General features: G+C 69.5%; 51 protein-coding genes, 4 pseudogenes and 1 CRISPR repeat array (2 of these 56 running past the window's edge). Of the genes and pseudogenes, 10 read left to right on the plus strand and 45 right to left on the minus strand.

Annotation, left to right across the window (positions count from 1 at the left end):
* The 10 genes and pseudogenes from SLAV_RS42970 to SLAV_RS39115 form a co-directional block, all read right to left on the minus strand.
* A protein-coding gene (locus tag SLAV_RS42970) for a hypothetical protein (RefSeq protein ID WP_234333907.1) crosses the window boundary here: on the minus strand, positions 1–134 show its 5' portion. It extends 10 nt beyond the left edge of the window; the window shows 134 of its 144 coding nt (coding positions 1–134); it begins with the start codon at positions 132–134; its stop codon lies off the left edge, out of view.
* Between the two features lie 344 nt (positions 135–478).
* Positions 479–541: pseudogene (locus SLAV_RS43475) on the minus strand (hypothetical protein); the annotation flags it as partial.
* 100 nt (positions 542–641) lie between these two features.
* Positions 642–1,601: a hydroxymethylbilane synthase gene (hemC, locus tag SLAV_RS39085; RefSeq protein WP_030239897.1), complete on the minus strand. Its 960-nt coding sequence runs from the start codon at positions 1,599–1,601 to the stop codon at positions 642–644.
* A 20-nt stretch (positions 1,602–1,621) separates the two neighbouring features.
* Positions 1,622–2,170 carry an AAA family ATPase gene (locus SLAV_RS39090; RefSeq protein ID WP_030239895.1) on the minus strand — a complete coding sequence of 183 codons (549 nt, stop codon included), beginning with the start codon at positions 2,168–2,170 and terminating at the stop codon, positions 1,622–1,624.
* 192 nt (positions 2,171–2,362) lie between these two features.
* On the minus strand, positions 2,363–2,488 hold the full coding sequence (locus tag SLAV_RS43305; protein WP_267884276.1) for a hypothetical protein: 126 nt from the start codon (positions 2,486–2,488) through the stop codon (positions 2,363–2,365).
* Positions 2,485–2,901 (minus strand): hypothetical protein, encoded by a 417-nt coding sequence (locus tag SLAV_RS39095; protein WP_030239892.1) that lies wholly within the window; start codon positions 2,899–2,901, stop codon positions 2,485–2,487. Before SLAV_RS39095 ends, SLAV_RS43305 begins: the two co-directional genes overlap by 4 nt.
* Before the next feature lie 97 nt (positions 2,902–2,998).
* Entirely contained in the window at positions 2,999–3,895 is an 897-nt protein-coding gene (gene cas7c / locus SLAV_RS39100; protein WP_030239890.1) for a type I-C CRISPR-associated protein Cas7/Csd2, read from the minus strand.
* Between the two features lie 65 nt (positions 3,896–3,960).
* Positions 3,961–5,730, minus strand: coding sequence for a type I-C CRISPR-associated protein Cas8c/Csd1 (cas8c, locus tag SLAV_RS39105; protein WP_078950659.1), 1,770 nt, complete (start codon positions 5,728–5,730; stop codon positions 3,961–3,963).
* Between the two features lie 4 nt (positions 5,731–5,734).
* Complete coding sequence (gene cas5c / locus SLAV_RS39110; RefSeq protein ID WP_037688829.1) at positions 5,735–6,427, minus strand: type I-C CRISPR-associated protein Cas5c; 693 nt, start codon at positions 6,425–6,427, stop codon at positions 5,735–5,737.
* A gap of 440 nt (positions 6,428–6,867) precedes the next feature.
* Complete coding sequence (locus SLAV_RS39115; RefSeq protein ID WP_341869037.1) at positions 6,868–9,267, minus strand: CRISPR-associated endonuclease Cas3''; 2,400 nt, start codon at positions 9,265–9,267, stop codon at positions 6,868–6,870.
* 75 nt (positions 9,268–9,342) lie between these two features.
* Positions 9,343–10,243: a CRISPR direct-repeat array (repeat unit 24 nt; unit sequence TTCGGGACGACCGAGGATCGCAAC).
* Between the two features lie 767 nt (positions 10,244–11,010).
* On the opposite strand from SLAV_RS39115, the gene SLAV_RS41400 reads away from it, so the two are divergent.
* Both SLAV_RS41400 and SLAV_RS39120 read left to right on the plus strand, forming a co-directional pair.
* Positions 11,011–11,325, plus strand: coding sequence for a hypothetical protein (locus tag SLAV_RS41400; RefSeq protein ID WP_158740930.1), 315 nt, complete (start codon positions 11,011–11,013; stop codon positions 11,323–11,325).
* Positions 11,326–12,709: 1,384 nt separating this feature from the next.
* Positions 12,710–13,966 carry an IS110 family RNA-guided transposase gene (locus SLAV_RS39120; protein ID WP_100660728.1) on the plus strand — a complete coding sequence of 419 codons (1,257 nt, stop codon included), beginning with the start codon at positions 12,710–12,712 and terminating at the stop codon, positions 13,964–13,966.
* Here the strand turns inward: SLAV_RS39120 and SLAV_RS39125 are convergent.
* Positions 13,916–14,314 carry an Imm32 family immunity protein gene (locus SLAV_RS39125; protein ID WP_030239879.1) on the minus strand — a complete coding sequence of 133 codons (399 nt, stop codon included), beginning with the start codon at positions 14,312–14,314 and terminating at the stop codon, positions 13,916–13,918. The genes SLAV_RS39120 and SLAV_RS39125 overlap by 51 nt on opposite strands.
* 1,180 nt (positions 14,315–15,494) lie before the next feature.
* Between SLAV_RS39125 and SLAV_RS39130 the strand changes: the two genes are divergently transcribed.
* From SLAV_RS39130 to SLAV_RS39140, 4 genes and pseudogenes are all read left to right on the plus strand, one after another.
* Positions 15,495–15,647: a hypothetical protein gene (locus SLAV_RS39130; RefSeq protein WP_159038045.1), complete on the plus strand. Its 153-nt coding sequence runs from the start codon at positions 15,495–15,497 to the stop codon at positions 15,645–15,647.
* A 555-nt stretch (positions 15,648–16,202) separates the two neighbouring features.
* Positions 16,203–16,313, plus strand: a pseudogene (locus tag SLAV_RS43310) (IS110 family transposase); the annotation flags it as partial.
* A gap of 40 nt (positions 16,314–16,353) precedes the next feature.
* Positions 16,354–17,565 (plus strand): IS110 family transposase, encoded by a 1,212-nt coding sequence (locus tag SLAV_RS43815; protein WP_425276230.1) that lies wholly within the window; start codon positions 16,354–16,356, stop codon positions 17,563–17,565.
* 1,385 nt (positions 17,566–18,950) lie between these two features.
* Positions 18,951–19,664 (plus strand): hypothetical protein, encoded by a 714-nt coding sequence (locus SLAV_RS39140; RefSeq protein ID WP_030239877.1) that lies wholly within the window; start codon positions 18,951–18,953, stop codon positions 19,662–19,664.
* A 9-nt stretch (positions 19,665–19,673) separates the two neighbouring features.
* Here SLAV_RS39140 and SLAV_RS39145 read toward each other — a convergent pair whose 3' ends face one another.
* The 5 genes from SLAV_RS39145 to SLAV_RS39160 all read right to left on the minus strand — a co-directional run bounded on the left by SLAV_RS39145 (position 19,674) and on the right by SLAV_RS39160 (position 22,736).
* Entirely contained in the window at positions 19,674–20,027 is a 354-nt protein-coding gene (locus SLAV_RS39145) for a VOC family protein (protein WP_244225225.1), read from the minus strand.
* Between the two features lie 324 nt (positions 20,028–20,351).
* On the minus strand, positions 20,352–20,699 hold the full coding sequence (locus SLAV_RS42975; RefSeq protein ID WP_425276242.1) for a glutamate ligase domain-containing protein: 348 nt from the start codon (positions 20,697–20,699) through the stop codon (positions 20,352–20,354).
* A gap of 29 nt (positions 20,700–20,728) precedes the next feature.
* Positions 20,729–21,733, minus strand: a complete 1,005-nt coding sequence (locus tag SLAV_RS39150; protein WP_051841430.1) for a UDP-N-acetylmuramoyl-tripeptide--D-alanyl-D-alanine ligase — start codon at positions 21,731–21,733, stop codon at positions 20,729–20,731.
* A 7-nt stretch (positions 21,734–21,740) separates the two neighbouring features.
* Positions 21,741–22,364 carry a cysteine peptidase family C39 domain-containing protein gene (locus SLAV_RS39155; RefSeq protein ID WP_030239872.1) on the minus strand — a complete coding sequence of 208 codons (624 nt, stop codon included), beginning with the start codon at positions 22,362–22,364 and terminating at the stop codon, positions 21,741–21,743.
* An 18-nt stretch (positions 22,365–22,382) separates the two neighbouring features.
* Positions 22,383–22,736 (minus strand): D-alanine--D-alanine ligase family protein, encoded by a 354-nt coding sequence (locus SLAV_RS39160; protein WP_158740928.1) that lies wholly within the window; start codon positions 22,734–22,736, stop codon positions 22,383–22,385.
* A gap of 135 nt (positions 22,737–22,871) precedes the next feature.
* Between SLAV_RS39160 and SLAV_RS39165 the strand changes: the two are divergent.
* A pseudogene (locus SLAV_RS39165) lies at positions 22,872–23,111 on the plus strand (transposase family protein); the annotation flags it as partial.
* A 168-nt stretch (positions 23,112–23,279) separates the two neighbouring features.
* On the opposite strand, the gene SLAV_RS39170 reads toward SLAV_RS39165, so the two are convergent.
* The 5 genes and pseudogenes from SLAV_RS39170 to SLAV_RS39180 all read right to left on the minus strand — a co-directional run bounded on the left by SLAV_RS39170 (position 23,280) and on the right by SLAV_RS39180 (position 27,267).
* Positions 23,280–23,999, minus strand: a complete 720-nt coding sequence (locus tag SLAV_RS39170; protein ID WP_030239871.1) for an HNH endonuclease family protein — start codon at positions 23,997–23,999, stop codon at positions 23,280–23,282.
* Positions 24,000–24,075: 76 nt separating this feature from the next.
* Complete coding sequence (locus tag SLAV_RS39175; protein ID WP_030239868.1) at positions 24,076–24,294, minus strand: hypothetical protein; 219 nt, start codon at positions 24,292–24,294, stop codon at positions 24,076–24,078.
* A gap of 411 nt (positions 24,295–24,705) precedes the next feature.
* Positions 24,706–25,221, minus strand: a complete 516-nt coding sequence (locus SLAV_RS41405; protein ID WP_158740926.1) for a hypothetical protein — start codon at positions 25,219–25,221, stop codon at positions 24,706–24,708.
* Positions 25,222–25,995: 774 nt separating this feature from the next.
* Positions 25,996–26,184: pseudogene (locus SLAV_RS43820) on the minus strand (helix-turn-helix domain-containing protein); the annotation flags it as partial.
* A gap of 321 nt (positions 26,185–26,505) precedes the next feature.
* The gene (locus tag SLAV_RS39180; protein ID WP_158740924.1) at positions 26,506–27,267 is read right to left on the minus strand and encodes a GntR family transcriptional regulator; all 762 of its coding nucleotides are present in this window, start codon (positions 27,265–27,267) and stop codon (positions 26,506–26,508) included.
* Positions 27,268–27,626: 359 nt separating this feature from the next.
* Here SLAV_RS39180 and SLAV_RS39185 point away from each other — a divergent pair, with 359 nt between their 5' ends.
* Positions 27,627–28,061 carry a hypothetical protein gene (locus tag SLAV_RS39185; protein ID WP_030239864.1) on the plus strand — a complete coding sequence of 145 codons (435 nt, stop codon included), beginning with the start codon at positions 27,627–27,629 and terminating at the stop codon, positions 28,059–28,061.
* A gap of 118 nt (positions 28,062–28,179) precedes the next feature.
* Here the strand turns inward: SLAV_RS39185 and SLAV_RS39190 are convergent, their stop codons facing one another.
* The 23 genes from SLAV_RS39190 to SLAV_RS39300 all read right to left on the minus strand — a co-directional run bounded on the left by SLAV_RS39190 (position 28,180) and on the right by SLAV_RS39300 (position 53,661).
* Positions 28,180–28,596, minus strand: coding sequence for a hypothetical protein (locus tag SLAV_RS39190; protein WP_158740922.1), 417 nt, complete (start codon positions 28,594–28,596; stop codon positions 28,180–28,182).
* 349 nt (positions 28,597–28,945) lie between these two features.
* Positions 28,946–32,347 (minus strand): LysM peptidoglycan-binding domain-containing protein, encoded by a 3,402-nt coding sequence (locus SLAV_RS43320; RefSeq protein WP_100660726.1) that lies wholly within the window; start codon positions 32,345–32,347, stop codon positions 28,946–28,948.
* 32 nt (positions 32,348–32,379) lie between these two features.
* Entirely contained in the window at positions 32,380–32,877 is a 498-nt protein-coding gene (locus tag SLAV_RS39200; protein ID WP_234333891.1) for a pilus assembly protein TadG-related protein, read from the minus strand.
* Between the two features lie 4 nt (positions 32,878–32,881).
* Positions 32,882–33,346, minus strand: a complete 465-nt coding sequence (locus SLAV_RS39205; protein ID WP_030239853.1) for a TadE/TadG family type IV pilus assembly protein — start codon at positions 33,344–33,346, stop codon at positions 32,882–32,884.
* Positions 33,343–33,693: a TadE family protein gene (locus tag SLAV_RS39210; protein WP_267884277.1), complete on the minus strand. Its 351-nt coding sequence runs from the start codon at positions 33,691–33,693 to the stop codon at positions 33,343–33,345. The genes SLAV_RS39205 and SLAV_RS39210 overlap by 4 nt, the downstream gene beginning before the upstream one ends.
* A gap of 146 nt (positions 33,694–33,839) precedes the next feature.
* Complete coding sequence (locus SLAV_RS39215; protein ID WP_030239849.1) at positions 33,840–34,046, minus strand: hypothetical protein; 207 nt, start codon at positions 34,044–34,046, stop codon at positions 33,840–33,842.
* A gap of 22 nt (positions 34,047–34,068) precedes the next feature.
* Positions 34,069–34,950: a type II secretion system F family protein gene (locus SLAV_RS39220; protein WP_030239847.1), complete on the minus strand. Its 882-nt coding sequence runs from the start codon at positions 34,948–34,950 to the stop codon at positions 34,069–34,071.
* Positions 34,950–35,900, minus strand: a complete 951-nt coding sequence (locus SLAV_RS39225) for a type II secretion system F family protein (RefSeq protein WP_030239844.1) — start codon at positions 35,898–35,900, stop codon at positions 34,950–34,952. The genes SLAV_RS39220 and SLAV_RS39225 overlap by 1 nt, the downstream gene beginning before the upstream one ends.
* Positions 35,900–37,459, minus strand: a complete 1,560-nt coding sequence (locus SLAV_RS39230; RefSeq protein WP_030239842.1) for a TadA family conjugal transfer-associated ATPase — start codon at positions 37,457–37,459, stop codon at positions 35,900–35,902. Before SLAV_RS39230 ends, SLAV_RS39225 begins: the two co-directional genes overlap by 1 nt.
* The gene (locus SLAV_RS39235) at positions 37,449–38,264 is read right to left on the minus strand and encodes a CpaE/TadZ family protein (RefSeq protein WP_030239839.1); all 816 of its coding nucleotides are present in this window, start codon (positions 38,262–38,264) and stop codon (positions 37,449–37,451) included. Before SLAV_RS39235 ends, SLAV_RS39230 begins: the two co-directional genes overlap by 11 nt.
* Positions 38,264–38,992, minus strand: a complete 729-nt coding sequence (locus SLAV_RS39240) for an SAF domain-containing protein (protein WP_234333889.1) — start codon at positions 38,990–38,992, stop codon at positions 38,264–38,266. Before SLAV_RS39240 ends, SLAV_RS39235 begins: the two co-directional genes overlap by 1 nt.
* 50 nt (positions 38,993–39,042) lie before the next feature.
* Complete coding sequence (locus SLAV_RS42990; protein WP_234333888.1) at positions 39,043–39,243, minus strand: hypothetical protein; 201 nt, start codon at positions 39,241–39,243, stop codon at positions 39,043–39,045.
* Positions 39,244–39,938: 695 nt separating this feature from the next.
* Complete coding sequence (locus SLAV_RS39250; protein ID WP_158740920.1) at positions 39,939–40,544, minus strand: hypothetical protein; 606 nt, start codon at positions 40,542–40,544, stop codon at positions 39,939–39,941.
* Between the two features lie 472 nt (positions 40,545–41,016).
* On the minus strand, positions 41,017–41,925 hold the full coding sequence (locus tag SLAV_RS39255) for a replication-relaxation family protein (protein ID WP_030239829.1): 909 nt from the start codon (positions 41,923–41,925) through the stop codon (positions 41,017–41,019).
* Positions 41,922–44,507 (minus strand): type IV secretory system conjugative DNA transfer family protein, encoded by a 2,586-nt coding sequence (locus SLAV_RS39260; protein WP_063760375.1) that lies wholly within the window; start codon positions 44,505–44,507, stop codon positions 41,922–41,924. Before SLAV_RS39260 ends, SLAV_RS39255 begins: the two co-directional genes overlap by 4 nt.
* Positions 44,489–44,854 carry a hypothetical protein gene (locus SLAV_RS39265; protein WP_051841428.1) on the minus strand — a complete coding sequence of 122 codons (366 nt, stop codon included), beginning with the start codon at positions 44,852–44,854 and terminating at the stop codon, positions 44,489–44,491. The genes SLAV_RS39260 and SLAV_RS39265 overlap by 19 nt, the downstream gene beginning before the upstream one ends.
* A gap of 260 nt (positions 44,855–45,114) precedes the next feature.
* On the minus strand, positions 45,115–46,233 hold the full coding sequence (locus tag SLAV_RS39270) for a C40 family peptidase (protein WP_030239821.1): 1,119 nt from the start codon (positions 46,231–46,233) through the stop codon (positions 45,115–45,117).
* The gene (locus SLAV_RS39275; RefSeq protein WP_051841427.1) at positions 46,230–48,932 is read right to left on the minus strand and encodes a hypothetical protein; all 2,703 of its coding nucleotides are present in this window, start codon (positions 48,930–48,932) and stop codon (positions 46,230–46,232) included. The genes SLAV_RS39270 and SLAV_RS39275 overlap by 4 nt, the downstream gene beginning before the upstream one ends.
* Entirely contained in the window at positions 48,929–49,162 is a 234-nt protein-coding gene (locus SLAV_RS39280) for a hypothetical protein (RefSeq protein ID WP_030239817.1), read from the minus strand. The genes SLAV_RS39275 and SLAV_RS39280 overlap by 4 nt, the downstream gene beginning before the upstream one ends.
* On the minus strand, positions 49,159–51,735 hold the full coding sequence (locus tag SLAV_RS39285) for an ATP-binding protein (RefSeq protein ID WP_030239814.1): 2,577 nt from the start codon (positions 51,733–51,735) through the stop codon (positions 49,159–49,161). The genes SLAV_RS39280 and SLAV_RS39285 overlap by 4 nt, the downstream gene beginning before the upstream one ends.
* On the minus strand, positions 51,735–52,280 hold the full coding sequence (locus SLAV_RS39290) for a hypothetical protein (RefSeq protein WP_051841426.1): 546 nt from the start codon (positions 52,278–52,280) through the stop codon (positions 51,735–51,737). The genes SLAV_RS39285 and SLAV_RS39290 overlap by 1 nt, the downstream gene beginning before the upstream one ends.
* Positions 52,277–52,585, minus strand: coding sequence for a hypothetical protein (locus SLAV_RS39295; RefSeq protein ID WP_051841425.1), 309 nt, complete (start codon positions 52,583–52,585; stop codon positions 52,277–52,279). The genes SLAV_RS39290 and SLAV_RS39295 overlap by 4 nt, the downstream gene beginning before the upstream one ends.
* Positions 52,582–53,661 carry a conjugal transfer protein gene (locus SLAV_RS39300; protein ID WP_100660723.1) on the minus strand — a complete coding sequence of 360 codons (1,080 nt, stop codon included), beginning with the start codon at positions 53,659–53,661 and terminating at the stop codon, positions 52,582–52,584. Before SLAV_RS39300 ends, SLAV_RS39295 begins: the two co-directional genes overlap by 4 nt.
* A 502-nt stretch (positions 53,662–54,163) precedes the next feature.
* Between SLAV_RS39300 and SLAV_RS39305 the strand changes: the two genes are divergently transcribed.
* On the plus strand, positions 54,164–54,709 hold the full coding sequence (locus SLAV_RS39305) for a hypothetical protein (protein ID WP_030239806.1): 546 nt from the start codon (positions 54,164–54,166) through the stop codon (positions 54,707–54,709).
* A gap of 669 nt (positions 54,710–55,378) precedes the next feature.
* On the plus strand, positions 55,379–55,705 hold the full coding sequence (gene cutA / locus SLAV_RS39310) for a divalent-cation tolerance protein CutA (protein WP_030239803.1): 327 nt from the start codon (positions 55,379–55,381) through the stop codon (positions 55,703–55,705).
* Between the two features lie 32 nt (positions 55,706–55,737).
* Here cutA and SLAV_RS39315 read toward each other — a convergent pair whose 3' ends face one another.
* Positions 55,738–56,710: the 3' portion of a helix-turn-helix domain-containing protein gene (locus tag SLAV_RS39315; protein ID WP_030239801.1), read on the minus strand. The gene runs 269 nt beyond the window's last position; 973 of the gene's 1,242 nt are visible here — the last part of the coding sequence; the start codon falls outside the window, past its right edge; it ends in the stop codon at positions 55,738–55,740.

The following is a 56,710-nucleotide window of genomic DNA, read 5'->3' on the forward strand; positions in this document are numbered from 1 at the left end:
TGGACGCGTGCGGTGATCTCGGCCAGGGTAGGCCGGTATCCGTCGGACGTGTCCACACGCAGGACACGTGCGCCAAGAGAGATCTCGGCGAAGGCCTCCGGGTCGTAGGCGCCGGCGGCGATGTCGCTGAGCAACTGCTCGTCGGCGTGCGCCGCACGGTGCGGATCCAGGGCGGCCCGTTCCCTGATCCGGTCCGTGAGGGTAGGGGCGGGGGCGTGGCAGCGGATGACCCACAGGTCGGCGATGTCCGCCAGGGGTTGCAGGCCGGGCCGCCAGAGCCGGTCCTGGTAGGCGGCCTTGGCGACGACGGTGACCTGGGCGCGGAGCAGGACGTCGAGGGTGGCGAAGAACGTGTCCGTGACGGGGACGTTGAGGTCTTCGATGTCCTTCGGAACAGGCCGGAGGCTGTGTCCGCCATGCCCTGCTTGATTTCGTCCCGGAGGATGGAGGGACAGCCCAGTTCGGCCGCAAGGGCCCGGGCTAGGGTGGACTTCCCGGACCCGGGAGGGCCGCTGATGGCGATGAGGCGGGGTTTTCGCATGGGGTGAGCTCCGCGGTCGGGGACTTTCCCGGCAGGATGCCGAGGAGGCGCCTGGCTGAAGGCAGGAGGCGGGCGACGGGGCCCGAGGGATGTGGTCCGCCTACTCGTGTGTGACGGCGAGGAGCCGGAGCGCACCGGCGTTCAGGAGAGCTCGGGCCGTCCTCCTGCCGATCTCGGCGGCGTGTTCAGTGGAGCCGGAGGCTTCGGCGCGCACGCTCGGGCCGCCGGCCGGGTCAAGGACGGCTGCTCGGACGATGACGCGGCCGGTGTCGTCGAGGGTGGCGTGTGCGGAAGCCGCGGTGAGGCAGCCCCCTGCCAGTTCGGCGAGGACGGCCCGCTCCGCGTCGAGGAGGATCCGGGTGGCGGGGTGCGTGAGCGGCGCGAGCAGTCCGCCGGTGACGGTGTCGTCGGCGCGGTGCTCGACGACGATGATCCCGGCGCCGGTGGCGGGCAGCCACAGGGTGGGGTCGAGAACTTCCCCGGCCCGGTCCGCGAAGCCAAGGCGCCGCAGGCCTGCGAGCGCCGCGATCATCACGTCGGCGCCGAGCCGGCCGTGATCGAGGCGGTCCAGGCGGCTGTCGGCGTTTCCGCGGATCGGAACGGGGACGAGCTGGGGGAAGAGAGAGGCCAGGAGAGCTGCCCTGCGGGGAGCGCTGGTGCCGACCCGTGTGCCGGGGGGCAGCTCGGCGAGGGTGACGGGCTGGTGGCCGACGGGCAGGACGAGGACGTCACGGACGTCCTCGCGGGGCAGGACCGCGGCGACGGCCGTCCCGGGGGCCCGGTCGTGGGAGCCGGGAAGGTCCTTGGCACAGGCGATGGTGGCGTCGACGCGGCCGTCGAGGAGATGGGTGTCCGCGCGGCGGGTGAATGCGCCCTTGCCACCGATCTGGGACAAGGGACCGCGGTGCGCATCGCCCTCCGAGGTGATCTTGCGGATGTCGAGTGTGAGCTGCGGGTGGCAGGCGTGGAACGCCTGGGCGAAGCGTCCGGTCTGCTCCATGGCCATGGGGCTGGGCCGGGTCCCGAGCCGGACGACGGCCTGGGGAGCGAGAGTGGTCACGGGATGGATCCTCCGGGTTCTCAGGTGCGGGCGAGCTGGGCGAGCGCGGCTTCGAGGACCTGGCCGGGGGTGAGGCTGCCGGTGTCGATCACCCGCGCGGTGTTCAGCCACGCCTTGAACGCCTGCTCGTAGTCGTTGATGCCGCGCCGCCGGTGCGCCCGAACGGCCTCGCTGCGCGCCTCGTCGTGCGGGTACTCAAGGGAGGCGTCGATGCGGGCCCGCAGAGGTGAGGGATCCGTATGGAGCCCCAGGTGGTGGACGGGAACACCGAGAGCGGCGAGGGGCTCCAGCATGTCCCGTGCGTAAGGCTGGTGCAGGACGGTCATGGGCACGATGACGGTGCCACCGGCCAGGTGGTGGAGCTCGGTGACAAGCCGGACGGTCAGACGGCGCCAGGCCGGATACTCCTGGTAGTTCCGCACCGCATGGGGGTGGCCGCGCATGCTGCTGCGCAGGAGGCTGCCGACGTCCTCCGGGTCCGCGACCACCGAGCCGGGCAGCGCTTCGCGGAGCCCGGCGTCCAGGGTCGATTTACCGGCCCCGAACGCCCCGTTGATCCAGATGATCACCGCTCTGTCCCTCCGTCCCCTCCCGCGTTCCGTTCAACGCGCGGGCCGACGTGCCGGTCACGTCCCGTCCAGGTGACCGCGATGCGCCCCAGCGGCTTGTCGACGACGTCCCCCGACGGGCACAACGGGGCCTGATGTGTCCGCGGGCAGGAACGTCAGCACGGGGCTGGCGCGGTCGCTCAGTTCCGGGTCCTAGGTACGGACGGCGTCGGCCAGGGTGTCGGCGGCGGACTTGCCGTCGGGCCCGAATCCCTGGACGCGGAACTCCCACGTGGGCGCCCCACCCGGCCCGTCCTGTTCGAGGCGTTCGGTGATCATGCATGCGGGGGAGTTCCCGGCCACTGGAAGGCCTGGCAGCAGGCCCAGGCGTTGCTGGAACGCGACGGGCATGCCAGCCGTGCTGGATATGGCAGGCATCGACCCGCCCGATCGCGGCCTCGGTGGACGGCCGGGACCAGCTCGCCGCGGTGCTGGACCGGCACGCTCCCCTCCCTGCTGTACAGCAGCCCGAGCAACTTCTCCTGGTGCGCGGGCGCGGACCAGCCGAGCAGGTCCCAGCGCGGCGGGGTCTCCTCCGGCCCGCTGCGCCGCACGTACGCCTGCGGCATCAGTTCCTCCCGCCGCACCGCGAGGAACGCGTCCCAGACCGGGCCCGCCTGGAGATGGCTGGCTACCTCCAGCCCGGCGACAACCTCCGCCTGCGCGACCGCCGCCCGCAGAGCCCGGGGCACGGTCGGGCGGGGGTTGCGATTCGCCGGGTATCCGGTAGGGGAGCGGCCCACGACCGCCGACGTGGCGTGTCGGGTGGCGAGTCGTAGCTCTGGTTGTTCACCCGATGACTCGGGTCAATGTGATGCCGGCGGGCAGGTCGGTGTCCCGGATCTCGACGGTTCCGTAGTCGGTGAAGCTGCGGGCGCTTACGTCGCCGAGGGGCTTGATGTGGATTCGGTCGAGGAGGGTGTGGGCGGGGGCCCGACCGAAGGCATCGTCGTGTGTGAAGACGTACAGGCCGCGCAGGGCGAGGGCGCCTCGGGCTGCTGCCCGGTCGTGGTCGAGCATGAGGGTGAAGGCTCGCCAGAAGGCTGCGAGGTCGTCGCTGGTGACGCCGGTCTTGGCGGCGAGTGGGGCGCTGAAGTGTCCGGCGCCGCGGTAGAGGCCGTAGGGGACGATGTGCTTGGAGCCCATCTCGGTCTCCTTGCCCTTCTTGCCCTCCTCAGGGTTGTGCCAGGCGTCGATGTCTTCCTGCTTGGTCGGAGTGACCCGGGTGACGCCGATGTCGAAGGGGGTGATGGGGTCGATGGAGCGGGAGAAGGAGATTTGCATGGGTCCCTGGACGCGGCCGGCCTGCTTGTCCTTTTTGCCGGTGGACATGACGGCGCCGAACATGCGGACGTCGAAGAAGTTGCGGCACATCCAGGCTCGGGCTTCGCTCTGGTTGGTCGCCCCGCTCTCGGGGGTGTATGCCCGCTCGTGCTGGGCGTTGAGGGCGACGCCGGCTTCGACGTAGATCTCGTAGCCGGGCTTGTTCTCCGTTCGGTTGATCAGTGCGATGGTGTTGCGGATCTTGCGCTTGATGGCGACGTCGGTGATCAGGCCTTGGCCCGTGACCGGGTCGGTGCGGGGGATGCCGCCGTTGTCCGGGTCCCCGTTGGGGTTGCTGTCGGTGGCGTCGATGAGGAAGACGAAGTCGTGCTTGCGGGTCGGGTCGAGGTGTGCCTGCGTCATGATGGTCCGTTCTTGAGAGGCCGTCAGCCGGTGTGGGCTGCGGATGCAGCAGCTGGGGGGAAGAGTTACGGCTCGGGGTCGGGGTCGGTGCTCTTCCCGGGGGTGCTGTGGGATTTGGCGGCGGCCCGGTCCGCGGCGCGCTGCTGTTCGTAGCCGATGACGAACCGGCCCTGCTCGCGGGGCGTCAGGTGCAGGGGGATGTCGTCGCGGAAGGCGCTGAAGACCTCGCTGAGCCGGCTCTCCAGTGCTGATCCTGCGGCTGGGCGGTCCCTGCGCAGGCGTTTGAGGTGGGCGTTTGCTCCGATGCGCAGTTGGGTCAGGACGACTCCGGGGGCGGTGACCGCGGCGCTGAAGTGCTTGTCCCTGATGGTGGTGTTCACATCGCGCATTGCGGTGCGCTGGACGGCTTCGAGGACGGCGAAGGCGCGCCCGCACAGGTAGGCGGGGTCACCGCTGGAGAGGTCCAAGGTGGGCATCAGGTGGTCCTTGGGGTCGGCGGATCGATTGAGGATGAGCCGGAGCAGAGCGACGCGGGGCGCGTCGATGTGATGGTCGGCTCGGATGCGCTGCAGGAGCGAGGGCAACAGCCTGGCCGGTGGTGGTGTGCGGCGCAGCGCGCAGCGAGCGAGGTCAGCTTCGAGGCCGTGAGGCGCACTGTCCTTGACGTAGCGGTCCCCGTCGTGACGGCCGGCCGACAGGGCGAGGAGCCACAGCGGCACGTACCGGGACTGGCCGGTCCATCCGTCATGGACGCCGTGGTCCAGGTACCACGCGCCCACGTTCACCTTCAGATCCTCAAGGGGGACCTCAAGCCACTCGCGGACGACGATGCGGGCGTTGTTCAGGCCCAGGGTCAGGGCGTAGAAGTCGTTGGGGTCCACACGGTCGGCTGCCGCGGAGCTGGGGCGCTGGCGAAATGCTTCGATGAGGTGGCTGACCGCTGCGGGGTCGGGCTGGTCCTGGTACAGCAGTGCCATCGGCGAGTCGTCGGCTGAGGTGCGGGTCCACCAGACCATCACGCTGTCCGGGAAGCGCCGGCGGTTGGTGTCGCTGGCCAGGAGGTGGTTGAGGGTGGACATCGCCTGCTGGCCGCATCGGTCGCAGACGGGGGTGTTGGCCAACTGTGTGGCGCCGTCGCGGCCCTGGGCGGAGGTGTTGATGCTGATGAGCTGGCCTTCGTTGCTCCCGCCAGTGGTGGGGATCGCGCCCTTCTTCACGGGTTCGGGGATGGTGGCCAGCAGGTCACCCAGGGTGCCGCAGATCAAGCACAGTCCCCGCTGGCCCGCTCCTCCCTTGCGTTCGCGCGCCACCTGGGACCACACCCGTTGGACTGAGGGGTCTTCGTGGAGCCAGTGTGTCCCGACCATGATGGCCACGGTGTCCTTGGCGTCAAGATCTTCGGGGTGCTGCTGCTTCGGGAGGCCGCCGGCGGCGAGGAAGGCGCGCAGGGCGATGGCGGAGGGATTGTCCGGCTCGCCCTGTGCCCAGCGCAGGGCGAGGTCCCGGTAGGCGGCATGCCGGCGCTGGGCCTCTTCCTCGTCCTTCGGTGAGGGGCCGTCGGGGTGAGTAGCGTTCTTGGCCCGACCGAGCACGAACTCGGCGGTATCCACCAGCAGGTAGGGAGGCACCTTGGTCCCGGAACGCTGCACGTACGGGACGGGCGTGATCAGTGCCTGGTCCCGAGCCTTGGGCGGCGGCCGCCGGGATACTAGGCCCGCTCCACTCCCGTCCTCTTTGACGTGCAGAATCCAGTGGATCTGCTTAGGCCGGTAAAACTCAGGCGGCAGCGAACCGCCCAGCTGCTCGGAGTATTCGGTCAGACGTGCCAGCAGCATGCGCTCATGCCCCCGCTCCGGTCGCACGCCACGGAGCCTGCGGCATCGCGACCGCGTCGTCGGGCAGCGGCTGCAGGGGGACGTTCAGCACTCCGTCGACGAGGCTGGCCCTGAACCAGCGATACCGCTCGCCCTGCGGCGTGTACGCGATGGAGTGCAGCATCACGCCCAGCTCCTCGGTACGAGCGATGGGGCCGACCGCCTTCGAGGAGTCCGCGGGACCGAAGAACGCGGTGAACTCCCGGCAACCGAAAAACGGCTGAGAGAAGCTAGCCCCGCGCTCCACCCGGCGCCGCAACTGCTCACGGAACTTCTCCTGCGGAGCACCCGCGTGCGCAGCGGTGACCACCTGGGCCCCGATGCGATACCGGACGTCCTGCAATGCCATCGTGCTGCGCTGGTCCCGGTCTGCCTCAACGTCGTAGCGCCGGCTGGAGTCCGCACGCAGATCCCGCACCGTGGCCGCATTGATCGTGGACTTGACCTCGTTGCGTCGCACCTGCACCCACTGAATAGGCGACAGCACCTCGATCTTGGTGATCACATAGCTGAACTCCGGTTTCCAGAAGATCGCCTCCAGGAGGCCCCGGGCCGCCGAGGGGGTCATCACCGGGTAGCTCACCCGCTCGGCCTTCAGTTCCGGCCGCGTGAAGCAGGCCAGCTCCCCCCAGGTCTCGACCACCAGATCGGGGAACACCCAGCCCCCGTTACCACGCCCCGCGGCCCTGCGCTCCTCCGAAGCCAACGTACGCAACTGTGTTACCTCACCTTCATGCCAGGCATGCGGACCGAACCCGCCCCGCGGCGTTCCCACCGCGTCGGTTTCCCGCACCCTACGAGCCCCCACTGACAACGCGCGCTGAAGCCAACTGCCTTGAAATGAAGGCTTGTTCAGTGATATCGAAGCGTCTCGTTAGGTGCGGATCCACTATGGCAGCGCCAGCCCGTGGCCGTGCCGTCATGACTGAAAATGCTTCAGGCGTGACCACATGCCGCTCGTCTGTGGCCACGCCCGATTGGTGAATGGACCGAGCGAACTCGCCTCGATCACACTGTTTCTACCCTCAGCCCGCCCAGGCGAACTGCCGCTCGGTACCTGCAGGGCACCTCGCGACAGGGTAGCCACCCGCTCGCGCCTCAGAAGAGATATCCCGCACGATCCTCCGGCTCGAAGGGGTCCAGGCCCCTCTCCTCGTCGTAGCTGCCACACCACAGGACGAGATCACCGACTACCGGTTCCGCCAGCCCGCACGACAGAGCCGCGTGGACCTCATGACGAGGCAGAGCGGCCATGTGCGGCTGCAGCCGACGAAGAACCTCCGGACCGCACGGATACGGGCGGCGCAGGGCCGCGACATCCGCCTCCATCGCTGCCCTGTCCTCCTCACACCGGACCACCACCACGGGCTGCGAGTACTGGTCGGCAATCATCTGGAAGTCCTTGGCGACCTGCGGGAAATCCAGTGCCTGCCGAGACGCCTCGATGTGACTGCCCATGCCCTCCCCTCCCACCACCTGGTAGGCGTACCGCTGCCTGTAGTAGGAGGCCAGAGCATCAAGATCGTCGGGAAAGGCCAGTCCAGGGCCGAAAAACTCGGATGTCGCCTCCAGCGCGGCGGTGTAGGAGGGATCCTTGGGCTGGCCCCCGTCCTGGGCCCGGAAAACCACCGTGACGCCTTCCGGGAGACGCCCGTCACGGTTGCAGCGGCCGGCTGCCTGCTGCAAGGACTCGGCCGGCGCCCATGCCCGGTAGACCCAGGGGAAGTCCACATCCACACCAGCTTCGATCAAGGAAGTCGACACCACACGAACCGGCAGCCCCTCCTTCAAATCCTTCCGAATCGATGTGATGCCCTCCTGCCGGTGTCCGGCCGTCATACGCGTCGACAAGTGCCGGACACGCCCCTCGCACCTCTCCGTGAGCATGCGATGCAAGAGAGCCGCATCCCGCGTGGTGTTCACGATGGCCAACACCTGCTCACCCGCATCCGCGATCTCCTCCGCGATGCTTTCCCACGTAACGCCCACATCCATCCGCCACTCGTAGCGCACCCTGTGCAGCTCCCGGAACAGCCGGGCGACATCGCTCACCACCCCGCGGCGCTCAAGCCCCTCAAGCCGAGGCATAGACCAGAACTCGGGCTGAGTCGCCGAAACCAGTACGACCGACACCCCGAAATGCTCCACCAGCCCCCGCAGAACGCTCAGGATCGGGAGCAGAAGCCTGTCAGGCAGCGCCTGGACCTCATCCAGGACGATCACACTCCCAGCCAGCCGGTGCAGCTTGCGCATCGCCGACGGCTTGCGGTCGAACAGCGACTGGAACAACTGCACGGTCGTCGTCACGACGAAGGGGGCATCCCAGTTCTCCGCTGCCAGGCGTGACCAGACGCCGTTCCCCTCATCATCCAGCTCCACGGAACTGTGGTGCTCCAGCACCACAGGCTCGCCTTCCGCCTCCGACCGCGGATCCAGCATGTCCCGGTAGACCTGGGCATTCTGCTGCGTGATGCTGATGAAAGGCACCACCACCACAACCCGACGCATGCCATAAGCGGCAGCATGATGCAGAGCGAACCCACCAGCCGACAGAGTCTTCCCTCCACCCGTCGGCACATGCAGCACATACATCCCAGGCGGCCCAGCAGCAGCAGCCAATGCCTGCTCATACACGGCGCCCCGCACCTCATCCACAGGTGACTTCTCACGCCTGGCAAGCATCTCGTGCCGGCGCGCCTCAAACCGCGCTGCCAACACAGCCAGATCAGCCAGCCGACTCAGCCGCACAGGCCTCCCGGCGAAGTGCGCCTCTGTATCAAGGAAGTCAGCATCAACCAGGCAACTGAACAGCATCCGCACCAGCAGATCCATCCGCAGCCGTAGTTCACGCGCCGGGATCTGCAAGTCGGTCAGCCAGGGCGGCGGCGGAATCCGTCCACTCCGCAGAATCTCGGGAACGACCCCAGCGACCCTCACGGTCGCCTCCCTGGCCGCCTGCCCCTCCACGCCCGTGCCCGCAAGCTCAGCCAGCACAGCCCCCAACTCCTGCAAGGAAGGCATACCACCATGATGACCAAGCACCGGCGCAGCAAAGGGCCGACCCAACACCTCCGCCGCCAGAAGCGCACCCGCACCCTTGTGCGGAACCCCTACCCTGCCCCCAAGACGCTCAGCCCGCTCCAGAGCAACCTGCCACGCACAACTCCCCTTCCCCACGTCATGCACGAGGGCGAGGTACTCCGCGGAAGGCCCCATCCCGAAGGCACCTCCGAAGACACACGCCAGCGAAGCAGATCCCCGTAAGTGATCCTGCACCGTGTGCCGTAAGCCGCTGACGTCGCTACGACTGTGGGCCCACAGCGGCTCGCCAGGGTCTTCGCTGTCTCCGGGTTCCACCGATAGGCTCGACATGGTCAGGCAGCCTATGAGGCAGCACTGACAATCCGGTTCACGTGCATGAGAAGGGTGCTTCGGAACCCCAAGTGCACACGAGACACGCGACTTGCTCCGAGGTAAGACCAACCGGTTCGGCCCCATTTGGTCCTCGGCGTCGGACCTTTGATCGACCTAGGTACTCTGAATCATGCAGTTCAGCCGCCGTGGCGGTCGTCCTTCGGGACGACCGAGGATCGCAACCTGACGTTCTGGGCAGCGAAGGAGTCGGCGGAGGCGGGTGGCGGTCGTCCTTCGGGACGGCCGAGGATCGCAACGCCATCGGCGCCGTGGCCTGGTGCGTGCCGTACGTGGTGGCGGTCGTCCTTCGGGACGACCGAGGATCGCAACAGCGCACCCGCATCGAGCAGCTGTCCTGGGTGCTGGTGTGGCGGTCGTCCTTCGGGACGACCGAGGATCGCAACCCCAAGCCCGCCCGGGGCCAGAACGGGAAGGGTGGCGGTGGCGGTCGTCCTTCGGGACGACCGAGGATCGCAACCACAGGCCGAAGTGGGCGAGGACACCGGTCGCGAAGTGGCGGTCGTCCTTCGGGACGACCGAGGATCGCAACCTGACTGCGAGACGTCCGCCGGAGCATCCGCCACGGTGGCGGTCGTCTTTCGGGACGACCGAGGATCGCAACAACCCAGCAGGTCACGGCCGCCATCAGGGACGGGAGTGGCGGTCGTCCTTCGGGACGACCGAGGATCGCAACGCCGCGGCCCTGGCCCGGATCACCGACGAAGTGCTGTGGCGGTCGTCCTTCGGGGCGACCGAGGATCGCAACACCTTCCGCGTGGGCAGGGGCGGGCAGCGCCGGGCGGGTGGCGGTCGCGCTTCGGGACGACCGAGGATCGCAACCAGCGCGGCATCAGCCTCGCGACGCCTGGCCTGGAGGTGGCGGTCGCCCTTCGAGCTGACCGAGGATCGCAACCTGCACCACCGGCTGGTCGGGGAGCTCTACGGCATCGGTGTGGCGGTCGTCCTTTGGGACGACCGAGGATCGCAACCCCGAACCGGGGACCCCCCGTGATGATCAGATTCGGAGTGGCGGTCCCTCGCTACGACCGAGGATCGCAACGGCGCGCTCGTGAAGGAGATGAAGAAGCGCGGGCTGGTGGCGGTTGTCCTTCGGGACGACCGAGGATCGTACGTCGGAATCGCCTCGCTCCTCGGTCTCGACTGGTCCGGTGGCGGTCGTCCTTCGGGACGATCGAGGATCGCAACCCGCTTCCTGCTCGTCGTACAGCTCGGCGGCGCGGGCTTGGCGGTTGCCCTTCAGGACGACCGAGGATCGCAACACCAGCGGCACGACAGGCACGTCGGCCGGCACGCCGGGGTGGCGGTCTCCCTTCGGGGCGACCGAGAATCGCAACACGCTCCTCCGTCTGGCGGAAGTGGGCGGAGTCGGGGTGGCGGTCGTCCTTCGGGACGACCGAGGATCGCAACGCCGGAACGCTCGACAGCCGAGTGCGCCGAGCCCTCGTGGCGGTCGTCCTTCGGGGCGACCGAGGATCGCAACGCGTACTCCGCGATCCGGAAGGCGAGTTCGCCGACGGTGGCGGTCGTCCTCCCACGCGACTGAGGGAACGAAATGTCGAGCGCGCGTGGTGGACCTGTACGACGATGGTGGCGGTCGTCTGCTTCGGGACGACCGAGGATCGCAACCGGAGTTACAGATTCGGAGGTGACGCCATGGCTGTGGTGGCGGTCGTCCTTCGGGACGATCGAGGATCGCAACGACTGGCCGAACGTACAGCGGGCGACCCGGTGCGGGTGGCGGTTGCCCCTCGGGGTGACCGAGGTTCGCAACCTCGGGGTGGGCGGAGATCGCTCTGCGGAGCCGGCATGGCGGTTGCCATTCGGGTGACCGAGGATCGCAACATCGACGCGTCCAAGCTGGGCGCAGACACGGCCGTAGGGGCGGTCGCCTTTCGGGACGACCGAGGATCGCAACTGCACGGCGGTGCTGATTCCGGCGCCCATGCCGTTGAGTGGCGGTCGCCCTTCGGGACGACCAAGGATCGCAACCAGACCAGACCGGTGGAGCCCCGGCCGTCCGCCGCGCGGCGGTCGCCCTTCGGGGCGACCGAGGATCGCAACGACCACGACCAGGCCGCAGAGCAACAGCGCGCGGCGGGTGGAAGTTGTCCTTCGGGGTGACTGAGGATCGCAACCACCAGCACACGGACAACCCGATCGATACGGACTACTGTGGCGGTTGCCCTCAGGGGTGACTGAGGATCGCAACAGGGTGTCGGCGGGGCCTGTCGTGTGGGGGAGTGCGGGTGGCGGTCGCCGTTCGGGACGACCGAGGATCGCAACAACCAGATTGCCGATGCTCTCGGCCTGGACGAGCAGGTGGTGGTAGCCCTTCGGGGCGACGGTGGATCGCAGCCAGGCTGGCCCGGTACGCGAGCCGCGTCGGCTGCTGGGGTCGTAGTCGTCCTCCCGCACGACTGAGGAACGAAACGTCGAGCGCGCGCGGTGGACCTGTACGACGATGGTGGCGGTCGCCCTTCGGAACGGCCGAGGATCGCAACCTCTTCCACGTCGCACTCAGCCGGATGCGGGCCGGCGTGGCGGTCGCCCTCGGGACGACCGGGGATCGCAACTTCGGGAACCAAGGTGATCCGCCCTGGCAGGGGCGGTGGTGGCGGTCGTCCTTTGGGATGACCGAGGATCGCAACTTCGCGTTCGAGGCCATCTGCTCGTTGAGGCGGTACGTGACGGTCGCCCTTCGGGACGACCGAGGATTGCAATGCTTCCGGCACGGTGGGGGCGACGGCCAGCTGCCGGGGCGGTTGCCTTTCGGGGCGACTGGGGATCGCAACACCGAGTACTTCACGAACACCGGCAGCGGGTCCGATGTGGCGGTCGCCCTTCCGGGCGACAGAGGATCGGAACGTAAGGTTGTGTGTGGTCCTGGCACCGGCTGCAGGTGTCGGTCGCCCTTCGGGACGACCGCGGATGGCAACTTCGCCTGCGCCGGGACGGCGGCCGCAGGCCGGGCCGTGGCGGTCGCCTTTTTGGGGCGACCGAGAATCGCAACGCCGGGGTCGGCGGGTCCAGCAAGGGCGCCACCGCAGGTGGCGGTCGTCCTGCGGGGCGACCGAGGATCGCAACATCGACTGCATCGAGGACAAGACGGCGCTGTCCGCCTGGTGGCGGTCGTCCTGCGGAGGGACCGAGGATCGCAACACCTGGACGAAGTTTCCGTCAGCAAGTCCGTCCTGAGTGGCGGTCGCGCTTCGGGCGACCGAGGATCGCAACTGACCGAGAGGGGGCCAGATGCCTCAGCCCCCCCGTTACCTTCTTCCTGGCTCCGCAATGGGGCTACCGGCCTTCGGGTCCGGCATGACTTCCCCCCCCTTGTTGCGGTTGATGATCCGGGGGGTGGTGTCACCGGGCCCGGAGGCATCGACGGACCGCTGATGAGGGGCTTGAGCACCGGCTTACCCGAGCCGGAGGAACTCTCCGTAACGTGGGTGTGGCAGCTCGGTGCCGAGGCAAGGCCGGACGAAAGCGTGAGCGGAGGGGCTCGCACGTGATCGACACCAGCGACATCGACGTCTTCCTCGGCCTGGATGTCGGCAAGGGCGAACACCACGCCACCGCCGTCACCCCGGCAGGCAAGAAGGCCTTCGACAAGCGCCTGCCCAACACCGAACCCAAGCTCCGCGAGCTCTTCGCCAAGCTGCAGGCCAAGCACGGGACGGTGCTGGTCGTGGTCGATCAGCCCGCCTCGATCGGTGCTCTGCCGCTGGCGGTCGCCCGCAACATGGGCTGCCCGATCGCCTACCTGCCGGGGCTGACGATGCGGCGGATCGCCGACCTCTACCCGGGCGAGGCGAAGACCGACGCGAAGGACGCGTTCATCATCGCGGACGCCGCTCGCGCGATGCCTCACACGCTGCGGGCGGTCGACGGCGAGGACGAGACGATCGCCGAGCTGGAGATGATCGTCGGCTCCGATGACGACCTGGCCGGCGAGGCAACCCGGGTCGCCAACCGGCTTCACGGCCTGCTGACCCAGATCCATCCGTCGCTGGAGCGAGTACTGGGGCCCCGGTTGCAGCATCCGGCCGTCCTGATGCTGCTGGAACGGTTCGGGTCCCCGGCCCAGATCCGCAAGGCCGGACGGCGACGGCTGGTCACCCTGTTACGCCCGAAGGCTCCGAGGATGGCCGAGCGGCTGGTCGAGGAGATCTTCGCCGCCCTGGACGAGCAGACCGTCACCGTTCCGGGGACCGAGGCGGCCGCGCTGATCGTCCCGAGCCTGGCCGGATCGCTGACCGCTGTGCTTGGCCAGCGCAAGCTGCTGGCCGGGCGGATCGAGGAACTGCTGGAGGCCCACCCTCTTTCGAAGGTCCTGACCTCAATGCCCGGAGTCGGCGTCAGGACCGGAGCACGGATCCTGATCGAGGTCGGCGATGGCAGTACCTTCCCGACCGCCGGCCACCTCGCCGCCTACGCGGGCCTTGCTCCCGCGACCCGCAGTTCAGGGTCGTCGATCCGCGGCGAACAGCCCTCCCGAAGGGGGAACAAGCAGCTCAAACGGGCCTTCTTCCTCTCCGCGTTTGCCGCCCTCGGGGACCCTGCATCGCGGGCCTACTACGACAAGAAGATCAGCCAGGGAAAGCACCACACCCAGGCCCTGCTCTGCCTCGCCCGACGACGAGCCGACGTCCTCTTCGCCATGCTCCGCGACGGAACCTTCTACGAACCCCGGCCAGCCACTGCCATCAGTCGTTCATCGAGTCGGCATGCCGCCATGAGGACTGTTTACGACCATGGCCAGTGACCCAGCGACAAGGTAGTAGTGATCCGGGAAGTACTCGATGTGCTGGTGCCCGCCGTCGTCCATCTCCGCAATCGACTGAACTTCGTCAGCAAGAGCCGTCAAGCCCAGCCGGTCACCCTCGATGAGTAGAGCGCTGCGCTCCGAGTCAACTCGGATACGGACACCCGGGCCGCTGGTGCTCACCACCTCGACTGAAGCCAGTTCAGTGCCCCCGAAGCTCGGTTCAGCCGAGGCGGTGGTTTCCGTGCCACCCTTCCCCGCGGCGAGGGCGAAGGCCAGGACGGCGAGTTCCGCCGCACCGCCCGAGACGTCCACCCCATCCTCATCGGGAAAGAACAGAACCCTCATCCGCCACAACCCCTTCGGTTCCACAACGCCAGACTCAACGACCAGAGCCGTTGCCCCTGGTCAACCGGGCTTCCCCGGCTCAAGGCCAGCCGTCACGGACATTACCCACCGCTTGACGAAACCCATAGGGGCACCCCCCCCCGCGTGGCGGTCGCCCTTCGGGACGACCGAGGATCGCAACGACTGGCCGAACGCACAGCGGGCGGCCCGGACCGGGTGGCGGTTGCCCTTCGGGGTGACCGAGGTTCGCAACCTCGGGGTGGGCGGAGATCGCTCCGCGGAGCCGGAATGGCGGTTGCCATTCGAGTGACCGAGGATCGCAACCTCGGCACGGACAAGCGCCTGTACTGGACGCACGACGTGGCGGTCGTCCGTCGGGACGACCGAGGATCGCAACGAGTCGATGGGGTTGCCCCGGTACGTCGTCAGCAAGGGGTGGCGGCCGCCCTTCGGGACGACGAGGATCGCAACAACCGTCACCCGCGGCTGACGGTCCCCCTTGTCGGGTCGTGGTGGTCGTCCTTCGGGACGACCGAGGATCGCAACGACGGACCTAGGGACACCCGAGCCTGTGGAGCTGACGTGGCGGTCGCCCTTCGGGACGACCGAGGATCGCAACCTGACAACGGCGCCAACCTTGCCGGGGCCGTCCGGGTGGCGGTTGCCCTTCGGGATGACCGAGGATCGCAACCCCACAGTGGGAAGCGACAGGCGCCGGGGAAGCTGGTGGTGGTCGCCCTTCGGGATGACCGAGGATCGCAACACCAAGTGGGAGGACGAGGAGACTACCAACACGAGTGGCGGTCGCCCTTCGGGGCGACCGAGGATCGCAACGTCGGGTGCTGTACCCGCCCGATCGAGCGCACCGGGTTGCGGTTGCCTTTCGAGGTGACCGAGGATCGCAACCGCACGGACCGGCTTGAGAATGACTCCGGCCAGCTCGTGGCGGTCGCCCTTTGGGACGACCGAGGATCGCAACGAGGGTGTCCTCTTCGATCGGGACCCGCGCGCGGGCGTGGCGGTCGTCCTTTGGGACGACCGAGGTTCGCAACTTCACCGGGTACTCGATCGTCTCACCGGAACCCGTGGCGGCGGTCGCCCTTCGGGGCGACCGAGGATCGCAACTCCTCCACCCACGCGCGGCCGACGAGTGCGTGCGTCGTGGCGGTTGCCCTTCGGGATGACCGAGGATCGCAACTATGTGCAGTACGACACGCGGACCCTGCCAGGGGTGCGGCGGTGGCCCTCCGGGGCGACCGAGGATCGCAACGAGGCGGACACGTTCAGCAAGCGTGGCGTTCCGCTGGTGGCGGCCGCCCTTCAGGGCGATTGAGGATCGTAACGACTTGGCCGTCGCGCGCTTGTGGGCGGACTCGTCGGCGTGGCGGTCGCCCCGCGGGGCGTCCGTGGATCGCAACGACTGGCCGAACGTACAGCGGGCGGCCCCGTGGCGGATGGCGGTTACCCTTCAAGGTGACTGAGGATCGCAACGGCCGGCCCCACGAGTCGGCCATCATCTGGGCCGATTGTGGCGGTCGCCATTCAGGGTGACCGAGGATCGCAACTCCGCCTCGGAAAGGGCGGTCACGACGGTGCCGAGGTCGTGGCGGTCGCCCTTCGGGACGACCGAGGATCGCAACCACCAGTTCACCCGGGGTCTGACAGTGAGGATGTCCTTGGCGTCGTTCGGGGGTCTGACTCTGGGTCTGACTGACGTTTCGGCTGTCCGTCTGTTGAATTGTCGGCCGCCGAACGACGCCACCGCGTGTGCTCGCGGGTGTCCGTGACCTCGTAGGAGCTTGGCCACCAGCCTCATCACTGTCTTGTCCGTCAGCCTGGGCAGCACACGCTGCTCCGGTACCCATACGGAAGGACGGCAGAGCCGAGCATGACAGCGCCCGAGATAGCGGTGATCGGCGGAATCGACACCCATACGGACGTCCACCAGGCCGCAGTGATCGACTCGATTGGCCGCCACCTGGACACGCAGCCGTTCGAGACGAACTCGGCCGGCTACGAGCAGCTGCTGGCCTGGCTGCGTGCCCAGGGCGACGTCATCGCGGTCGGGATGGAGGGCACAGGGGGCCTACGGCGCCGAACTCGCCCGGTTCCTCACCGCCAGCGGCATCACGGTCGTCGAGGTCGACCGCCCGGACCGAAAGGCCAGGCGGGCCCGCGGCAAGTCCGATCCGATCGACGCCTACGCGGCGGCCACCGCCGTCCTGTCCGGTCGCGCGAGCGGAACACCCAAGAGCCGGAACGGGATCGTGGAAGCGATCCGCGCTCTGCGTGTGGTCCGCAAGAGCGCCGTCAAGGCACGGACGCAGACCATCAACCAGATCCGCTCTCTGATGGTCACCGCTCCCTCCGCCCTGCGGGACAAGCTTCGGGGACTGCCCACCGGCCTGCTGATCGACACCCTCGCCCGCACCCGGCCCACCGGTGATCTCACGGACCCGGCCTGCGCGACCAAGACGGCACTTCGCTGCCTCGCCCGGCGCTACCAGGTCCTGCAGCAGGAGATCAAAGAGGCCGACGCGGACCTCGCTCCCCTCGTGAGACGAGCCGCTCCCAGCCTCGTCGCCCTGCCCGGAGTCGGGACCGAGACAGCCGGCCAGCTGCAGCGCGGTGTGCACCGCGAAGGCGACGTGGCGGTCGCTGTTCGGGACGGCCGAGGATCGCAACTGCGGTTCTCCACAGACGACGGGGTAGACCTCGCACGTGGCGGTCGTCCTTCGGGGCGGCCGAGGGTCGCAACCATGCAGCCTACGCCGGGTAGCGGCCACCCCCCACCCGGAGGCAGCACTGACAATCCGGTTCACGTGCATGAGAGTGGTGCTTCGGAACCCCAAGTGCACACGAAACACGCTACCCACTCCGAAGCAAGAACAGCCAGTTCGGCACTATTTGGGCCTCGCTGTCGGCCCTTTGCACGGCCTAGGTACGCTGAATCATGCACCTCAGCTACCGTGGCGGTCGCCCCTCGGGGGGACCGAGGATCGCAACGGCCTCGTCGTTCGTGGTGTTCGCGGCCCTCGCCGCGGGTGGCGGTCGCCCCTCGGGGGGACCGAGGATCGCAACTGCCTCCGCTTCTGGTGACGGTGCTGGGAGCGCAGCGTGGCGGTCGCCCCTCGGGGGGACCGAGGATCGCAACACCAGGCTCAGGGCCTGCTGTGCCTGGCGACGGCGCGAGTGGCGGTCGCCCCTCGGGGGGACCGAGGATTGCAACCTCTTCAAGTGGAAGAAGCTGATCGTCCCCGCCTTCGTGGCGGTCGCCCTTCGGGACGACCGAGGATCGCAACTCCCTGGTGGCGGCGGTGACGTCGACTCCCTTGCCGAGTGGCGGTCGCCCTTGGGAACGACCGAGGATCGCAACCTCGATGACGTGCTTTTCGAGGGCCCGGCGGACGTCGGGTGGCGGTCGTCCTTCGGGACGACCGAGGATCGCAACCAGAGGAGACCGGCGACGAGCAGAACCAGGACGACCGTGGCGGTCGTCCTTCGGGACGACCGAGGATCGCAACACCAAGAGCCCCGACCACGCCGCGCGACGGGCTGAAGGTGGCGGTCGCTCTTCGGGGCGACCGAGGATCGCAACCGCGAGCGGCTGTGGCAATCCGCGGGTGGTCGGTGGTGGCGGCTGCCCTTGGGACGAGCGAGGATCGCAACTTGAAGGCGACGATGGCGTAGATGTCGACGGTGAGGTGACCGTTGCCTTTCAGGGCGAACGCCGGTTTCCCGATCGGACGGAGCATGCTGGACGGGTGGCCGTCGCCCTTCGGGACGACCGAGGATCGCAACGACGTGGACCTAGGGACACCCGAGCCTGTGGAGCTGACGTGGCGGTCGCCCTTCGGGACGGCCGAGGACCGCAAATCGACTGCATCGAGGACAAGACGGCGCTGTCCGCCTGGTGGCGGTCGGCCCCGGGGTGACCCAGGATCGCAACCGGCAGGCCCTGACGGCGAGCTACCGCACGGCGTATGGCGCTCGTAGCCTCTCCACGTGGTGGCCGTCTTTCGGGACGACCGACGATCCCCCAATGCCAGGAGTGTCGATGGCCGGTAGTACGACTTCGAGTGGTGATCCTTTCTTGGGGATGGCCCGGCCTTCTTGGGGTTCACTGTGCCCGCGAACCATGTTGTAGGTCCCGAAGCAGACAGTCCACTGCACGTTTCCTCTTCTGCCCGTTTCTGCCCGCGGGCGTAGAGCAGAGCCACCACTTCGGCGTCGACCAGGGCAGGCCGCACCGGGACGAGAAAACGGCTCGGTTTGTCGGCCAGCACGCTTACGAAGGAATCGGTGTCGTTGAGGCGTACTCAGGGCCAGCACGACAAGTGCGGCGTTCGTAGCCCCATCCAGTGAGTCGCCCCAGGAGTGGGAGGTGCCATTGCACGAGTTTTTTGCCGTACACGCCCATCACTCTCTGGACGGCATCCCCGGACTTTCATCCGACTCCAGCGCATATTCCAGCCAATGTCGGACATGGTGGCTTTGTAGGCGAGTTCCGAGAACGTCTGTTGCTCAGCGCTGGGATCGCCTGGTTCCACGTGAGAGTGATGTCGCCGAGTTTTGAGAACACGTCGGTGCTTGATTCGGGACCCTGGTTGTGCTCTGCACGACGAGGGGGCCCGGGGTGCTGCCGAAGTCCAAGGTCGATCTGTACGCGGCGATCCGCCGTGACGCCAGGACGGGCATGTCGCTGCGGGCGCTCATGCGGAAGTACGGCGTCGGCTACGAGACCGTGCAGCGGGCTCTGGTGTCGGCGTTGCCGGAGCCGCGGAAGAAGATGAGCCCGCGGGAGACGCGGCTGGACTCTTTCAAGCCGGTGATCGACGCCATCCTCACCGCGGATCTGACCGCGCCGCGGAAGCAGCGCCACACCGTCAAGCGGATCTACGACCGGCTGCTGGACGAGCACGACGCCGCCGGCATCTCCTATCAGATGGTCCGCGGATACGTGGCCGCCCGCCGTGAGGAGATCCGCCTGCAGACCGGCCGAGGAGTCGTGGACGCGTTCGTCCCGCAGACCCACAAGCCCGGTGCCGAGGCCGAGGTCGACTTCGGGGACGTCACGGTCAAGCTGGCCGGCGAGCTGGTGACCTGCTACTTGTTCGGGTTCCGGTTGTCGTACTCGGGCAAGGCCGTCCACCGCATCTTCGCCTCGGCCGGGCAGGAGGCGTTCTTCGAGGGCCACGTCCACGCTCTCAACGTGCTGGGCGGGGTGCCGACCGGGAAGGTCCATCATCGAGACCGGCACCGACTCCTACCGCCTCGCCACCACCCGTGCCCGCGCCGAACAGGCGGCCAGGTGAGCCGAGGCGGACCAGCAGTCACTGAACTTGCCTGAACAACAGGGTCAGGGGCCGACGTACTCGAAGACCCCGCCGTGCGGGTGCCGCAGCACCGCGCGGCGGCCGTTCGGGGTGGTCTGAATAGGCATCACGATTTCGGCTCCCCCCGCCCCTGCCTCATCGACCGCGGCGTCCAAGTCGGCGACGGTGAGAGTCGCCGCCACCCCCGCGACTCGCTGCACCGCCTCGTCAGGTCCGGCGAACAGGAGGAAGGGACCGACGCTTGCCAGGGTGACCCCAGCAAAGGCGAACCGCGATGCGGTGCTTCCGGTCAACTTCTCGTAGAAGGGCACAGCCGCATCCAGATCCTCGACACGCTGTCGCACGACCACTGAATCAATAGCCATGGTCGACATCATCACACCTTCCTACGTACCTGCGAAGGTCGTCTCGGCGTCCGGCAAGCCACGAAGCCGCCAGGCGCGTTTGAGACGCCTCGACGCTGGACGTCAAACGACAAGCTCAGGGACAGCCTCCGGCGCTTCGGGAACCCGAAGCCCAGACCGCGAGACAGGGGCTCCCCCTGTTCCTACTTCTCGCCAACATCTTCAGGGCTGTCAGCTCCTGGTCGTTCTCGGAATGCAGCGACAATCGTTCCTGCTTGTGACCTACGCAGCCAGACATGGCTTAGCCCCGCTGCCGGTGGGGCGAACGGGGCTTGCTTGCCAAATATTTTTCCGACCCTATGGGGTAGGCATGCCGGCCAGCTCGCGGGCGACTGCTTCGAGCCCGAGGGCGTTGGCGCCCTTGACCAGGACCACGTCGCCGGGTTTCAGCACGCGCGTGATCTCCTCGATGAGGGGGACGCCCTCCGATGCCTTGGCGGCGGTGAGGCCGGCGGCGGTGATGGTTGTGAGCATGCGGTCCATGTGCCCGCTTCCGATCCCGATCACCTTGGCCGGTCCGAGGCGGATGACCTGCTCGGCCACCCGGTCGTGCCAGGCAGCTGCTTCATCACCCAGCTCCGCCATCTCGCCGAGCACCGCGATCTTCCGGCGGGTCGGATCGGCGATGTCGCTGAGCGCAGCCAGAGCAGCGAGTACGGATTCGGGGCTGGCGTTTAGGCGTCGTTGATGACGGTGACCCCGTCTGCGCGGGTGGTGACCTCCATACGGCCGCCGCTGGAGATTTCGGCTTCGCGTAGTCCCTGGGCGATGCGGTCCGTGGGGACGCCGGCAGCGATGGCTGTGGCGGCAGCGGCCAGGGCGTTCAGCACATTGTGGCGGCCGTGGACGCGCAGGTCGATGTGTCGTCGGCCGGCGCTGTGGACGAGAACGAAGTGCGGTCGTCCGTCATGCTGCACGACGACCTGCTCCGCTCGAATGTCGCAGCCTTCACCGAAGCCGAAGGTGATCACCGTTGCGTTGGTATCACCAGCCATGGCCGCCACCAGTGGGTCATCACCGTTGAGGACAGCGGTGCCGTGTGCGGGCAGCGCCCGGACGATCTCTGCCTTCGCCCGGGCGATCACTTCCCGGGATCCGAATTCGCCGATGTGTGCGGATCCCACCCCGAGGACTGTGGCGATCGTAGGGCGGGCGATGCCGCACAGAGTATCGATGTGTCCGAGGCCGCGGGCGCCCATCTCCAGCAGGAGGTACCGGCTGCTGTTCTTGACCCCGGAGACGGTGACTGGGAAGCCGATCTCGTTGTTGAACGACCGGGGTGTCGCCACGGTAGGGCCGTCCAGCTCCAGGATGGACTTCAACAGGTCCTTCGTGCTGGTCTTGCCAGCCGATCCGGTCAGTCCGATCACCGTGCCGGTGAAGAGGGAGGCGACACGCGCAGCGATCTGCGCCATCGCTCCCAGAACGTCGGGCACCACGATGGCAGCCGCGTCCACGCTCCGGTCCGCCAGCACGGCGACCGAGCCAGCCTTCACCGCCTCCCTGGCAAAGTCGTGTCCGTCTACAGACTTGCCGCTAAGGCAGCAGAACAGGCTGCCGGGGGTGATATCGCGGGAGTCGAACACCAACGGACCGGTGATCAGCCGTGCGGGATCGTCAACGCCGGTGAGCTGTCCGCCGGCGGCAAGCGCGGCATCCTGCAGGGAGAGAGGGATCATGATGCTCCTACTGTGCGTGGCCCAGAACGACCCCCCGGCCGGCGAAGAACCGCCCGAGATCCGCCCGTGGCACCTGGTGGAACTGCTGTGAGATCTCCGGAAACCCGGAGGGGTTGTGGATTGCAATGTGGTTGGCGTTGGACCCCACGGCGAGGACGAGGTGCCCGCCCCGCTGGGCCGGCTCAAGGTCGAGGGTGCGGATGCTCCTGTGCACTGACAGAAGCACCAGCCGCCCGCGGGCAACCTCGGCGTCTACCTGCTCCACCGACAGCTGAGGCCGGGACTCGGCGAACAGGCCCCACCGCGTGGCGACCCACGCGGCGAACGGGGCGTAGATCAGTCCTTGGACCTGATCGCCGTCGCGCACGTACGCTCCGGCGGCCAACGCCTCACGGACCAGTGGCACTGACGCGGGCACGGGGTGCCCGAAGTACCCCAGCGCCATCCGCAGGCACGCCATGCCGCACATCCGCGGCGCCCAGAATGCGTACTCCTCGGCCGTGTCGGCACCGGAGGACGCCCAAAGCGGATCAGCAGCTGCGGCCGTGGTGCCCGAGACGAACTCGGGCACCAGGGAGGCGGACTCCCACTGCGAGAAATACGGGACATGGTGGGTGGTAGCAGTAGTCATGCCCCTACTCTGCCGCCGTCACGGCACGTACGAGACCTTGGTGAACGCGGTGTCGAGCACCCGCTTGATCAGCTCGACGTACGACACGCCCGCCGCAGCCGCCATCGTCGCGAGATTCCCGTGCTCCGAGAGGCCAGGCACCGTGTTCACTTCCAGGACCAGGCTCCGGCCGTCCGAGCAGACGAGGAAGTCCACCCGACTCACCCCGTGCGCGCCGATCAGCCGGTGCACCCGCAGCGCGGTCTCCATCACACGCTGCTCCACGTCCTCGGGCAGGGCGGCCGGACATGTTTCGCGGCGAAGCCCCTGGTCGTGCTTCGCCTCGTAGTCATAGAACGCGCGATCTGTCTCACAGGCCAGCAGCGGCAGCACGACGGGCCCGCCTTGGTGGAGGATGCCGACCGTGCACGGGACGCCGTTAATTTACTGCTCGACCATGTACTCGGCGTACGGCTGATTACGCCGCGCCCGCAGCAGCTCAGCGAGTTCCTCCGCGCTGCGGCTGATGCCGACGGCGGCTATCCCGGCACCGGACTCGTCATGCCCTACCGCCGGCGCAAAGGTGAAGACCTGCCCGGCTGGAAGTGGGAGCGCAACACGTTCCACAGGCAGGTCCGCGCCCGCGTCGAGCGTGTCTTCGCCCGCATGACCTGGAAGATCCTCCGCGACTGCCGACTCAAGGGCGACCGTGTCCACCACGCCACGCGCGGCATCGCCCGCCTGCACAACCTGGCCCTCGCCGGATAGGCGAGCGGGCCGCACAGTGAACAGTCACGTGCACACCGCACCAAAGATCATTCCCGGGACAGCCCGTAGGGCTTCACCCACCCCACTGCAGCATGGGTTTCGTACCGATGTGCCGGAAACGCCAGGCGCGCGAGCTGCGTGGACACGGTGCCCCGGAGGCCAAACGGGTTAGGGAGCTGATTCGTAAACGACGGTGGTGGCGGGGCAGTCCTCGGCGAGTCCGAGGAGGGCATGGCGTTCGCTTTCATCGACGGCCAGGTCCCAGCGCAGCTTCGTGCCGACCCAGGAAGCAGCGTACGTGCAGTGGTAGGAGTCGTCCGACGGCAGCCACTCCGCCGGATCCTTGTCGGCCTTGCTGCGGTTGGAGGCGGCGGAGACCGCGATCAGCGTGTCCGGGGAAGCCTGGTCGTTGGCGTACGCCTCCCGCCGCGCCGCCGACCACGGAGCTCGTTCGGAGTCGTAGACCTCGGCGAGCGGGACGAAGTGGTCTACGTCTAGGCGGGCTGCGTCGGAGACAACGACATTGTCGTAAGCGCTGAGCCAGGATCCGCTGGTCAGCTTGCAGCCGGCCGCGACCTGTGGCGCCGTTACGGCTTCGGCGAGGATGACTTCCTTGCGGGTGTCGCAGCCGTCCGTCGCGTTCAGGCCACGGTTCCAGTGCTTGTACAGGTCCCGCTTGTAGCCGTCGCGGTGCTCGGCGGCCACAGGGAGCCGGTCGATCGCCTCGAACAGCGGCAGTGGCGCCCGCACCCCGGCTGGGCCGGTCACTCCGGTCGCGGCCAGTGGTGCTGTCTCGGCGGTAGCCGAGTGGGCAGTCGGAGCTGCGAGGATAGGGAGGGCGCAGAGGGCGAGTGCGGGCAGACCGCGAAACATCAGGTTCTTGATCATACCGGCGGGTCTATCGGGCCGTTCCCCTGCCCAACCAGGGACGTGGAGGACAACTCACCCGTGCGGGTGACCGGATTCACCGCAGAAACGAGCCTGCGCTCTCCGCCTCGTCAGGGTCGAGGTAGCCGCTGTCTCCGGTACCCCGGCTGATGTCCGCGTGGACGAGGACCTGCACTTCGTTCTCTCCGGGCGTGCGCCGGAGCTGGCACGGTCCGCTGGACAGAAACAAGGCCGAGATCCGGTGCGCTGCTTCGAGCACGGCCTTCTCGTGGCCCCGGATCTCGATCGTGATCACGTTCTCGTCGCTCTTGACCGGACGAACCGCGCAAGCGAGCCTCAAGTTTCGGCCAGCGCCAGGGACCACACCTTTGAGCGTTCACGAGCGCCACGTGCCGGAGGAGGTGGTACTGCGGTGCCCCGTGCTGCCGATGCGGCCGCCACGACCTCATGGGTGTGGGTGGTCTCTGCGATCTTGGCCGCGGTGAGGCCCCGGCGGGTGTTCGTGGCGAGGGTCTCTTCGTGGTCTCGGGGACCTTGGCCAGGGGATGTGCGGTGGCCTCCTCATGGGTGCGTGGGCTGCCGGTCTCCAGCTCGGCCGTAATCTCTTGGTCCCTTGCGGGACGGGACGGTGTCCGGAGCTCGGAGCACCTGCCCGTGCCGGGCATGCCCGGCATGCTGGTCATGGATGTGTTGTGGGTGGGGCTGGTCATGGCTGGTGCTGGGTGTAGGGGGCGAGTTCGGGGTGTTGGCGCAGGATTTGCTGGCGTAGGCGGTGTGTTTCTGCGGCTGTGGCGGCGGCGCGTTGTTTGGTTTCTTCCTGGTTTTGTTCTGTTCGGGTGTATTCGGCGTGCTGGGTGTAGGCGTCGTTGAGCATGCGTTCCCATCGGATTGAGTGGCGTAGCCGTTCTGCTTCCTGGGCTGTCTGGGTTTCGGCCAGCAGGTGTGCCGTTGCGTTCTGGATCTTCTTGTGTTCTTCCCGGGCTTGGCAGTGCTGGCACAGGCTGCCTTCGGGCGGTCGTCCTCTGCCGGCTGCTGAGCAGTCGTTGCCCTGGCATTCCCACCACTGGAGCGTGGGGCCGTTGTTGCGTTGCGCGGGTACCCGGCCGCGGCGCCGGTCGGCCCGGCGTTCGGTGCACTTGGGGCATGGGTGCCCCAGGTGCAGGGTGATGCCGTCCTCGCACATGGGGTCGGGGCAGTCTGTGGACGGGCGCACGAGTGCCACTGCGACTCCTACGGGGGAGGCCAGCTGCCCTTCGGCGAGGGCGCGGGCGTAGCCGTGGGCCCACCATCGCTGCCCGATCCGTTCGGTCAGCTGCTGGGGGGTCCGTCCTTGGTCCAGGGCTTGCAGGATCGCCTCACGCAGTACGGCTGGCCGGTGGGGCGGCAGCAGAAGGCTCAGCTCTCGTGGCCATCCTGCTTCCACCGCTTTGACCGCCTCGGCCTGTCCTGCCGGGACCCGCTCGCGGTTCCTCCGGCTCGGCTCGGCTGGGGGTGCGGGCGCCTTGGCGCCTGTGGGCGCGGCGCAGCCGCCGGTGGCATGCGCGCTACTACCTGTAGTAGCCCTGCGGGCGTCATCGGCGCTTCGCGCCGCAGGCGCTGCAGGGGTTTCTTGAGAGGGGAGGGTTAATGGAGAGGGTTGGGGGACTGGCAGTCCCCCCTCCGGGTACTGGCAGTCCCCCCTGCCCCGGGACTGAGAGTCCCCCCTGCCGTCCGGTTCGGCATGTTGTGGGGGAGGGGACTGAGAGTCCCCTGCCGGGTGTCGTGGCCTGCCTTTGTCGCTGCGCTCTGTGCGGGGCGGGGCGGGAGCAAGCAGGGGGCGGGAGCCGGTTGTCAGTGGGGGCAGGCCTCGGTGTGCCCGGTCCTCGTTCACCCGTGCCAGCCGTTGCGGGCCGTACCAGGATGCGGGGATCTGCAGGTCGTAGACCTTGGGGCGGGCGTGTGCCGGGATATAGCGGGCGGCTTCCTGGTTTCCCAGGGTGATGACGCCGCGTTCGGTGAGGGCGGCCAGGCGCCGCTGTACCGTCTTGACGTCGCAGAGCGCGATCCGGGCCAGCGTCCGCCGTGAGGGGAAGGCGTTGGTGCCGTCTGGGTCTGCTTTCTCCGCCAGGCCGGCGAGCAGCATCCGGTCGGTTGTGCTGTTGACCGGGCTGTCGTGCAGGGCCCACAGGATTGGCTCAAGTGCCATGGTGCTCCACCACCTTCGGGGTGGGGGTGCCGGTCTTGTGGGAGGGGGCGTGTGGCGGCCTGGGGATGGATCCGCATAAGCTCATGGCTGAGCGCACCTCTCGGTTCATGCAGCTGGGTGCTCTTCCCCTCGCAGGCGGTCCAGGCCTGTGCGGGGACCTGCGGGCCTCGCCACTTGTGGCGGGGCCCGTGTGGTTTGGGTGATTCGGCATGCCCTACAGAACGATGCCAAGATCACCGCTCTGATCGCCGGCGTACCCTGTGCGGGATCACAGCTGGGCTTCGGCGCAGTTGGTGAGTCACCGGTGAGCAGCCGTGGCGGCTAAGGGATTCCGCCGGTCATGGGCAGGTTCCCGTAGTGCAGCTCCAGACGGTCGGCGGCTCCTACTGTCCGAAGTGCTTCAAGGGCGCGGCCGTCACGGTCGTGCACCACTCGCTCAATGCACAGGACCGGCACGCGTGCGCCGATGCCGAGCTCTGATGCCTCGGCCTTCGTGGGAAGTCGTGCTGTAACGGTCTCGCTGGCGGTTTCAGGCGCCAGCCCCGATGCGGTCATGGCCCTGAGCACGCCACCGGCGATTCGGCCCGGTTCACCCAGCCCGGTGGCGTCAGCCAGTTCGGCCGGATAGAAGGCCTCCTGGACCTGTACGACATCCCCGTCGATCAGGGCGTGCCGGCTGCGGCGGACCACAGGAGCTCCGGGCTCCAGCCCGAGCAGCACGGCGATCGTGTCCGGAGCGGGAAGGCGCTCTACTGACACGGCAGCGATGCTCCCGCCCAGCCCCACTGCGGCCGTTGCCGTCTCCCAGGGCCCCTTGTCTCCGCCCGGCTGTAGAACGAGACCATAGCGACTCAACGGGATTCGCACGCGCGAGCGGCTGCGGACAACCGTCCCGACGCGCGGCTTGCGGACAACGAGACCCCGGTCGACAAGTTCCCGGTAAGCCCGCTCAATGGATGGCTTCGATTCCCCCTCGGCCATCAGCTCCACGGTGGTCGGCATCTTCGAACCGGGCGGAAACTCACCCGACTCGATGCGCTCCGCCAAGCGGTCGGCCAACTCGCGCCATTGCTGCAACGGCATGTGCATACCTCCTGTCACCTGATGCAGCCAGTACACCACAACAACCATGGTTGTTCAGGGAGGGGCAAACAATGCCCGAGCCAGGCAAACACTCAAGAAGGGCCCCCGTGGGCATCTGCGCCAGCAGGGCCAGTCAGGACCTTCCCTGTGCGCACGGGCAAGTTCAGACCACCCTCGCACTGCCCACCGGCCCTGCTCCGGGCTTCCAGCGCGCCTCGCCGCCACACGAAACGTCACCCGTTGGTGTCAATCCTGGTGACTTAGAAGGGCGGTGATCCAGCCCTGGGCCAGCATGGGCGGCGAGCCGTCACCCGTTGCCGGTGGCAGGCCTCTTGTGCTGGGTGACTTGGAGGGGCAGCGTGGAGTTCGTCCTGCGGATCGATGTGGATGGTGCGCTCGTTGTGCTGCCGTGGCCTGATGACGAAGTGGCGCGCGGGGCTCAGGTGAGGGGCGCGGTGGGTGGCCCTGCTGACCGGGCGGTCTACCACCGGCAGGCGCACCTTCATGTGCACGGCAATGGGGCGGCCGAGGGCCTCCCTGTGAACCTCGCGGCCTGGGTGCTGGCTTCGCAGTGGCGTGGGGTGGAGATCCCTTATGGCTTTTATGGGCCGGTGCTGGTGACGGGACCTGAGTGGTCCGCCTTGGGTGATGGTGTTGCCGGTGAGGTGCGCGCGGTGTGCGCGGCGGTTGCCGAGGTGCGCCAGGAGTGGGTGACCCGGCCGCCGGCGGGGGAGGGTCCGGCCCGCGCGGAGATGCTGGCCGCAGCCAGACATTCGGTAGCGGCGCTCGCCTGACGCGGCTTGAAGCGGGTGTTGACTGAACTCGGGTTCGGTGCGGTCCGGGCTTGTTGTGAGGGCCGGACCGCTCCGAAGAGATCGGCGCTGCTGTGGGGTGCGGGTCCGAGGCGGAGGGTCAGCAGTCGGTGGTGGCGTACTTCGTTGCCGGCTCGGTGCCGGTGCCCGTGTCTTCTTGAGGAAGGTCCCATCGGGCGATGCTTCCGTATGAGTCCTCCATCAGCAGGTTTCCGCCGCGCCTGGAGATGTTCATGGAGCTGATCGCCAGGTAGGGCTGGCCTGCCGCTACCTTTCCCCACGGGGTGTAGGAGTCGATGCACCCGTCCCATGGAGCGTCGTAGTAGCGGCTGGCCTTGTTCATCTCGGGCCCGTAACTCCACTTGATGAGGTTGTCTTTCCCGTACCCCTTGAAGGTCCCGCCGTTCTCGGACTCCAGGGTGAGTGCGACGGCCAGGGCGTATTTGCCGGTCAGGGGAAGGGTCTTGTCCTTGGCGAGGGCGTCGCGGTAGGCGACGCCGGTCAAAGTCACCCGCATCCTGTGGCCGTCCTCGTCCCGGAGGGTGACGGTCTCACCGACTTTTCGTCCTTCCTGGCCGACGACGCCTGCTTCGTTCTGTGGCTTTTGCCGGCCCTGTGCCCTGTGCCCACAGCGGGGCCTGGGTCTTGCCGTTTTGCGCGCTGCTGGTGCAGCCCGCGGTGGTGAGGATCAGGAGCGTCGCGAGGGCGGCGGTTGCCTTCTTCATGTGCAGTCCATTTCGTCTGATCGGGAGATGAGCGAGGCCGGGGCCGGCCTCTGGCCGCATCCGGAGAGCACAGACTGGCGGCGCGGTGTGGTGCCGACGGGGCGGGGGTCGGACCGGCTTGTGCGTACCCCCGCCGTGACGTCAGTTGTTGGTGAGGTGAGGAGGGGCTGTCGACAGGGCGTGGTTGATCGTGTCCTCGGTGATGTCGTCGAGGGTGATGTCGTAGGTGCGGGCCATCTGCTGGATTCGGGCGACCGTTTTGCGGACTGCGCTGGTGTTGCCGGCGGCCCGGTCGATGGTCAGGAGGTCGCGGTAGAGGACCTCGGAGGTTTCTTCGACGTCGAGGGCCTGGAGGACGGTGCGGCGGGCGGCGTCGAGGTCGGGGGTGTCGCTGTCGGTGTGCCAGCACGCGAGGGTGTGTGCGGTGTCGGTGATCCGGGACAGCATTTCCTGAATGACGGCATCGGCCCACGGCAGGGTGCGGCCGTCGAAAGGCTTTCCGCGTACGAGAGCCATTGCGGCTTCGAGGTCGGTGATCCCGGCCTTCGGGCCGGCCGCGAGACCGCTCGACGCCAAGGCGCGGAACTCTTCCCAGTCGGATGTGACCGCCCGGTGGAAGGAGTATCCGCCGTCCTTGGGCCGGGGAAGGAGCGGAGCCCCGTCCGTGGCAACGCCGATCTCGGCGCGCAGCTCGGAGAGCCGGGAGTGCAGGGTGCGGGTCGACCACGGTTTCACGGGGTCTACTGCCCTGCACAGGTACTCGGCGCTGCGTCCGGGGCGGAGGTGGATGAGTGCTGCGACGGCGGTGGTGCGGGGCGCGTGGGCTGATCCGGTTCCGCCGGTGATGCGCAGCGCGCCGAGCATGTCGATGCGGACCGTGCGCTCCACGGGGCTGGTGCTGGTGGGGCTGGCCTTCGGGGCCGGGGCGGGTTGGCTGCCGTTGGCCTGGTGGGGGAGCGGGGCCTGCCCGGCGGCTCGTGTGGCCGGAGCCTGGTCGATGTCGTGTTCCTGCGTGGTGTCGGCGCCTGCTTCGGGGGCCTGGGTGGCGGGGCTGGTGGGGGTGGGGTTGAATCCGGCGAGGAGCGCGGGGAAGGGGTTGCCCGGGTCTTGGGCTGCCTCGCTGGTGATTCGCACGGCCAGGGGCATGCCGGAGGCGGCCGGCTGCTGGTGGCTCTCGGTGAATTCCCACGCCCCGGCTGCTGGCTTGGCCTCCTGGACGGAGACTTGGAGGGCGTGGACGTACTGCCGGTATTGCTCGTCGCTGACGCGCTGGAGTCGCACCGGGGTCTCCAGCGGGGCCAGGACGGTGTCCTGGTCGCGGGCGACGTCGAGGATCTCCGCGTGCGGGAACGCACGGCGGGCCTCTGGGCTCGCGGGCAACACCACGGCGGTCGTCAGGGGGCGGGCTGAGGCGAGGGCGTCGGCGAGGAGGTCGACGTCGTTCTCGCTGTGGTCTCCGGCGCCGATCATCAGCCAGGGCAGAACCTGCTCGCCTGACTGGTGGGCTTCGAGCAGGAGTTCGCCGAGGTCGGCGGCGACGGCCGGAAGGTGGGCCATGGTGCGGATGCGGCCCTGCGGGAGGAGTCCGGACAGTCGGCTGCCGAGGCCGGCGGTCAGGATCTCGGCGTAGTCGGTCCACCCGCTCGTGCCCAGTTCCAGGGCGAGGGCACGGGCCACTTCGAGGACCTCGTCGGCGTCGCCGTTCAGCAGCAGGACGCGGCATGTGGTGAGGTCGGCCAGGACAAGACCGTCGCCGTCGGCGCCGAGCGTGACCAGCCCCGGGTAGGGGGCGTGGACGTCGGCGAGATCGTCGGCGCCCGGGAGCACGGCCTGCTCGTCAAGTACCCAGGTGCGGGTGTCAGAGCCGGCGGTGAACGGAGCGATCGGATCGGCGGGTTCGTCCAACAGCAGCGTGATCCCGTTGGCGGCGAGGCGCGCCCCGCGCAGCGCTGGCAGTGCCTTGTTGCTGTTGCTGCTCTCGTTGTCGGTGGCGGCATAGTGGGCGAGGGCGCGCAACACGTGGTCGAGGAGTTCGACGCCCGCGGGTTCGGCGACCGCGTGCAGGACCTGTTCGACGGTGGTGGGGTCGTTGTCCTGGGCGATGGTCTCGCCCGCGCGTCGGGCCCGCTGTTGCAGGATCCGCCGCACGCCGAGAGCTCCGGCGAGTGAGGCGGCCAGCAGGGTGCCGATCCCGGCGATCAGTGCCCAGTTGACGCCGTTCGCGGCGGCCAGGACCTGTGGGGTGCTTACTGCCGGCGAGGCCTGGAGCGGGGAGGCGGCTGGGCTGTTTGCGGCTGGCGGGGTGCTCTGCTGGGGGACCTGGGCTGCGGGCGTGGTCGCGGCTGGCGCCGACTGGGCGGTGGACGCGGACGGCGAGGGCGATACGGCGGCCGGGGCCGTCGGGCTCGACGGCACAGGGGGTGCGGTCGGGGCGGGGGTGGGCTTCGCCGTGGGGGCGGCTGGGGCTGGGGCGGCGGGCGAAGGCTTCGCCGCGGGTGTGGTGGTGTCGTTGCCGGGCCGGGCCTGCGACGGGGGCATCGTCCTGGGGCTGGGGCTGGGGGTGGAGGCGGCGGGGAGGGTGAGCTGCTGCCCGGGGTAAATCAGGTTCGGGTCGGTGAACGTCCTGGCGCCGTCCGGCAGGGGAGTGCCCTTGTTCTGCTCGAAAATTTCCGGGTACCGGTCGGCGTCGCCCAGCTGCACGCGCGAGATGAAGGAGAGGCTGTCTCCCTCGCGGACGCTGTACTGCGCCTGCCCGCTCAGCGCTTCGGCGGCGTTGCCGCGCCCGGCCTGGGTTTTGAGTCCCGCGCTCGGGGCAGGGTGCGCGTCGCTGGGGAGGGTGAGCACCCATCCGGGCTGGATGGGCTGGTCGGCACGGAAGACCGCGCCGTCCGTCATGGAGTGGCCCTCGTTGAGGGCGGCGATTTCCTCCCACCGGTGGGCATCACCGAGGGTGGTTTCGGCGATCGACCACAGGCTCTCGGCCGGCCGTACATCCCGCACCGTGTGCGTCACCAACCCGGTCCCGGCCTCCTGGACTGCTCCCGTATTCGCACGGGCGCTGGCGGCCGTATCCGGGCCGGGTACGGCGGTAGCGCTCACACTCACCGGCGCGGCTGCGGCCGGGGAGGTGGGGGCGGCGAGGGCGGTTCCGGCGGGCAGGGCCAGCAGGACAGCGCCGACCAGTGCCGCGGCAGCCCGCTGTCCCACCAGGCCCCGGATCTGCGGGGCGCTGCGCCCGCGCAGCTGCGCGGGGATCTCCAGCAGGACCGCGAGGGCGAACTGGGCCCAGCTGATCCATCCTGTGACGGCCAGGAGCAGCAGGAACACCTGCCCGGAGTCGTCGGTGGTCAGCAGGTTCGCCAGGGCAGTGATGCCGGGCGGCCCGACCTGGGCGGTTGCCCACCACAGCAGGATCGGGAGGCCGGCCAGCAGAGCCGCAAGGACGGCCAGTGAGAGCAGGCCGCGTACGAGGGCGGCCGCCGTCTGGGCGCCCCCGCGCCCAAGGCGGGGCCGGGAGGGGCGGCCGGGGGTGGGCTGGCTCATGAGCGGGTCCTTCGTGCGCGTGTGGTAGCGGGCTACTGGGGTTGGGTGATGCCGTGCAGGAGGCGGCCGGTGCCGTGGCCGGTCACGTTCATGGACCCGATCCCGGCGACCGCGAGGAATTTCGTGGCGTAGGTGTCGTGGACGGTCACGGTGAGCTTGGTTCCGTCTCCGGACAGGGCGGTGCTGCCGTGGGTGCCGGCGCGTGCGAGGTAGGCCTGGGCTGCGGCCTGGGCGGCCGCGGGGTCGGCGCGGACCTGCCCGCCGGTGATGGCGGTGGCGGGGTCGATGGCCTGCCCTGCGGCGCGGGCGGCCTCCATGGCGATGGCGTCGGCGCGTTCGGTGGCGCGGAGTTTCCCGCTGCCGTCGATGGCCAGTCCGATGATGCCCAGCAGAGCCACGGTGACGATCGCGGTATAAATCGCAACGCCGCCTTCGTCGTCGCGCAGGCTCCGCCGTACCCGCCGCGGTGCGGCGGGCGCAGGGGACAGGCCGGGGGCGGGCGGGGCGGTGGCGGGGTCCGGTGCGGGCATGTGGTTATCCCTCCCGGGAGCGGTAGGCGTCCACTACCGAGGTGAAAGTGCTGGTCAGTGTCTTGGACCCGGGGATGCCGGGGATCAGCAGGTCGGACAGGGGCACGGTGCAGGAGATGGTGACCGTCACGGTCCCGACATTGCCGAGCGGGACGGCCAAGCCGGAGGCGTCGACGCTGGTGTGGGTCGAGGCGCAGTGGATGCCCTGGTCGGCGAGGGAGCGCGCGGCGGCTCCGGATGCTTCGGCTTGGGCGCCGGAGTAGGTGCGAGAGATGGAGGCGGCGCGGGCGGCGTCCTCGGCGGCAGCGTCGATCTTCGCGCCGGAGGTGACGATGCGGCCGCCCGCGATGGCCAGGCACAGCATCATCAGCAGCAGCGGGGTGACGATCGCGGCCGCGATGGACTCGCTGCCCCGGTCCTCGCGCAGCCGTACTCCCAGGCGACTCCACCTGGTGGGGGTGGGGGTCATGGGGTGGTCCACCGTTCGCGTGGGGCACCGGCCGACTGGGACACGCTCAGCCCTGACAAGCCCGGGATCAGGGAGGGGGCTTGTCCGGTGACGGTGACGCGGACCTCGGTGGCGCTGCTGCCCGAGGTGCTGACGGAGGCCTGCCCAAGGCTGTCGCCAGCGATCCGGCCCAGGGTTTCCCGGGCCCGAGCCGCGCCTGCTCCTTCCGGAGCCTGGTAGGTGCGGGCCGCGGCGACCCCTTCACGGGCGGCGGTGAGCGCGATGTTCCGGGCAAAGAACCACATGGCCGCCTGGACTACCGCGACAGTGACCAGGATGACGAACGGGAACACGATCGCCATCTGGATCGATGCCTCCCCCCTGTCCCAGGGGCGACAGAGCTGGTCTTCGGACCGCCCTGATTCTGCCTGCCCTGCTTCTGACCGCCGCGAGTCGTCGCTCGCCGTGCTCTTCACCGCACCCCCAATGCCGCCTGCTTCCTTGTGTCGGACCCTCAGATTCCGCTGAGCTTGACCTGGTACTTGACGACGACGACCGCGATCGTCCCGGCGATGGCGAGAGCACCGGCGACGGCGGCAGTCCAGATGATGATCGTCGTGATGGAGATGTCGCCCCGGTCCATATCGCCGCGGCTGTACGCCTGGATCTTCTCCCAGTGCGCCTTCGCGGCCAGAGACAGGCGGATGACCAGCTTGTTCATACGGGGGTCTCCCTTGGGTGGGTCAGGTGGTGAGCATGCGGATGACGGCGGGGAAGGCGATCAGGAGCATCACCAGGACGGCGAGGAGCGCGCCGGGGGCGGTCATCTTCTCGCTGTTGGCGTTCGCTTCGGCTGCCTGATCCGCCAGGAGCTCGGTGCGCAGGTTCTTCGCACGGGAGCGGAGGGTGGCGTAGACGGAAGCGCCGTCGTCGGCGGACTGCCGCATGATCGCGGCGAGGTCGTCCAGGACAGGCAGGTCCAGTTCGGCAGTCAGGCGGGCCAGGGACTCCCAGTGCGCGGCCTTGTCGACCCGTGACTGCGCCAGCGCTCCCCGGATCCGCTGGAACGCCCAGCCCTCGCCGACCTGGGCGGCCTGCTCCATGGCCTGCTCGGCGGAGACATTCCCGGCCCGGCGCAGCGCGACGAGGTCGAGGTAGGCGGCCATGGCGTGCGCGAACTCGCTGCGGGCGCGTTTGGCCTTGTCCCGGGTGGCGAGGTCGGGGGCGAACCAGAGCACGATCGCGGCCAGGATCCCGACAATCGCGGGCAGGTAGAGCGGCACGCCGAGGAGCAGCAGTGGGAGCGTGGACAGCGGCGGCAGCAGCAGCCCTCCGCCGGCCAGGGCGACCTTGGTCAGCATGAACCGGGCTGGGGTGGTGCCGGTCAGGGCGAGGTCCTTATGGGGGATCCGTACGCCGGGTACGTCCGCCATCCGCTCGACCAGCCACTGCCCCCACCGCTCGTCACGGTCGGCGTTCTCGCCGTCGGAGCGCGGGGGCGGTGCAGGCTGGTTGAGGCGGCGCAGCGCGGGCCCGAGCGCGGGCGCGGGGCGCAGGACTTCGCGGACCAGGAGTGCGCAGCCGGCTCCGATGGCCGCGCCGGACAGGATCGCGGCTACCGGCATCACGCGGTCACCTCCGCACTCGTAGCCCCGGCCTGGGCGCCGGGTGAGGGTTCGTCGTCGGGCAGGGGGGCGGGGGCGACGGCGCTGCGGGGGTCGGTGATCAGGAACCGGGGAACGGGCTTGGTGTCGGCGATCTGCCGCATCATCGCCAGGACGCCCACGAACCCGGCCAGCAGGACCGCCAGGACCAGCTGGCCCAGCAGGGTGCCGTAGGGGGCGGTGTAGGAGGGGATGAGGAATCCGGCACCGATGACGCCGAGGGTGATGATCGTCATCCACCGCATCGTCGTGCGCGGCTTGGCCCGGTCGGCCTCAATCGCACGCCTGCGGGCGACTTCCTCGTGGACGGACTCGGCGAGGTCGTCCAAGGCCTGGGCGAGGCCGGGGCCGCGGTCGGCGGCCGACAGGATCAGCGCGGCCACCACCTTGTCCGCGGTCACATCGTTCAGGGCGTCACCGAACTCGCGCAGGGCGTCCGTCGGCCGCCATCCCACCTGGAGACGGTCGACCAGGTCGCCGACCTCCTCGGCGATGGCTCCCGGGCAGCCCTTGCGGGAGATGTGCAGGGCCTCGTCCAGGCCCCGCCCGAGGCGGAGCACGTTGGCCAGGCGCTGCGTCCAGTCTCCAAGCGACTCCAGCTTCGCGATCCGCGCGGTCGCGGACTTCGTAGGCGACAGCAGCCACGGCACGCCAATAACGGCCAGGAACAGCATCGCTCCCGCCACGAACACGCCTGTGACCAGCCACAGCACGATCCCGGCAACCGCGCCGACGACCAGCCGGGTACGGCGGGCCATCTGCTCGTCGCGGCTCGCCAGTTGCCTGCCGGCCCTTATCCGGGCGGCCAGGCCAAGGCCCTTGGGGGCGGTGGTGCCGACGCATCCGGCGACCAGCCCGACCAGACCGCCGGTGGCAGCGAGACCGGCCACCACCCACAGCAGCAGCGTCATCACGTGGCGCCCTCCGTGATCATCAAAGGCAGAGCGGCGGTCCAGGCCCCGCCGGCCTCGGAAAGCAGGGAGGCGTCAAAGCCGACGCGCCGCAGGTCATCGACGCAGCGGGGGAGCATGAGCGGCACCGCACGGTGCTCGCCCCACTCCGGGCGCGGCCCGAAAATCGTGTTGGTGTCCGGGCGGCCGCCTTCACCGATCCCGGTGACCTCCAGGACGTGGGAGACGAACCGGTGACGGTGCCCCCCGATCTTCGTCTCGTCGATTGAGGACACGAACACGATGAAGTGCAGTCCGTTCGCGGCCTGCCGGTAGGCCAGCGCCTCCGACATGTTGGCCTGCGCGAGCAGATACAGCTCGGCGATCCGGTCGAACACCACAGACGGGCGGATGGCATGCAGGGTGCACAGGTTGCCGCCCGCACCGTTCGTCATCGCCTGAAGCATCGCGACAATCTCCGGGCCTCGGACTTCACCGACCACGATCCGGGTCAGCGTCATGCGCAGCGCCCGGTACATCAGGTCCATGAGGGAGATCGCGCCGGCGGCCTGACCGGCGACCATCTCGCCGTTGGACTCGCGGGCCTCCATCGGCACGACCTGGCGGTGATAGCCGTTCTCGTGGGCGAACAGCTCGAACTCGGTCTCCAGCGTCGCGAACCGCTCGTCGGGGTCGATCTCCCGCAGGAGCGCCCGCAACAGTGTCGTCTTCCCCGCGGCCTGACCGCCGACGATCATGACGTTCTTCTCCGCGCGGACGCACGCCCGCAGGAACGACTCCAGAGTGCTGTCCAGCATCCCGCGGCCCACCAGCTCGGGCAGGTCCGCGTGCCGCATCGTGTGCCGGCGGATCGTCACGAACGTGCCCGGGGTGACGTCTGTGACCGCCTGGAGACGGGATCCGTCCGCCAGACGCAGCGCCAGGAACGGATCAGCGGTCGACAGAGAGCGCTCGTTCTGACCGGTCGTCCGCCGAGCGAGATCCCGCAGGAGTTCCCGCAGCTCCTCGTCGGAGTCCGCCACCGGCGCGACGTCCACCCGCCGCCCGTCGGTGAAGTCCAGCGACGTCCGCGCGTACCCGTTGATGAAGATGTTCTCCACCCGCGGGTTGTCGAGATGCTGCTGGAGACGGCCAGCACGGAACTGGAGATCGAAAACAGCCTGGGCGGTCGCCGCGTCTTCACCGGCCGATGTCGCGAAGCCCCGCTTGATGGCCTCCGCGTCCGACCACACCGCGACCTGCTCATTGATCAGATGACGTCCCTGCTGCTCCTGCGCGGCCGGGCTCATGCCCGGCCGGGCGCGCAGCATCTCGGTCAGCCGCTCCCCAACCGCCTTTTTGATCAGCCGTACCGCCGCATAGTCCACCGCGGCCGGCGCAGCGGTGACGGCCACGGCCTGCGACAGAAGACTTGCGCGGGGATCCGCCGGACCGCTTCCACCGGGCACCGGAGGGCGTCCGGGAGGCTGCGCACCACGGTGCGGGGCGAGACCGCGCGGAGCCGTGAGCCGCGACTCCAGTGATACCTCGGGGTTGCTGTGAAGGGGGTTAGCGCGCACCGCTCACCATCCGTCCCAGAGCGGATGCGGGCGACGGGGCCAGGCGGGAACGACGGACCGCCACCAGTTCCTGCACCCGCACAGCGGCCGACCGCGCCGCGCGCATCAGCTCGCCCGACTCGAACCGGCGTGGCTGCTCCGCCCCGTCGGATAGCACCGCGGCCTCTTTCGGCCGCCACGGCAGCACGGCGGTGACCGTGATGCCGAGGCTCTTGCGGACCTCCTCCTTCGAGAACGGCCCGTTGTCCACGAGAAGCATGCCGATCTCCGCCTGGACGCGCTGCTCGCGCAGCGCGTCCAGGCGGACTTGGGCGCTCTGCAACCCGCGCAGCGTGTTCCGGGCGACCAGGACGACGGTGTCGGCACGCTGCGCGAGGACGGCCGACGGTCCGAACGCACCCCGCCGGCCGAGGTCGATCAGCACGTCGTGCCTGTGCTCCTCGATCCCCGCGAACAGGCCCGCCAGGGGCTTCCAGACTGTTTCCATTGCGGAAGCGTGCGCGGGATCGTAGAGACCGGGCAGCACCAGCCGGTCGCGGGTCCCCGCGTCAGTGATATCCACCAGCTGCCGCCAGAACGCCTCCCCGAGCCGCCCCCGACGCCCCGCCACCGCCAAGTTCCGCAAGCCGTGGCTGTTGTCGAGGGTGCCCTGCAACGCGCCAGGCAGGATCGCACCGCCGTCCGGGTCCGCCTCCGCCAGGATCATCCGCTGCCCTTCCGGCAGCGGCCACGTCATCAGCAGCGCCATCGCAGCCGTGGTCACCCCCGGCGCACCAAGCCCGCCCGCAAGCGCGATCACCGTCATCAGCTGCCCCCCTGCGCCGCGACGATCAACGCGACCGCGCCGGTCGCCACGCGCGCGGCCAGCGTCGGCCCGTCCGCGGCGGGCACCGCCACGTCCACCGTCACCACCCCCGTCGCCGGAGCCGCCTCACCAACGGCAACCACCGTCGCCGCCAGCGTCTTCGGCGCCCCGGCCGGCTCACCCGGCTTGCCCCCGGCCGCAGCGGCCGCCTGCACCGGATCCGGCGTCGACACGATCAGCACCTTCTGCCCTGGACTCAGCCGGCTCGCGGGAAACTGCGACGGCTTCAACGCCACACCCACCAACTGCTCACCCGCCTTGACCAGCGAAGACGAGCTGACCTGCGCGGGGGAGAGAAGGGAGCCAGCCGTTAGAGCGACGGCCGCGTGCTGACCGACCATCTCACCCTTCCGCGCGGCGGACACGGCTTTGACCGCCGGATCCAGCGCCAGGGACGCGGGAGCCAGGTCGGCGTCGGTGATAGCGGTGCCCACCGGCACATCCCGGGCCACCACCAGAACGCCGGACCGCTGCCCGGACGCGGTGAACAGCAGGGCGCCCGACAGTCCCCCGGCCGCGATCAGCGCGACGGATAAGGCGATCAGGCCCGGCCGGCGGCGCCGCTGACGCACGACGCGCGGCGCGGCCGCCGGTTTCCCCGGCCCGCAGGCCCCTCCGGTCCCCAGATCGGCAGCCCGGCCGGGCGCGGGCGTGGTGGTGGTGCTCACGTGCAGTGCCTCCAGAGAGAGAAGGAAGAAGAGTGCGGATGCTGGGTCTGCTATTGGCCGACGACCTGGATCTCGCCCACGGCCACGGTGAACGCCGACTGACGGACCTCGGTCAGCTGCCCGGTCTGCCCGCTGCCGGTCACGGCCCAGTCGATGTCCCACTTGGACGTCGCCGTCCCCTGATACCGGCCGCCGGGACCGCCGGCCGACGTCGCCTTGAAGCGGTGGCCGCAGTCGGGCGAATCCGCCATACCGCGCGAGGCCGTATACGGCGTGCCAGGGCCCGTGCAGGTCACGCTCGACCCGTCCCCCATGCTCCACACCACCCGCGACACCGTCGCCGTCGCCCTCACGGTGATTCCACCCGCCGAAGCAGACGCAGAGTTCGGCCCCCACGTCGTCTGGCCCTGCCTTACCCACATCCACACCGGCACGCCTACCATGTAGGTGCCCGCGGCCGTCGGGCTGACGACCGCCGGACCTTCCAAGAGCATGCTGTCGACCGCCCGTTGCGCCAGGACAGCCGGATCGGCAGCCGGGGCCGGGGCGTTCTGCGACCAGAATGCTGATCCCGCGATGTCCATGCTCTTGATGCCGTCAGGACCGGCGCCCAGGCATGGGTTGACGTAGATCGCACCGTCTCCTGGACTGTGCTCTTGCCATAGAGCGCTGCCTGCGGGGGGCTGCGGTACTAACCGACGAACTGCGCAGCTCGGATCGTCCGTCCAGTCGCTGATGTGCCCAGCTGATGGCCTGCTCCCCCCGGCCTCGCTGTTCCCACCGTCCGAAGGGCCCCTTCCAACGCCGCCTCCGGGTAAAGCCGGCACTCCGGCTTCCACGCAGAACCTGTTGTCGGCGCACCTGTCCACGCCGGTGTCCGCGAGGCCTGCGGGCACCACGCCGACAGCAAGGATGAGAGCGCCAAGCACGGTACCGACACCACCTCTCAGCATGCCTGTCCCGGGATCTTCTCCTCGATGACGACCCAGCCAGTGGGCCATTTTTCGGCGGTGAGCTCAGTGACATACCGCACGAGACGCGTCTGGGGGAGCGGGGCCTCATTGCCGGTCTGCTTATCGACAGGCTTCCACTGTGCGACATCGACACAGTCGGTGATCACAGCAGTCTTCAGCTTCCGGCCGTCCTTGAAAATGACAGAGGTTCCAGAGTGCTTTGCCTTACCGGTGACGACCTGCCCTGCGCTGCGGAGCCCCGCAAGACCGGCCTCCGTCTGGGCGTACGCGGAACCGCTCGCAACATCCTTCAAGCCCGTGCCTGCCGAGTCCGACTTCGCGTAGGCCTCAGTGAGGACGCGCCAGTACCGGTCGTAGGCCGTCTGCACTTCTGCTTTGTCGTTGTCCACCGGGCTGCCCGAAGGACTCGGCGAAGACGAAGTGACGGGTGCGGAACTCGGACTTGCCGGGGCCGCCTTGTTGTCACCGCCGTCGCCGCCGCAGCCGGCTGTGAGGCCTGCGAGTGTCGCGGTGACGGCGGCGGCCGCGAGCAGTCGGCGTTGGGCGGTGCGGGTCTGGTGTTGTCGTGCCGTTGTCACGGAGATCTCCCCGGTTGTCACCTCGGTGGGCGGGCGTGCAGAGCGGCCCACCCGAGCTGCCTCGTCGCTGGTGCAACGTGTTTGCGTCCTCGCGGTGCGTTGCAGTCGGCACCCTACGATGACAACGGCAAAGCTCCTATGGGGTTCTTGTGGTTCAGGTGAACGACTGTCGCGCTTGCTTGCAATTGTCGAAATGTCATATGCAGAAAGCCCTCTGAAGTGCACCCTTCGTCTTCGCTGCCGGATGGAGGCCGCTTCGGCAGAGCGTGCCGAGGTCGTGGCCGGATTGTGTGACTCTGGCTGGTTCTTTGCTGTAGTGATTCTTTGTGGCGCTGTTCACTGGTTCGGTCACCACGACCTGCTGCAGCCGACAACAACTACCTTTCTGTCACTCAGCCACCACTCACCGAGTGCGGGGTGGGGCTCCGTGAAGCTACCTGCCGCCTTCGGCCGGGGAAGGTGGCATCGGCGCTCACAGCTGGGTCCAGCTGCGGGGGGCGGCGTCACCGGCCAGTGGGGTCCAGACGTTGGCCTGCGGTCCGTGCTCCTCAATGTCTTCGAGGACGGCGGCGCCGAGGGGGACGTGGGCGGCGAGGCGGGTGACGAGTTCGTGGTCGGCGGTCATGTTGCGCAGGTCCTGGATTCGGGCGGTGAGGGTGGTGCGGGAGGCGCCGGTGAGGATGAACAGGATCCGGGGGAAGCGGGGGTAGAGGCGCTGCCAGGCGAGCAGGGATCCCTGGTCGGCGACGGTGCGCCAGCGTCCAACCGTCTGGGGGGTGTAGTCGTGGAAGCGGGCGTAGCTGATGAGTTTGCGGGCCAGGCGTTCGCTGCTCATGGTGGTGCGGTCGATTTCCACGAAGGCCCGGTACTGCAGGCGGCGGGGACTGGTGGCGGTGTAGTGGAAAACGGCGTCGGCGATGAGCCGGTCCTCACCCCCGGTGTCGGGGAGGCGGTGGGTGACTTCGGGCATCCAGTCCAGGGGTTCGTATTCGTCACCGCGGGCGCGGGCGTCGGTGAGGAAGGCGAGGTGGGCGCGGACGCCGGTGAGAGTGTGTGCGGCGCGCAGTGAGGCGGCGGCCGCCGAGCCGATGGGCGTGGCGGTGCGTCCGCGCAGCTCAGGCCAGTCCGCGACCGTTGAGAAGCCTTCGGGGGTGAGGAAGTGGGCCTGGAGGCGGCTGCTGGATCCCAGGGTGGTGTGGGTGATCAGGCCCTGCTCACGGAGCGGTACGAGGACGCGGTGGATCTTGCGTGACGGTGAGCGGGGGGTGAGCATCTGGTGGATCTGGGTGGTGGTCAGCAGCCGGTGCTGGGCGAGCAGGGCGAGGGCCCGGTGCGTGTGGGTGTCTTCAGTGGAGGGCTGGATTCTGTTCGCGGTGGTCATGCGTACGGCGCTCCGGTGATGGTCTTGCGGTCGGTCGGTGTGGTGCCGGTGAGGTAGGCGCGGACGGCGTCTTCCTGGGCGAGGGCGAGCGCGGTCCGTTCCCCGAGAGGCAGTGCTGATGTAACGGTGTGCGCGGCTGTGCGCAGCGCCCCGATGTGGGCAGGCCGGGCGCGGTCGCCGAAAACTTCCCGCAGTTCGGGGCCCCGGACCGGGACGGGTCCGATCCGCCTGCCGGCGACGGTGAAGCTGGCGTAGTGCCGCCACCTGGGCAGCGACGCGATGTCGCGGGGGGTGATGGTGTCCGGCCACTGGGCGGTGATCTGTGTGATGGCCTCCACGGACCCTGCCGTCGTGGACAGGCAGGAGGCGTTCTGCATCAGGGCGGCGCGGGTGGAGGGGCTGAGGCGGTGCATGAGCTGTGTCATGCCGTGCAGTCGGCAGCCGAACTTGCGCAGCTGCTCGGTGATCTGCGCGAGGACGTCCGATTCGCCGTGGTCGAGGGAGATCATCTCGTCCAGGTAGAACCGGAAAGGCCGCCGCCGCTTCTCGGGCAGGTCGCGGCGGGAGAGCCCGGCGCGCAGGAAGTCGTGAACGATCAAAGAAATGAGCAGCGAGTTGGTGGGCCCGGTGCCGGGCGGGCAGATCCAGACGACCTGGCCCTCGTCCATGGCCCGGCGGATGTCGTAGGCGCTGACCGGGCATCCGAGGAAGGCCCGTACCACCGGGTTCGCGCCCAGCCGCTCCAGCGGGTTGAGCACGGTGGCGAGGGCATCGCGAGGGAGGTCGGGGAAGCTTCCGGTCCACCACTTCCTCGCTTCGGCATCCAGTACGCCCACCACGAGTTGGCGGAATGCCGGGTCGGTAAGCAGTGCCCGGACCTGGAAGACCGTTGCCTGCCGCTTGGACTGCCGGGCGGCGACGGCCCCGGTGTTGACGGCGACGAGTGCCTCGATTGCCTTCGTCATGATGGTGAGCGCGCGGGGCGCGGTGATGTCCCCCCAGCCCAGTGCGCCGGCGAAGGCCCCGACGACGGCGGCGGTCACCTCGTGCGGCGGCTGCCCGTTGCTCATGTCCAGGAGGTTCCAGCAGGACAGGAGGTCCGTGTCGGCGCGGATGGTCAGGTCGAACAGTGCCACCCGGTCGATGAGGTTGCCGTGGGCGAGGTAGCGGGCGACGTCGGCGAAGGAGTCGCCGTGCGGGTCCACGAACGCGAGCCCCCGCCCGTTGTGGGCGCTGGCGACGGCGTGGACCTGGGCGCGCATCGTCTTGCCCCATCCGGCCTTGCCGGACTGGATCTCGAAGAGGGTGTCGTCCTCGTGGGTGGCCAGCAGCCGCTCGCGGCCGTCCGGCCCCCGGTACCAGCCCTGGGGCAGCAGGTCCGCACCGGGTTCATAGGTCGGCATGTCGCTTTCCAGCAGACTCACCCGCGAGGTGACGGTGGGCGGCTTCAGGAGCCCCGCCAGCTCCTCGATATGAGCCCACCCCCCTCGCGTCGGCCGCAGCAGACCGCTCGCCCACCGGGCATCGAAGCGGTCGCGCCACGGCCACCGGTCCGGACCGATCCGCAGCGGGCCCAGTGCCCAGCCCTGCCCGGCCAGCCGGGACGCTCCCGCGTACACGTCCATGGCCGCCTCGATCCGGGCCAGACGCTGCTCCGCTCGCCCGGCCGCGTCGGACGCGCACCGCACCAGGACCTGCACACGCACCAGCCCGGGGGAGTGGGCGAGCTTGCCCAGGACTGCGTCGCGGTCGACGCGCCGGGGCTGGGGCGACATCACCATCTGGCCGCGGGGCGTACCGCGCCATTCGGCAGGGTCCAGCAGCTGGCCCACGGAGGCGGGCAGACTCTCGGCGGGCTGACGGACGAGCCAGCGTGCTTCGCGCTGCGCTGCACGGCGGGACTTCTCCCGGGCCCGCTGCACGGTGTGGAAGCGGTATACGGCCAGGCGCCAGCGTGAGGCGGGGGCCAGGTCGAGGCATACCTCGGCGAGGTCGCCCAGATCGGCGTTCAGGTCGGCGACCGCATCGAGCAGCGGCTGGAGAGGATCGGGATCCAGAGGGACCTCGCGCAGACGGGATCCGGGTTCTCCGTGCAGGGTCAGTACCGCCCGCACTGTGTGCTCGCGTCGTTTGTCGGCGACCGGATATGCGGCCTTGACCTGGACGCGGGCCCCGTAGGGGGTCTGGGCGAGCAGCGCGCGGGCGGAGGCGGGGGCTTCGATGCGGTAGGCGAGGGACCTGTGGCCGTCGGCGCGCAGCCGCAGCCGCAGCGTCCGGGCCCGCCGCGGCGTCCACCACGGGCCGGAGCCGGCGGCGCGGACCAGCTGCATGCCCTGACGCCAGATCTGCTCCGCGCTCGGATCGAACTGGGTTGTGGGGACGAGTTCCATGTATGTCCGGCGGCTGAGGGCCTCGGCGGCCAGGCGCTGTTGCAGGGCTTCCCAGCCGGCCAGCGCCGCGGCCGCGATCAGGGCAAGCCACCAGAGGTTGACCAGCGTCCAGTCGGTGACGGCCGCGAGGGGGTCAAAGAGGTCAGTGCCTCGGCTGAGGGCCCCGGAGGCCGTCAGATAGTGCGGTTCCATGATCCGTCTCCGTTCTGGGTGAAGTGGACGGCGGCGGGGCGGCCGTCGAGGAGGGTCCCGGCCCGGTCGGCGCCCGCCCAGACCAGCCGGACCACCGCGCGGGAGGGGGCGCCGTCCTGGCGGGCGGTGGCGGCCTGGATGCGGACCTGGCTGTAGCTGGAGGTCTCGGCCAGCCAGGCCGTACGGCCCAGTTCGAGCAGCAGCCGTTCGTCTGCGGCCGGGAGGTCCGGGGTGCTGGCCTGGTTGAGGGCCTGCTGGATGAGCGGGTCGGCCGCGGGCCCGGATCCGGGCGGCGGAAGCTGCTGAAAGTGAGCGGTTGTGCCGCCGCTGCCGGAAGATGTCGGCACGTGGGCAGACGGCGATGCCGCGGTGGCTGTTCCGGCCTGCGGTACCGGCGAGGCGGACGGTGAGGCAGACGAACGTACGGGCGGCAGCAGTGGGGAGTTGGCCGGGTGCGCGCTCCGGACCGGAATCGTCGCGGGCGGGGGCTGCATGGCGGACGGAGGATTTCCCCCGCTGTGCACTCCCGCGTAGAGCAGACAGATTCCGGCGGCGGTGAGGACAGTGGCGGCGGTGATCAGGCGCCCGCCTGTCCAGGGGGCGGTGGTCACAGGAGGCGTGCCCCTCCCGCGTAGTCGGGCATCGCGGTTACCGGGTCGATCTGCACCTGCTTGCCCGGCCGGGGTGCGTTGATCATTTTTCCGTCGCCGAGGTAGATCCCGACGTGGTGGATGGTGGAGTCGGAGGTGGGGCTGTAGCCGTAGAAGATGAGGTCGCCGGGGACCAGGGCGTTGTATCCGGCTGAGGCGGGGATCCGGCGGCCGGCACGCGCCTGTTCGGCTGCGGTGCGGGGGAGGTTGATACCGGCCTTGGCGTAGGCGTACTGGGTCAGACCGGAGCAGTCGAAGCCGCTGACGATGCTGCCGTCCTGCCCGTCGGGGGAGCAGCAGATCCCGGTGGTCGGGCCGGAGGGGCCGCCGCCGCCCCAGGAGTAGGGCTGTCCCTGCTGGGCGAGGGCGGCCTGGATGACCGCGCCGACGTTTCCAGACGGGAGGGTAGGGACGCGGCCGAGGGCGTCGTAGCGGTCGATGCCCGACATGACGTCGTCCACGTACGCCCAGGACAGGTTGTAGGTGTGGATCGCTGCGCGGAGCTGGTCTCGGTTGCCGAGGTCGCGGCCGTTGCCGCACAGGTAGACGGCCGCCGCCAGGGCGGCGTCGTCCACGTTGTGCGGGCTGATGACCCCGTCCCCGTTCCCGTCTTTGCCGTAGGCGCGGAAGGTTTCGGGCAGGAACTGGAACGGGCCGACGGCCCGCTCGTATTCGCTGTCGTTGTCCCAGGCGCCGCCGTCGGTGTCGCGGATGGGGGTGGTGTTTCCGCCGGCCCCGGAGCCGTCCAGGCGCGGGCCCACGATGACCGGCTGGATGTCCCCGCCCGCGCCGACCAGGTGGCCGGAGGCGTGGTCGGATTCGACGCGGGCGATCCCGGCGAGGATCTGCCAGCGCATGCCCTTGCACCCGCTGACGTACCGGGTGACCTGGGGGGCGCCGGTGAGGTAGCCCGCGAGCATCCGCTCAGGGATCCCGGCCGCCGCCGCGCTGACCGTGCCCCCGCGACCGGTCCGGTTTTTAGCCGTTGCGGCGGCGAGGAGGACGGGCCCGGTGCAGCACACGGCCGCCACGGCCAGCAGCACGCCCAGACATCCCAGCTTCTTCCACCTCTTCACTGGCCGCCGTCCTCACGCGGGTGGCGTCCGGCAGCACGCGGAGCCTGAAGGAGGGCCAGCAGCCGGTCGCGGTCCGTCGAGGCCGGGCCGTGGCTTTCGCCCCGTGCGCCGGCCAGGCGGGGCTGGCCCGGTGACTGCTGACGGCGGCCTGAGGGCGGTGCAGACGCGCGGGCAGGTGCCGCGCCGGCCGCTGCGGCTGTGTCCAGACGGCTGATCGTGGTCCGCGGCCCGCCTGCGCGGCCGCTGTGGAGCGGGGCGGCGTGGATGGCCGCTGCGATGGCGGCGTCACGGACGGAGCCCATGGGGTCGTGGACCTGCCACGCGGTGGCAAGGGCCTGCCCCGTGTGGTCGACGCCGTCCGCCCACCGCCCGCCGTCCTCACGGACCTGGAGAGCAGCCACCCGCAGCTGTGTCCGGGCGTCCTCGGTGAACCGCGATGCCGCGCCGTTGGCACGGCCGATGTTGCGGGGCAGGCCCAGGGTCGCGCCGTAGGCGAGGCGGGCGCTGCGGGAGGCAATGCGGTAACCGCGCAACCGGGAGGCACGGGCGTGGACGCGTGATCCGAGCAGAGGAGGGTCGGTATCGGGAGCGTGGAGAACCTCACCGGTCCACTGGTCCACCACCATGGCGCCCCCGGCCCCCGGCCGGTTGCCTCCGTGCCAGCCGTTTGCGGCGTGGTGCAGCCGTGCGGCCGCAGGGTGCCTGGCGGGCCTGGGGCCGATCAGAGCGGTGTGCGCGCCGCGCCACGCCATGTGCGTGCCGCGCAGCGCCATCGCCAGCGGGGCGATCCCGCGCCGTCCTTCGGCCAGAGCGTCACCGAGCAGCCGGCCCGACGCCATCGGCATCCCGCTGCCGTCGGCCAGCGACGCGAGGCTGCCCAGGGACCGCAGCCGCGCCCCGAACGCGCTGTGCGCGGCCGACGGCCCCCCGTAGCGTCCCAGACCCCCACCGCCGCCGCCTGCGGGGCCGTTCATGGCGAGGGCGGCGCCAAGTTCGGAGCTGTCGCCGCGCAGGTGGGTGCCGCCGATCTTTGAGTACCGCATCCGGGTCGCCATGCGCTGCCCAAAACTGGCGGTCGCGGCCAGGATCCGGCGGTGCATGATCAGAAACGCCACGGCGAGGGCGTCGACGAGCAGCAGCCGTTCCACAATCAGGTCGGGACCGCTGTCGGACAGCAGGGCATCCACGCCGATCCCGAAGAGCGGCAGAGCCATCGCAGCCATGAAGGAGACCAGGGCAGAGACGATGAACACGCCAAGCCACCGCCACAGCACCATCCGGGAGGGCCCGGGAAGCATCGCCCACACCCAGGCCACGGGGCCTGCCGCAGCAGTCGCGGCATCGGATGCCTGCGCACCGAGCATCACCACCGCCATCGAGACGATCATCAAGGTGACGACGATGACGGCGACGAGGAGGGCAATGACCGCCCACACCCGGTCCCAGGAGGGCTTCACCGCATAGTCGGCGCAGGCCGATCCGACCGGACCCGCCTTGTCCAGCTCCTTCACGAGCGTCGAGAACGCAGAGTCCTTGTCGGCTCTGCCGGTTCCGGTGCCGTTTTCGCAATAGTCACGGGCCGGCTTGTCCAGCTTCCCGCAAGGGTTGGCCTGACTCTCGGCCCCCTGGCGCTCACACGTCTCCTTGGCCGACCCGAACAGCAGCTTGCAGTCCGCATTGGCCGCCTGGCCGCCGGACTCGGCGACGCTTCGCTCGCACTCCTGTTTGACCGGCCCGACCACCCCCGCGCACTTCGAGAGGTCGGCGCCGCTCCGCTTCTGCTCGTCCTGACCGCTCTTGACCCACTTCACGTGAGCCTTGTAAGCGGCGGCGTCACCAGGGACCTTCGGGTCGAGGATCCGGCCGTACTGGAGCAGCATGTAGGGCTTGACGACCAGGGCGTCCGTGAGCGCGTTCTGGATTGGTCCGGTCACGGTCTTTGCCTCAGCCCGCTCCGTCACACACGCCTCGTGGGCCGGGCCGACCGCACTGTCACACGGGCGCGCCCCCCGGGCAGGGGTGTCGAAGTAGGAGCCGGTGGTGATGGCCGCGACCTCGATGGCGGCCTGGTGCGTCTGGGCGAGGGGCCCGTCCCTTCCCAGCAGGTAGTCGGGCCGGATGAACGCACTGGTGGCCAGGGCTGCAATCACCAGGGTCATCACGATCTCTCCCAGCCCCGTGCCGACCTTGCCGCGCACAAACAGGATCAGCCCGAAAACGAAAGCCCATGCCAGCAGCAGCCCCGAGAGCCCGAGCGCGCCCACGACATGCCGCTGGTACGCGTCGGCGAGACGCTGCGCCGGATTCGTCAGCAAGCTCAGCAAGGGGAACTTGAACACGAAGTCGAGCAGCCAGCAGCACAGCCCCACGAGCAGCCGCACCAGCGTGAACAGGCCGGACAGCACCAGGCGCTGGAGCTCGCCCGCCACATCAAGGTCCGGCACCCCGCCGTTCTCGATCAGCTTGACCGCCGGAACCCCGTCCGGCGCGCCGGCCACGGCCTCCAGCTGGTAGCCGCTGAGCAGCGCACCCTCACGGGTGTAAATGTCCAGCGGGCTCAGCAGCCCGCCCCCGGAGGCGTCGCCCCCGTCGGCTGCGACCGCGACCGCGGTGTTCGTCACCAGGAACACCACGGTGAGCAGCGCGACGAACCCGGCCGCCCGCACCGTCCCCCGGTCGAAAGGGAAACGGGCCCTCACAGCCGACGCCCAGCGCTGCTCACAAGCCCGATGGCGGCTGCCACGGCGGCGGTGGAGAACAGCAGGAGGGCGGTACGGCTGTTGAGCCCGCCGGGCCAGACCACGGCCTGCGCCGCCGGGCCCGGCATCCTGCACGGGATGGCCCAGGCGGCCGCGGTGCAGGTGAGCAGCAGCAGGGCAACGGCAGCCAGAAGCAGCGGGCGCACGCCGGCCGGGGTGGTGCGGGTCATGAGTTCCCCCTGGAGGCCGGGGCTTTCGCCGTCCGGCCAGGTGTGGTGAAGATCGACTCTTTGAGGCGGGGCACGGGCGGGACGACGACCTTGATCCGGCCGACCTGCATCCGCGGATCACGCAGGAACATCTCGCCCTCACGGCCGCTCTGTCCCACGGGTGACAAGCCCGTGGTGACCATCCGCACCAGGTCCTCGTCGTCGCCGTCCAGGCCGAGGAAGCGCAGCCCCTCGGCGGCGCGGACACGGTCGCTGGTGCGGGCGAGGAACCGGTAGGCGATCAGGGCCGCGTCGGCTCCGAGTTCGGCCTTGTCGTGGGCGCCGAGGAAGCAGCCGGCGCCGTGCTTGCGGCCGTCGTGGAGGATCTCGTGGACCAGCGCGGAGCCCTCCGCCGAGGAGGTCAGCCAGTACACCTCGTCCATCGACACCAGACAGAACCGCTCCGGGTCGGTGAAAGCCGCCTGCCGGGCGATCGCGGCGATCAGGTAGAGGACGGCCCGCCCAATGAGGGCTTCCAGCGGCTGCTGGCGCAGGACCTCGGCGTCGGCGAAGGCCTCCCGAGGCGGCAAGGTCAGGCCGGTGGTGGTGACCACCACCAGATCGGCGCCCAGGTCCCCGTCCAGCGTGACCGGTGGCAGGTCCGCGTCGAAGACCATGGCCGCGAGCGGGTTGTCGCGCACAATCCGCAGCAGGTCCGCCAAGGTGGCCGCGGCGTCGGCACGCGTGGTCGCGCTGCCCGTCTTGCCCAGGCCGTCGAGGACGTCCAGAACCTGGCCCATGGACGGATCCGCACCCGCGCATACCTCCTGGACCGCGTGATGCAGCACCGCCCCAGCGGCGGTCATCGCGCCGACACCCAGCTGCAACGTCAGGTACGACAGCGCGTAGTGGGCGCCGACGGCCCCGCCGAACACGCGCAGCGGGTCGATGGACACCTCCGCGCGAGCAGCGTCAATGACCTCACACCGCTCGCCCAACGCGGCCCGCCCGAAGCTCGCCCACTCCCGGATCGGAGTCCGGTCGATAACGATGGCCCGCCCGCCCTGGTCCACGACCGCCGCGGTGACCAGCTTCTCCAGGACGCTCTTACCGGCGCCGAGATCCCCGACCACCGCCAGCGAAGCGGACGCGTTCACCTGCGGCGCATCGGCCGGGTTCAGCAGCACAGGGCGAATAGTGCCGCTGTCCAGATCGTGACCGACCAGCATCCCGCCCGGGTCCCCCACCCCCGACAACGTGAACGCCCCCGCGGCGGCCCAGTCCTCCGACAACTGGTGCTGGGTGAACTGGCCCAGCTTCGCCGGACGGGCAGTGCCAGGCAGGGACAGAGCGAACAGGTCTTCCTGCATCCCATAGGGGCGCTCCACCCGGTAGTCACCCCCCGACAGAGCCGCCGACAGCTCCCGAGCCCGCGCATCACACGTAGCCGCGTCCGGCCCCCACACGGACAGCACCGTCACCGACTGGACCTCGACCTCCACCGACGTCCGCGCCATCCGCGCGTCCTGCTCGGCAAGATCCCCCGCCGCCTCCGGCAGCGAATGCGGCATCCCGGTCGGCTGCGCCCCGTACTGGCCCGCCTGGTCCAGGAGCTCGCGCTTCTTGCGCTGGACCTGGGCTCGGGCCTTCTTCGCCGGGACGATCCGCAGATCCACACACACATCGACCGGGAAATGCAGCTGCTCCAGCTGCGCCAGGACGTCCGCGCTGTCGACTGCCACGGCGGGCGGAAGCTCGGCGAGCACGAGGTGGGACTGATAGCCGGTACCGGCCTCGGATTCGACCTGCAGCCACCGGCGGCCCAGAGGGGACGCGGTGCCGGCCTTACGCCACCACGGCCGGTCGGCGGCCTTCGCCCTGCCCGGGATCCGGGTGTCCTGCCCGCCTTCGGCGAGACGGATCTGCCCCAGATCCGCGTACGAGGGAGAGGAGAGCCGGCCCTCACGGACGCGGCTGCCGTAGAGCGAGCTGTGCTCAGCGTCCGACAGCAACGGCTCCTGGTCGAGACCGCGGTGCACGGCGTGCTGCACCATCCACACGATCTCCGCCGGGGACGCCGGCCGCAGCCCGAGTCCGCCACCCAGGGACGTCTGGATCCGCTCGGCCTCCGCGAACGCGGCGGTCACCTCCGCCTCCGGCACCGGTACGGGCGGCAGGTCCAGTACGGCGGACACCTCCCCGTACAGGGTGTTGAAGGAAGAGGCCGCAGTCCCCGACCGGCGCGGGAGCGCCACAGCCAGCCACAGGGTCCGCTCGTGCATCTCCTGCCCGGCCAGCAGGTCGACAGCCGCCGCGCAGGTTTCCGCCCAGGCGGGCAGGCGCTGCCAGTCCAGGCCGGCCACCATCCGCTCGGCGATCTCGCCCGGGTCGGTCCGCGCCGCCAGAACGAACAGCCTCGGCTCCATCGCAGGCATCGACCGCACCAGGGAAGTGACCCGGTCCAGCAGGTCCTGACGCACGCGGGCGGGAAGATAGCCGCCCGCCAGCGGCGTCACCCGCCACACCGCCCAGACACGGGCAGAAGCCGACCACAGCAGATGACCGGCAACATGCCGGAACGGAGGAGTACGCATCACGCCGCCCTCCTTGCGGAGCCCGTCAGGAGCGAGTCCAAGCCCGACCCCGCCGCCGCACGCCCCGACACAGCGGGCAGCCGTACGACGGCGCCGCCCGCTCCGGCCGCCCCGCTTGCCCGGCTCACGGCGTCCGAAGGGGCACCGGGCAGCACGGAGCTGGGGGCAGGCTGGATGACGAACCTGCCGCGCAGGCAGCAGGACCGGCGCTCACGGGCGATCCGCCCACCGATCCGCCCCGCCGGATGCCGCAGCAGCAGCGACAGCACGCCAGCCACGGCGGTGAACGGGTTCTGACCGGCGATCTGCGCACCGCGCACCGCCCACACCGCCACCAGCCACAGCACGACCGGCACCGGCCCCGCCCACGACCACCAGTCGTAGCCCTTGACCAGCGCGAACGCCCCACCACCGAGAACGACCAGCTGCGCGGGCGTGTACGGGCCGAACCAGATGATCCAGTCACCGAGCTTGCCCAGCACCCACGGGTGGCGGCGCGCACCGGTGTAGACACGCGCGACCCGAGCACGCGCCCCCGCGCTCACAGGACCTTCCCGTCCGTGCGGGCCTTCGGAGCCTGCGGCTTGAACGGGGCGGACCCGGTCGAGGGACTCTTGATCTTCTCGGAGAAGAGCCCGGCCAGGGTGTCGCGGGCGTTGTAGATGCCCAGCGCCAGCGCCATGGCGAGCAGCGCCCCGATACCGGCCTTGAGGGAGAACTGGCGGCAGATGACCACCAGGACGATCACCACGAGAGCGACCTTGAGACCGCGGTCGGCCCACTTGCCCAGCATGTCGAAGACTCCGTTGCCCAGGTCGTCAAGCTGACTCGCGAGGAACATGCTGCTCATCGGGTACCTCCTGAGGTGACGGTGGACGGGGCGGTGGGGGATGCGGCGCCTACCGACGCCGGGGCGGGCGAACCGGTCTCCAGGGCACTGATCTCCCAGCGGCCGGCGCGGGCCGTGACGGTCAGGCGGTACTCCAGCGGCCAGCGCGTACCGGCCGCGTCCGATCCCTCGACGCGCACGCGGACACGCGCCCGGCTCCCGTCGGCCGGAACAGCCGTCCCGGCGGCCGCCTCCGCATCGGCGGCGACGTCCTTGACCTCAACCCGCGTGTAGACGGCTGCCGTCGGCGCAGACAGGCGCACCCCGGGCGACAGGTACCGCTCCACGCCCGCCCCCTGCCCGTCGGGGCCCGCGAGGTAGGTCCGCAGGAACTCGGTCAGCGAGACAGCCAGGGAACCGGTGGAAGGGACGGCGCGGCCGAAGACGGACGGGCTGGTCTGGGCCGCCTCAGGAGCGGCAACCTCAGCGGGCGAACCGGTGACGACCAACGGCCCGTCGTCCTGGCCTCCGGTGCCGTTGACGGCGAAGTACCGGGCCACGGGCTGCACGACCGCCTGGTCCGAGCCGCCGGGCGACGGTGCGCGCCGCTCGTCGGTGACGGCGGCGACTGTCACCGTCCACCCGCCACCCGGGAGAAAGACCGTGCGTAGCGGGGTCACCAGCACCGAGGCAGGGCTGCCGGCCTCGCCGGAACGGGAGGGGAGTTCGGCCTGCGGCGCCATCCTCCGCACCGCCGCCCCCACCAGGCTGTCGGCGGCGGACGCGTCGGCGCGCAGCCACAGCTCCACGAAGTAAGCGGCCGTCCCCGCCGGATCAGCCTGAACCCGACTGCTGCTCGGCGTCGGAGCCGGGGCGGCCTGCGCGGCACTCCCGGCCGGGGCCGCCAAGGCGACGGCCAGGGCGAGGGGGCCAGCCGCGAGGGCGGTCCAGACACCGATCCGGGCCAGCCGGGGACCGTGAGATACGGGACGGCCGACGGGGACGGTCTCCGGCCGCGGAGCCCGCAGCGGCTTCGAGACCGCGGCCCAGCTGGCGGGCCGCTCCCGGCCGGGAGGGACAGTGCGACGACGTGTCATGAGGACGCCTTTCGAGGGGAAGTGGAGTTGCTTGCCCCAGAGAACGGCTACGCCCTCACCGCTCCGCTCACCACGGCAAGCCCCGCGCCGTCACGGCTGGGCCACGCTTTTGGTGGGGAGTCACCGGTGACTCCCCACCGCCTCCCCACCGCAGGTCACAGCCCCAGAGACCCCCAACTCACTGGATGCGCGGAGACCTCACCACCAGCGAACTCACCACCTCTAGTTCGTCCACTCGCGGAGGTATCTGCAGGTGGAGGCGCCCAACGTGGCGAAGTTGTCGGCGCTGCAGCGCTCGCAGGTCCAGTGCCGCCTGCGGAGTGCTCGGCGAGGAAGAGACGGGCCTCTTCGAGTGGCGGGGTGCTGGTCCGGAGAGCTGGGCACAGTCGCCACCCTGACGGGCTTGTGCAGGCGATGGGGGAGATGCCGGTCGGCGTCCCTCGTGCGTAGTGACTTCCGGCCGGGCCCGTGTCGTGCGAGCTCTGACCGGCCTTGAACGGGAATGAACACCACCACCGAGACCTTGCTGGCCGCCGCGGCCGCGCTCGCTGTTGCTACCGCCCCTACTGCCGCTGCCGCTGCCGCTGCCCCGGCAGCCGCCACGCTCAGCTACCGTTGCTCTACGAGCACGCAGACGATCGACGACGCCGGATACAGCGGCCCCGCCCCAGATAACTGGGACATCAAAATCCAGGTGTGTGTGGCGCGCTCCGGATCCACCGTCCACACCTACGCCGACATCACCTGGGACGGGCCCGCCTTCTACGCCGCCAAGGACGCGACGATCTTCGACGGAGCCAAGGTCCGGCTCCAGATCATGAAGTCCCGCCAGGGCACCGACCCCGTGGTCGTCGAGCGCGAGTTCGAGATCAAAGACCGGCTGGAGAAAGCGACGTCCGGCGGGGACCGTGACGGGCACTACCGCACGCCAGCGATTAGCCACCTGGCTGGGAGCGGCGCGTACGGGAACGCGGTCCTGTACCTCGACTGGCACAAGGACGGCCGCGGCTACCGGGGCCACGATTACAAGGGCTCACCGACGGTCTGACGATCCGGGCGGCCGCATGAGGAGCCGGGTGTCGCGCGGGGCGGTGGGACGAGGCGTCGCATACCGCCGACACCCATTACGACCGGCGGCACGGCCGCGGAACCCGCGACCCGCTCTCCGAGGTCCCGTTGTACGGCGGCGCCGCGCACGGCGCCGTCGCCAGGGCCCGGGAGGCGGACCGGGCCTGACCGTTGTTCCGCAGGTTTCTGAGTCTGCCGCGGACCGGACATCAACCGGTGCGGGCGAGGCTGCGTTGTTCGCGGCGGGAGACTGTCGAGGCAGAGCGCCGAAGGGCCGCGCCGAGATCGGTCTGGCGTCAGCCGAGGGCCTCACGGATGGACGGGATCAGGCCGCCGGGATGCCGGGCCGTGACGAGTCCCAGCTGGGACGTGGTGGGTGGTCCAGTGCTGGCCGTGCTCATCAGCCGCTCTACGTCCGGAGTGCACGCGGGGCTGTCACCCCACCCTATGAGCGGTGACCGGACGCGCACAGCGAGTATGCAGGATCTGTAAGGAGCGTGCGTGATCCGCAAAGGGGGAACGCAGTCCCGAGGAAGTGTGGTGTCGTTGCCATACGACCGCGAAGGGGCGGCCCTCAGGCCGCCGGCACGAGGGAAACATGCCGACTCTGGGTGCCTAGCGCCTTGGCAAATGATGTGGGAGGAACGTAGTGACGACCGAGATTGTGATCGCGCAGACCACGCTTGGCGATGAGGAGAGTGCGAAGAAGCTGGCTCACGGCGCGGTAGCGGCGCGGCTCGCCGCGTGCGCGCACATCGATGCTCCTCTCACCGCGGTCTACCGGTGGAATGAGAACATCGAGACGGCTGCGGAGTGGCGGGTGTCGTTCAAAACCACGAAGAGTCGGCTGGCGGAACTCGCGGAGTGGGTGGGACAGGAGCACAGCTACGACGTGCCCGAGTGGATCGTGCTCACCGTGGCCGATGTCTCTGACGCCTATCTCGCGTGGGTCGTCAACGAGACGACCCCTGCGTAGATCTCCCTGGTCGCCCAGCGAAACGAAGCTAACTACGCGGCAAGGACACGTAGCTGTGCGGCGAGATCACGTTCTCGGTCGGGCAGCTGGCCAGCGATCGCCAGTGCACGGGCGCGACCCATGGTGTTGGGGCGAGCTGTGGCCGCTGCGACGAACTTTCGGACGACGTGCACGCCGTGCTCGGTGTCGCTGCCCTTCAAAAGGGCAGCGGCCAGATCGCCGAGGATGACGACGCCGGCGTCGGGCAAGTCACTGCCCAGGCGCTGGGTTGCTGCCGTGGCCGCTTCATTGAGCTCGGGGTGCGCCAGTTCCCCCAGAACGGACAACGCGAGGGAATCCATCCGGGCTGGTGACATGAAGCGGACCCAGGTCTGTTCGGCGGTTGGGTCAGCGTAGTCATACGCCGTGCGGGCACGGTCGAGCGCTCGCAGGGCAGGGGTTGTCTCCCCCGCCGCGGCCAGCTCCTCGGCATGGCGCCCGTGGACCCAGGCAGCCGCTGTGGCATTGCCGGGACCGCGCACGTGCTTGGCGGCGTCGGCGAGCAGTTCGATTCTCCGTGCGGGAGTGGAGGCCCCGTAGCTTGCGTAGGCCAGGGTGAGCGCTCGGAGCGGAGGGTGCCCTGCGACCCGGGCGCAGTCGGCGGCCACCTGGTAGTAGCAACGGGCGCTCGGTTGATCGCCGAGGTCCCAGGCAAGCCAGCCTGCAAGAGCTGCCGTCTCCCCTGCGGCGATGCTCAGTTCCTTCTCGTGCGCCCTGGACTGCGCGAGCGCGGTGGTGATCGCATCAAGGTGCACGACGACATTGCGCTGTAGCTGCTGAGCCGTGAGGTGATTCTCGCTGATGTGCAGGGCACCAGCGCGTTCGGCAAGAGTCTCGGCAGAACGGGAGTCGAGCTGGCTGCCCCTGTTGAGGGCATGGGTCAGCCGGCCCCACGGCTCGCTGGCGAGTGCCGCGCCAATGAGCGGGCCCGCCCCCAACATAGTTCGACGTTTCATGTCGTCAAGC

The sequence above is a fragment of the Streptomyces lavendulae subsp. lavendulae genome, from assembly GCF_002803845.1.
GTDB classification, from domain to species: Bacteria; Actinomycetota; Actinomycetes; order Streptomycetales; family Streptomycetaceae; genus Streptomyces; species Streptomyces lavendulae.

What these genes read in the sequence shown, in the direction of transcription:
- SLAV_RS39255 (WP_030239829.1), bottom strand. Translation starts at nt 41,925, where the DNA reads ATGACCACCGCGAACAGAATCCAGCCCTCCACTGAAGACACCCACACG.
- SLAV_RS39215 (WP_030239849.1), bottom strand. Translation starts at nt 34,046, where the DNA reads ATGAACAAGCTGGTCATCCGCCTGTCTCTGGCCGCGAAGGCGCACTGG.
- cas7c (WP_030239890.1), bottom strand. Translation starts at nt 3,895, where the DNA reads ATGACGCAGGCACACCTCGACCCGACCCGCAAGCACGACTTCGTCTTC.
- SLAV_RS39115 (WP_341869037.1), bottom strand. Translation starts at nt 9,267, where the DNA reads ATGGGGCCGAACCGGTTGGTCTTACCTCGGAGCAAGTCGCGTGTCTCG.
- SLAV_RS39305 (WP_030239806.1), top strand. Translation starts at nt 54,164, where the DNA reads ATGAACACCACCACCGAGACCTTGCTGGCCGCCGCGGCCGCGCTCGCT.
- SLAV_RS39145 (WP_244225225.1), bottom strand. Translation starts at nt 20,027, where the DNA reads ATGATGTCGACCATGGCTATTGATTCAGTGGTCGTGCGACAGCGTGTC.
- SLAV_RS39285 (WP_030239814.1), bottom strand. Translation starts at nt 51,735, where the DNA reads ATGCGTACTCCTCCGTTCCGGCATGTTGCCGGTCATCTGCTGTGGTCG.
- SLAV_RS39220 (WP_030239847.1), bottom strand. Translation starts at nt 34,950, where the DNA reads ATGCCGGTAGCCGCGATCCTGTCCGGCGCGGCCATCGGAGCCGGCTGC.
- SLAV_RS42990 (WP_234333888.1), bottom strand. Translation starts at nt 39,243, where the DNA reads ATGGCGGATTCGCCCGACTGCGGCCACCGCTTCAAGGCGACGTCGGCC.
- SLAV_RS39300 (WP_100660723.1), bottom strand. Translation starts at nt 53,661, where the DNA reads ATGACACGTCGTCGCACTGTCCCTCCCGGCCGGGAGCGGCCCGCCAGC.
- SLAV_RS39235 (WP_030239839.1), bottom strand. Translation starts at nt 38,264, where the DNA reads ATGACGGTGATCGCGCTTGCGGGCGGGCTTGGTGCGCCGGGGGTGACC.
- SLAV_RS43305 (WP_267884276.1), bottom strand. Translation starts at nt 2,488, where the DNA reads ATGATCACCGAACGCCTCGAACAGGACGGGCCGGGTGGGGCGCCCACG.
- SLAV_RS39130 (WP_159038045.1), top strand. Translation starts at nt 15,495, where the DNA reads ATGACCGAGGATCGCAACTATGTGCAGTACGACACGCGGACCCTGCCA.
- SLAV_RS39125 (WP_030239879.1), bottom strand. Translation starts at nt 14,314, where the DNA reads ATGAGGGTTCTGTTCTTTCCCGATGAGGATGGGGTGGACGTCTCGGGC.
- SLAV_RS41400 (WP_158740930.1), top strand. Translation starts at nt 11,011, where the DNA reads ATGGCGGTTGCCATTCGGGTGACCGAGGATCGCAACATCGACGCGTCC.
- SLAV_RS39280 (WP_030239817.1), bottom strand. Translation starts at nt 49,162, where the DNA reads ATGACCCGCACCACCCCGGCCGGCGTGCGCCCGCTGCTTCTGGCTGCC.
- SLAV_RS39150 (WP_051841430.1), bottom strand. Translation starts at nt 21,733, where the DNA reads ATGATCCCTCTCTCCCTGCAGGATGCCGCGCTTGCCGCCGGCGGACAG.
- SLAV_RS39200 (WP_234333891.1), bottom strand. Translation starts at nt 32,877, where the DNA reads ATGCCCGCACCGGACCCCGCCACCGCCCCGCCCGCCCCCGGCCTGTCC.
- SLAV_RS39170 (WP_030239871.1), bottom strand. Translation starts at nt 23,999, where the DNA reads ATGATCAAGAACCTGATGTTTCGCGGTCTGCCCGCACTCGCCCTCTGC.
- SLAV_RS39260 (WP_063760375.1), bottom strand. Translation starts at nt 44,507, where the DNA reads ATGGAACCGCACTATCTGACGGCCTCCGGGGCCCTCAGCCGAGGCACT.
- cas8c (WP_078950659.1), bottom strand. Translation starts at nt 5,730, where the DNA reads ATGCTGCTGGCACGTCTGACCGAATACTCCGAGCAGCTGGGCGGTTCG.
- SLAV_RS39190 (WP_158740922.1), bottom strand. Translation starts at nt 28,596, where the DNA reads ATGCGGGTGACTTTGACCGGCGTCGCCTACCGCGACGCCCTCGCCAAG.
- SLAV_RS39205 (WP_030239853.1), bottom strand. Translation starts at nt 33,346, where the DNA reads ATGACCCCCACCCCCACCAGGTGGAGTCGCCTGGGAGTACGGCTGCGC.
- SLAV_RS39155 (WP_030239872.1), bottom strand. Translation starts at nt 22,364, where the DNA reads ATGACTACTGCTACCACCCACCATGTCCCGTATTTCTCGCAGTGGGAG.
- SLAV_RS39225 (WP_030239844.1), bottom strand. Translation starts at nt 35,900, where the DNA reads ATGACGCTGCTGCTGTGGGTGGTGGCCGGTCTCGCTGCCACCGGCGGT.
- SLAV_RS43320 (WP_100660726.1), bottom strand. Translation starts at nt 32,347, where the DNA reads ATGAGCCAGCCCACCCCCGGCCGCCCCTCCCGGCCCCGCCTTGGGCGC.
- SLAV_RS39295 (WP_051841425.1), bottom strand. Translation starts at nt 52,585, where the DNA reads ATGAGCAGCATGTTCCTCGCGAGTCAGCTTGACGACCTGGGCAACGGA.
- SLAV_RS39180 (WP_158740924.1), bottom strand. Translation starts at nt 27,267, where the DNA reads ATGCCGTTGCAGCAATGGCGCGAGTTGGCCGACCGCTTGGCGGAGCGC.